Below are 57,671 nucleotides of genomic sequence, written 5' to 3' on the forward strand. Positions count from 1 at the left end.
TCATCCTTACACAAACTATTTTACGGTCTCTGTTATTGAAATCAAAATACCATCTAATAAATATTAATGCTAATAAGATAAATTATTTGTTATAAATTTGTTTTTGTGAAAAGGAGAAAAGATAATGGTTGTTGAATCGAAGATACTGGAACAGATCAAATTAACTTTAATAAAAATCGGGGGGGGTAAATACTTCACTGTAGACGGTGTTTTAAAAAGAAATGCAGTGATTAATGATTTAGATAGATATGATAAGGATCTAATGACAGCACTGCTTAATGATGAACTAATCCATAAAAACTTTACTACCAAGATAGCAGATATTGAAATCTTTGAGGTCAACAAGTTTATTGATATGCTCCGATACAAGGAATATTGGGCAAATAGTTTTACCAAATTTAATAATAAAATTGGTTTAGCTGTTGGAGATAAGTACATTGATGATTCTTCAGACGTTGTATTGAATTTCCCTTACAAGGATTGTGTGCTTAAAGCTGGTATGACTAAAGAAGATGTTGAAGATAGTGATGATGCTAATGAACTATTTTTAAATGAAACCATAGCTAAATCTGAAATTGATGAATTGCTTGAGCCAAAAATCCTTGTTAATGCACTTAAATATGATGAGGATGGTTCAAAAAAATTGAAAATATTACTGATAAAGATAATTTGATAATTAAGGGAAACAATTTAATTGCGTTGTACAGCTTAGTTGATAGATATGCAAGTAAGATAAAGCTTATTTATCTAGACCCACCGTTTAATACAAAAAATGGAGATTTTCCTTATAATGACAGATTTAATCACTCTACATGGCTAACCTTTATGAAAAACAGAATTGACGTGGCAAGAAAATTACTAAAAGAGGATGGACTTATTTTTATTGAAATAGATCACCTGGAAGAAGCATATTTAAAAGTATTGCTCGATATGTCTTTTGGGATTCAAAATTATGTTGCCACTATTTCCGTTAAATCAAATTCAATTTCAGGAAGTAAAACCTCTCATAAAGGTAAAACTATATTAAAAAATTACGATTCAATATTAGTATATAAAAATGGTGCTGAAAATATAAAAATTAATCCGCAATATACACCAAAGGAAAAATGGGATACTCATTATAGTTTTTATCTTAGAAAAAACAGTAAGAATGAGTTAGAAAAAGCGAGCCTGAAAGACTTACTGATAGAAAAAAACATTTTAGAAAGGGGAGAAAGTATAAAAGCTAACATTTGGGATAATAAAGAATTTCAGAAATTTGCTAATGAAAATAAAGATAATATTTTCAGAGAAGTTAATTCGATACCAGATGATCTAAAAGAAAAAAGCATTGAGAATAAAGATCAGATAGTATCTTTAAATCATAAAGGTAAAATTATGTACGCTTTAAACGGTACAAGATATTCTCCCTTATCCAGTTCATATAAAAATATTAATGGGGAGAGTGTTCCAGCTCAATTGTTAGGAGATTTATGGACTGATATTGATTATCAGAATACCCAAAATCAAGGAGGAGTTAGTTTTACAAATGCTAAAAAACCAGAACAGTTACTTAAAAGAATTATAAATTTGTGTACTAATGAAGGGGATATAGTTCTGGATTGCTTCATGGGTTCTGCTACTACTCAAGCAGTTGCCTTAAAACTTAACCGTCAATTTATTGGTGTAGAACAAATGGATTATATTAATACCATATCTGTACCACGTTTACAAAAGGTTATAGAAGGTGAACAAGGTGGAATTTCTAAAAATAAAGATGTTAAATGGCAAGGTGGAGGCTCATTTATCTATGCTGAATTAATGGAAAAGAGTCAAGGTTACCTGAAGGACATTAAAGAAGCTACTGACGTTGATGAATTGATGACAGTCTATAACCGTATGAAAGCCAATAGTGACATCAACTTTAGAGTTGATTTAGATAAGTTTGAAAAAGAATTTCAAAGTGGAGAATTGACTACATTAGATGATTTGAAGAAAGAGCTCATTTTAATAATTGATAAAAACCAACTTTACTATAATTATTCAAACATCGATGATGAGACCGTAAGAAGTCTTATCTCTGATAGTGACTACAAGTTTAACAAGAGCTTCTATGCTACTAGAGGAGAATGAAATAAATGGTAAATAAGAGTAAAAATAGTAATATTAAACCACTACCTTTTCTTGAAAAAGTACATGAAGGAATTTCAAGAATCGATTATGTTCCTTACGATTATCAATATATAAATGAGAGTTTAAAACATAATTTAAGACCTTATCAGCTGTCTGCTTTATTCAGCTTAGACTGGGTGCAAAAGCATGATGAAGTTCAACAACATAATCATTTAATGTTTAACATGGCCACTGGCTCAGGTAAAACAGATGTAATGGCATCTAACATCTTGTACTTGTTTAAGGAATATGGTTATACTAATTTTCTTTTTGTAACTAATTCAAATGCAATTGTTAACAAGACAAAAGAAAACTTTTTAAATAGTAATTCATCAAAATATCTTTTTGCGCCAACCATAAATATAGATGGCCAATTGGTGGATATTAAACAAGTTAAAAATTTTCCATTAAATCAACAAGCTAATGCGATCTATATTAAGTTGACCACCATCCAATCACTTTCAAATGAAATTAATTATTCAAAAGAAAATGGATTGACCATAGAAGATTTAGAGAATTATAAGATAGTTATTCTTGCTGATGAGGCTCACCACTTTAACGCTCAAACTAAGAGTCAAAAACAAAAAGAAACCTCATGGGAAGAAGTTCTTGATCGAGTTAGAAATGCTAATAAATTAAATATTCAACTTGAATATACGGCTACTATCGATATCGATAAGGACGAAGTTTACGAGAAATATAAGAATAAAATCATCTACAAATATGATCTTAATCGCTTTATGGATGATGGTTATTCTAAGAAAGTTTTCCGTCTTGAAGCTAATAATGACAACAATCAGAAGCTTTTAAATGCTATCCTATTAAGTCAATACAGAAAGAGAATAGCTCATAAATTAAATATTAGTGATTTTAAGCCTGTTGTTTTAGTAAAATCCAATCGTATTAAAACTTCTGAAAAGGTTAAAGATAGTTTCTTACAAATGATGGAGGATTTATCTTCAGAATTCTTAGCTAAGTTTATTTCAGAAAATGCTGAAATTAACAAGAATAGTATGGCTTTATCAAAAGCTTATGAATATTGGAAAACTCAAGATTTATCTAAGGCTGTAGAAGAACTTCAAAGAGATTTTAATATTAAGACCACTATCAATGTTAATGAAGGTGGTACTAAAGGGATCGTGAGTGAAGAAGCAGACTTTAAGAAATTGAACTCTTTGGAAGATATCAATAACCCATTTAGAATAATTTTTGCAGTTGCTAAATTAACTGAAGGATGGGACGTCTTAAACTTATTTGATATTGTTAGAATTTCAGAAGAAAAAGAATCTAAGACAATCAAGCAGACAAATGCAGAAGCTCAATTAATTGGTAGAGGTGCCAGATACTATCCTTTTGTTTACAAAGGTGAAAAGTCATATACTCGCAGATTCGATACTGGTGCTGACTCTACTTTTGAGAATCAATTACTTGAAAGTCTGTACTACCACACTATCAATGACTCTGGATACATCAAAAACTTGAACAAGTCATTTGATAATATGAATTTGATAGCAAATCAAGATGGTAATTATCAAGTATTCTCTGCAGACGTAAAGAAAACTTTCCTGAAATCTAATTTCTATAAGAATGGAAATATCTATTACAACAAGACAGTACAAGTTCCTGACTCCGAATACAGAGATTTAAAGGCTTACGGAATTGACAATCAAACTATGATTATTAATTACAGTATTGCTACTACCGAAAGCTCCTTTAAACAGGCATATACGAGTCTCTCTGAAAACAAAGTCAAGTTAGTTAATGTTGTTGATTTTTCTAATTTAAGTGACTATAGATTAGTTAAAAAGGCTATTGCCAAGAATACATTTTTCCGTTTTTCTGAAATGAAACAATATTTGCCAGAATTAACTTCTATCAGAGAGTTTATAACTTCTCCAAATTGGTTAGGCAATATTTCAATTTTAGCTAGAGTACCCAATGAATATACTCTTAACTTGGATGATAAGTTAAAAGTTATTTCTATTGCACTAAAACAAATTCAAGCTCAAGTGGTAAAGAATTATCGTAAAGAGAAAGGCACAAATATTTTTGTTCCAATCTCAGTTAAAGAAACCGTTAAAGATTATTCTAAATTAGTCCCTCAACGCTCTAATAAGACTATTTCTGAAATTATTCTTCCTAAAGATATGAGTGCCAAAGAATGGTACCCATATTCAACTGCTATTGTTGACCAACTTGAAATGAGTTTCATCAATCTTTTAGATACTTGGGTCAACAAATTAAAGGAAAAATACAAGGAAATATATCTTATTAGAAACGAGGAAACTATTTCAAAGTGGTCACTCCACGAATTTGAAAATACTGATATTAAGCATTATCAAGGATATAAGCCTGACTTTATTATGGTCTTAATTGATGCAGACTTTATTTACCAAATATATGTGGAACCCAAAGGGGATGAATTTCTGGAAAAAGATGCTTGGAAACAAAATCTATTGGAAAGCATCAGGCCTGAGAAGATTAAAGTTTTAGCTGAAAATGATAACATTAAGCTTTATGGTGTTAAGTTCTACACTAGAGGTGATGGAAGAAATATCAGAGAAGAACTTCAAGATTTAAAAATTCTCCCTGGTGCAGAGGAAAAACATATCGATGAACTAATTTTATAAAATCAGTTACTATATTAATAATGAACTGAATAAAAATAGAGACTTCTAAAAAAGCTTTAAGTATGTTGCTACATACTTAAAGCTTTTTTTGTATATTAAGTTTTTGAATTATTTCTGACGAATTACAATAACGTCACATTCAGCAGTTCTAGTTACGTATTCAGTAACACTACCAATTAGCAATCTTTCTACTGCATTAAGACCTGTAGCACCTAAAACAATTAAGTCGGTTTGATGCTTCTTTGGAAAGTCGTGAGCAATGATTGTTTTTGGTGAACCAAATTCAATAGAATAGTGAACGTCCTTGATACCTGCTTTTACTGCTCGATCATAATATTCTTCTAATTTCTTTTTTGCATCAGCTGAAACTTGTTCTACCATTGCTGAATCAAAACTAGAAACATTTTGGAAGGATCTAGTATCGATAACATGTAAAATTTCTAAGCTAGCATTATTTCGTTTTGCAATTGCAACGGCTTTTGTAAAAGCTAAATCAGCTTCTTTTGAACCATCAACTGCAATTTGAATATGTGAATATTGCTTTAACATAATGAGCACCTCTTTCTTAACTTTATTTTACCAAAAAACTAAAAATATATGATTAGTTTTTAAATTATTTTTTAGTTATTGTTATCCCAAAAAATAAAATAACTAGACAAGCCAATGAAATAGTTAATAGGTTTAGCAAAATATTGTTGAGAAATAGGAAAAAGATGCCAAAGAGTGTAATTAATCCAAGACTTAAACTGGTAGCAGTCATGCAGAATTTATAGTTCTTTTGGGAACTGTTAAATATCAGAAAACTACTATTTCTTTTAGACCATAAAAAATATGCAAGTAGAAAAACTAACACTAAGAAAATTAGAACTACTATTTTAATAATCATCAACTATCATCCTATCAAAAAAGCGGCTCCAAAGGAACCGCCGTTAAAATCTATAAAAATCCGAGCTGACTGTCGAACTGTAAAGACGCTTGTTGATCCCGCTAATAGCAAGTTTATATGGCCTGTATCGCAGTGAATATGGATCCTGCTCGAGGCAGTTTTCCGATTCAGTAGTTATTTACAGACCTCCACGTCGTAGGTTTGATCGGTCAACTTTGTACTTTAATTCTATCAACTCGAATCACTTATTATAATAGCAGAATTTTAGGTAAAGTCAAGAAATGTATCCGTTTGCAAAAGCTATGCTATCTGCGATTATTCAATCCTTTTTCTTGTAACACTTTGAGCTTTTTATATTGATTTTTAAGTGCCGATTCAATTTTTGAATTGCCTTTTGGATTAAAATAACTATCATGAATTAATGAATTTGGCAAATATTGTTGGGGAATCCAATCATTAGTGTAATTGTGAGGATAGAGATAATCAGTTCCATGACCGAGCTTATTTGCACCAGAATAGTGACTATCCTTTAAATGATTGGGAATAGAGCCAATTTTCTTATTACGAACGACATCTAATGCTGTATCAACTGCAGAAATTGCACTGTTACTTTTAGGTGAGAGTGCTAGTTCAATTACTGCATTACTTAATGGTATTCTTGCTTCAGGAAGTCCAATTTGTTGGGCAGTCCATACAGCTAGTGCTGTATGTTGACAAGCGGCAGGATTTGCTAAGCCAATATCTTCATAAGCAATTACCAACAAACGGCGACAAATTGAAATCAAATCTCCACTTTCTATTAGTCTAGCTAAATAATGTAGAGCTGCATCAGTATCAGAACCACGAATTGATTTTTGAAAAGCAGATACTAAGTCATAGTGCCCATCACCATTTGCATCAAAATTTTGACTTTTTACTTGGATAGAATCTGCCATGATTTCCTGGGTAATTACTAACTTATTTTGGGTATCTTTACCATTTTCTGCATAAGTAGATAAAACAGCTAATTCTAAGGCGTTAAGTGTGGCACGTAAATCTCCATTACCTTTTTCAATTAGTAATTGTTCAGCATCACTGTTAAGCTGGACATGATATTTACCCAAGCCTCGATCACTATCTTTTAAGGCGTTTTGAATTGCTATTTGGGCATCACTTGCAGAAAGAGGATGTAATTCAAAAATTTGGCATCTTGAACGGATAGCAGGCGAAATTGAAATATATGGATTTTCAGTTGTAGCACCTATTAGGACAATTTGTCCAGATTCCAAAAGGGGAAGAAGAAAATCTTGTTTGGTTTTATCTAACCGATGGATTTCATCTAGTAATAAGATTACTGTTCCACTCATTTTCGCTTCGAGAGCCACTTGTTGTAAATCTTTTTTTGTATCGGTAGCAGCGTTCAAGATCCTAAAGGCATATTTTGTTGAACCAGCAATTGCTGAAGCAATGCTGGTTTTTCCAATCCCAGGTGGGCCATAAAGAATCATCGAAGATAGTAATTTTGCTTCAACCATACGACGAATAATCTTTCCAGGGCCTACAAGATGTTGCTGACCAACAACTTCACTTAAATCTTTTGGCCTCATTCGATAGGCAAGTGGCTTCATTCAACATCACCTCTATGAAATAGCTTATGCCAAAAACCTTCTTTTTTAGGAGTAGCTAATTCTTCTTTAGGAAACTCAGGTGGATAAACTTGCTTAAGTTCAATTCTTTCTTTATTTATTGCTGATTTAGCAACAACTAAAATGGCAGCTGAATCCAAATTGGTTTGTGCTGACTCATCTGAAACGAGAGTGAAGGGAATATTTTCCTTTGCGCATGCTGCTTCGATTTGATCAATTGTCTCATTTTGTGGCATTTTCCCATTTATCAAAATTTGATAAACTTTATAGTCATTAATGTGCTTTAAGAAAATTTCGAGATTTGCAGGATCACCCAAATCCTTGATTGTCATTTTTAGATAAACACGTTCACGCAGGCTTCCCAAAAAGCGGTGCCGTTCATCTGGTTTGGTTTGCAGTGGGCCATGAGATGATTGCTCTAGGCGTTCATTTAAATTATCTGCCATGTAATTAACCTCCTATGAGAGTAAAGAAAAAGCCTTTCCATACCAATAGTAGGAAAGACTTCTTCCAAAAGCAACCAAAAATTAAAGAAGTTTGTTGTAGTATTCAACAACGAGGGCTTCGTTGATTTCTGGTTCCATTTCGTCACGTTCTGGTAAACGAACTAAGCTACCAGTTAACTTGTTTTCATCAAATGAAACAAATGATGGACGACTTACAACTGCTTCTAAAGCATCCTTAACTTGTTGTAAGTTCTTTGACTTTTCCTTCAAGCTGATTTCTTGACCAACTTTTACTTCGTATGAAGGAATGTCAACACGCTTGCCATCAACTAAAATGTGACCGTGGTTTACCAATTGACGAGCTTGTTCTCTAGTAGTTGCAAGACCTAAACGGTAAACAATGTTGTCCAAACGACGTTCAAGTAATACCATGAAGTTAGTACCGTGTTCACCTTGACGGATCTTACCAGCACGGTTGAACAAGTTTCTAAATTGGCGTTCGTTTAAGCCGAACATCCAACGAAGCTTTTGCTTTTCGTGTAATTGCATACCGTATTCTGAAAGACGACCACGGTTGTTAGGACCATGTTCACCTGGTGCGTAATTACGACGAGCTAATTCCTTACCAGTACCTGAAAGTGAAATACCTAAACGTCTTGAACGTTTCCAACTTGGGCCAGTGTATCTTGACATAAAAATCCTCCATTAAATAAATAAAAAATAATTGATGGAGTAAAATATCTGAAATAAGCTCTGCATTCGTTCATCTGCAGTTGAACTTTCGCTCATTGCAGCACGAGTTACTAATTCACTAAAACGTCCACAGATGTTGACGAGCTTGCCAACTTATCGCTGCAAATATTTTACACGATGACCATTATAGAGATTTTTAAACTTTTTTGCAAGGAATAGCATTAAAAACTATCTTTTATGAATGAAAAAATTGTGTTGTCTGTTATAATTAATGGTAGTTTTGGAGGAAAATTATGTCGTCAATACAATCTCTCATTATAATAAGTATTGTCGTTTTGTTGATTGCTGCAACTGGAAGTATGTTAATGCTCAATCGCCGACAAAGTAAAATTTTATCTTTTTTTGAACAAGATTTAAATGATTTAGAAGATCTCGGTATTTCTGCTGATATTAAAAATCTTGCTCAGATGGAATTAGCTGGAGAAAGTCTGAAAACTTTTAATAGTTGGAAGAAAGTTTATGAAAAAGCTAATGAAAAGCTGATTCCAGATTTACATACTAGAATCGAACAATGCCAAGAAGTTAATACTCATTACAACTTGTTAAGAGCAAGAAAAGAGATTAAAGCAATTGATTCAGCAATTGATTCGGTATCTGAAGACTTAAATAAGACAAAAGAAGTTTTCCGACAATTGCTTGAGTCTAATCGCGCCAATAAATTACAATATGATTCTTTAATTAAGATTTATCGTGACATTAGAAAAGAAGTCTTGGCAGCTTCATTTTATTATGGTCCGGCTTTAGAAAAAATTGAAGATGAACTCAGTGAGCTAGAAAGGCATTTTAATAACGCTAAGAATCTATCTGCTCAAGGTGATTATATTGAAGGTAAACGTGTTCTTGAAAAGATTGATAAGCGTTTAGCTCACTTAAAAGATTTATTACCTCGAATTAAAAAAGAGCAAAATGCCATTCAAGATGTTTATCCAGAACAACTTGATGAACTTACAGATGCTTATCGTAAGATGAAGGTTGATAAATTAGCCGTTTCTAAAATTGATTTCTTAGAAGAAGTGAAGAAACTACAAAACTTACTAGAAGAATCTAAGGACTTAGAATCTCGTTTAGAAATTGAAAAATTAGAAGCTAACAACAATAAACTAGCTAAAAAAATTGATAGTTTGTATGACATCATCACTAAGGAATATTCAGCCCGTCCATTTGTTCAACAAAATCAAGACAAAATTCTTCGCTTGTTATCTCATTTAGAAAATGGTTCTAGTCAACTGATTGATAAACTTGAACACATTGATCAAAGCTATGAATTAACACATGGTGAGCTTCAAGAAGCTAAAGATTTGTTAAAAGAAGTTACCAAAATGGAAGAAAAATATAATTATGATGTTCAGGCTTTGGCTGATGGAGAGGGGGTATATTCAGAAATTAAGGAACGTTGGCTAAAACAGCTTAAGCGAATAAGTGAAATTGAAAAGCGTGAGCAAGAGTTAGTTGATGAAGTAGATGGGCTTTACGAAGCTGAGAAAATGGCTAATGAGTCCATTGCTGGATTTAAACAAGATGTCGCACTGATTTATCGACGTTTGCAAAGAAGAAACTTACCAGGTAAGCCAGATAGTTTTATTCAAATGTATACTTTGGTTGTTAATGAGATATCTCATACCAGTCAAGAATTAAATCAAGTTAGAATTAATATGGAAAAGATTTCTGAAGAAATGATTCAGATATCAGATGATGTAGATCGTCTAAAAAAGGAAGCAGATCAAATTATCAATTATGCTGCTTTGGTTGAGTTGACAATGCAATATTCTAATAAATACCGGAGTAATCCAAAAGTAGCTAAAGCTAGAAGAGCTACGATGGATTTATATAGTAGGGCTTATAATTATAAGGATGCCTTGGATACGATTGCTACAGTGATGGAACAAGTGGAACCTGGAAGTTATCAAAGAATAGAAAGTGCCTATTATTTTCAACTAAGCACTCCTGAAGATGACCAAGACGATTAAATTGCTCATTTAGCAATTTTAAGCTAAAATCAAATAGTTAGACAAACGACCAAGATCTTGGTCGTTTTTTCGAGGAGATTATTATTGTGATTTATTTTGATAATAGTGCGACTACTAGAATTTTCCCTAGTGCTTTAGAGACCTACAATAAAGTCAGTGAAGAAATCTGGGGAAATCCCTCAAGTTTACATAAATTAGGAGATCGTGCCCATCAACTGTTGGAAGCATCTCGTAAACAAATTGCGGGTTTGTTAGAGGTAAAACCTAATGAAATATTTTTCACTAGTTGTGGTTCAGAATCTAATAATTTGGCTATTAAAGAAAGTGCATTAACTAAAAGGGAATTTGGCAAACATATTATAACTACAAGTGTTGAACATGCTTCTGTTACTAATACTTTTACCGCACTTGAAAATATGGGCTATCGGGTAACTCGCCTTCCAGTTGATAGTGAAGGCCGAATTAATATTAATGATTTAAGAAACAGCCTTGATAGTGATACAACATTAGTTTCAATTATGGGTGTAAATAATGAGATAGGTACTATTCAGCCGATTATTGAAGCAGGAGAGTTACTAGAAAATTATCCTAATATTCATTTTCATGTTGATAATGTCCAAGCATTTGGAAAGAATATTTGGAATCAAGTATTTTGCCCAAGAGTTGATTTAATGAGCCTGTCAGCTCATAAATATCATGCGCCAAGAGGTGTGGGTATTCTTTACAAAAAATCTGGCAAGATGCTACTTCCATTAATTGATGGTGGTGGTCAGGAAAAAGGTTTGCGCTCAGGTACGGAAAACTTACCGGCAATAGCTGCAACTGCAAAAGCAATGCGCTTAGTTAGTGAAAAGGCACCCGAAAATTATGAACGTGAATATGCTATTAAGGAGCGAATTTATAATTATCTTGCTGGTAAGCCAGGGATTACAATTTTTTCACCACTAAAGTCTAATTTTGCTCCCCATGTTTTGACCTTTTCTTTATTAGGTATTAGAGGGGAAACTTTAGTTCATACTTTAGAACAAAAAGGAATTTACGTTTCAACTACTAGTGCATGTGCTTCAAAGGTGAGTGAGGAAGCAAGCACTCTAGCAAGTATGAAAGTTGATGAAAAAGTTGCAACAAGTTCGATTAGATTGAGCTTTGATGCAAGTAATACCTTGCAAGAAGCAGATGAATTTATTAAGGTATTTGATAAGATTTATCGGCATTTTGCTAAAGTTAATCATTTAAGATAGGAGTAATTTATGCAATATACTGAAGTTATGGTTCGTTATGGCGAATTATCAACTAAGGGCAAGAATAGAAAGGATTTTATCGGCCGATTAGCTGGTAATGTTGAAAAAGTTCTTGCTGATTTGGAAAATGTAAAAATTTATCCCAAGCATGATCGGATGCATATCGTTTTGAATGGGGCATCATTTGAAGAAGTTGATCGCCGCTTGAAGAAAGTTTTTGGTATTCAAACCTATTCACCAGTTATAAGAACTGAGAAAACTCTCGAAGCGATTAAGAAAACAGCACTTGAAATTATGCAAGCTGTATATAAGTCAGGGATGACCTTTAAAGTAAACACTAAAAGAGCAGATCACCACTTTGAATATGACACTAATCAACTTAATTTAATGGTAGGAGATTATTTATTTGATAACTTACAAGATCCTAAAGTTGAGATGAAGCATCCTGATGTCGTATTACGTTTAGAGGTTCGTCAAGATGCTGTTTATATATCTAATCAGTTATTACATGGACCGGGTGGAATGACAGTTGGTACAGCCGGTAAGGCAGTAATGATGCTTAGTGGGGGAATTGACTCACCAGTTGCATCATATCTTGCCTTAAAACGCGGTGTTGATATAGAAATGGTCCACTTTTTCAGTCCACCATATACTAGTGACAAAGCTTTAGCTAAGGCTAAAGAATTAACTGGTATTTTGGCAAATTATTGTGGAAAAATCACTTTTATTGCTGTTCCTTTTGCTGAAATTCAAGAAACTATCAAAGAAAAGTTGCCAGAAGGTTATTTGATGACAATTCAACGTCGCTTTATGCTTCGCTTAGCAGATATGATTCGTGAAAAGCGTAAAGGGTTAGCTATTTTTAATGGTGAATCAGTTGGACAAGTTGCTTCACAAACGCTTGAGTCTATGGCTGCAATAAATAATGTGACAACAACTCCTGTAATTCGTCCTGTTGCGACAATGGATAAAACTGAAATTATTCGTTTAGCAGAAGAAATTGGAACTTTTGATTTATCAGTAATGCCATTTGAAGATTGCTGTACAATCTTTGCACCACCACGTCCAAAAACTAAACCAAGAATTGATAAAGCAATCGAATACGAAAAGCGTTTAGATGTTGAAGGACTTTTACAAAGGGCAATGGATGGTATTGAAATTAGTACAATTAAACCTAATGAAAAGTTTATTGATGATCAAACAGCTGATCAGGACTTACTTTAATGCGAATTGATAAGTATTTAGCGAATATGAATGTGGGATCTCGAAAAGAGGTTCACAATTTAATTAAGGCTAAAAAAGTCACTATAAATGAAAAGCTTGTTAAACAAGCTAAACAACAAGTTACTGAAAATGATATGGTTAAAGTTGATAATCAAACTATAACTTATCAGCAATTTCATTATTTTATGTTGAATAAACCAACTGGTGTGATTACAGCTACTGAAGATCCACAACAAAAAACTGTGCTTGATTTAATTGCTTCAAAGGATCGATATCCTGATTTGGCACCTGTAGGACGTCTTGATAAAGATACTACGGGACTATTGCTAATTACTAATGATGGTCAGCTCAATCATAACTTGCTTAGTCCCAAAAAACATGTTGCAAAAACCTATTTTGTTGAGTTAGATCAAGAAATAGCTAATGAAGTAGATAGTGCTTTTGCTAAAGGCGTAGCTTTAGCTGATGGTACACAAGTTGGTTCAGCACAGTTAATTATTGATAAAAGTAATAAAAAGCAAGGTCTTATTACTATTCATGAAGGTAAATTCCATCAGATTAAGAGAATGTTTGGATTGTTTGATTTAGGTGTGGTAAAACTTAAACGTATAAAAATGGGAAATTTAAGTTTAGATGAAAATTTGCCACAGGGAAAATACCGAGAATTAACTGAAGCAGAGATATCTGCATTAAAAGATAGTTAGTACGTGATTTTTATGTTATACTTTCTTTTATAAAACAGCGTAGCCAAGAGGAGAAGTTTTCATTTACAGAGAACAGCCATTAATTCTGAGAGGCCAGAAGACTTCGGGTAGCTTGGTCAGCTGATAGATTGAACTAAGAGTAAATTTATCCGGATTAGCACCGTTATCGCTTTAAGAGAGAGTTAGTATAAATTAGCTCTAACTTAGGTGGTACCGCGGTTAATTAATCGTCCTAGACTTTAGTCTAGGACTTTTTTTATGGAGGTAGAAATGACAGATTTAGCGCCAAAATACAACCCTAATGAGGTTGAAAAAGGTAGATATCAAACTTGGCTTGATGAAGACTTATTCAAGCCATCTGGTGATAAAAAAGCTCACCCATATTCAATTGTTATTCCACCACCAAATGTTACTGGTAAGCTTCATTTGGGACATGCTTGGGATACATCAATTCAAGATACTTTAATTCGGTTGAAGCGGATGCAAGGCTATGACACCCTTTACTTGCCAGGGATGGACCACGCAGGAATTGCAACACAGGCAAAGGTTGAAGCAAAGTTGCGTAAGCAAGGCTTAGATCGTCACCAAATGGGTCGAGAAAAGTTTGTTAAGCAAGTTTGGGATTGGAAAGATGAATATGCAAATATCATCAAGTCTCAATGGGCAAAATTAGGACTTTCTCTTGATTACAGCCGTGAACGTTTTACTTTAGACAAGGGACTTTCAAAGGCTGTTAGAAAGGTTTTTGTTCAACTTTATAACGAGGGCTTAATCTACCGTGGTCAATATATTATTAACTGGGATCCAAAGCTTGAAACTGCATTAAGTGATATTGAAGTTATTCACAAAGATGACAAGGGTGCCTTTTACCATATTAAGTACCCATTTGTTGATGGTAGTGGCTTTGTTGAAATTGCAACCACTCGTCCTGAAACTATGTTTGGTGACGTTGCGGTTGCAGTTGCTCCTGGGGATGAAAGATACAAAGATTTAGTTGGCAAAGAATTAGTCTTACCACTTGTTGGTCGTCATATTCCAATTATTGAAGATCAACACGTTGATCCTGAATTTGGTACAGGTTTAGTTAAGATTACTCCAGCCCACGATCCTAACGACTTCTTAGTTGGTAACCGTCATGACCTTAAGCGTATTAACGTTATGAACGCTAATGGTACTATGAACGAAGAATGTGGCAAGTATACTGGTATGGATCGTTTTGACTGTCGTGAAGCCTTAGTTAAGGATCTTGAAAAAGAAGGTTACTTAATCAAGATTGAACCAATCGTTCACTCAGTTGGTCACTCTGAACGAAGCGGTGTTCAAGTTGAACCACGTCTTTCAACTCAATGGTTTGTTAAGATGAAGCCACTTGCTGAAAAAGCTCTTGAAAATCAAAAGACTGCTGGCAAGATTGATTTTGTTCCAGAAAGATTTAGCCAAACATTTGAACAATGGATGGAAAATGTTCATGACTGGGTAATTTCTCGTCAATTATGGTGGGGACACCGAATTCCAGCTTGGTACAATAAAGAAACTGGCGAAATGTACGTTGGCGAAGAAGCACCTAAGGATATTGAAAACTGGCGTCAAGATGAAGACGTGCTTGATACTTGGTTCAGTTCGGCTTTATGGCCATTTTCAACTTTAGGTTGGCCTGATGAAAATGCTGAAGATTTCAAGCGTTACTTCCCAACCAATGCCTTGGTTACTGGGTACGACATTATCTTCTTCTGGGTATCCAGAATGATTTTCCAAAGTTTGCACTTTACTAAGCAAAAGCCATTTGACCATGTTGTTCTTCATGGCTTAATTCGTGATGAACAAGGTCGTAAGATGAGTAAGTCTTTGGGTAACGGTATTGACCCAATGGATGTAATTGATAAATATGGTGCTGATGCTTTACGTTGGTTCTTGCTTAACGGTACAGCTCCTGGTCAGGACACTCGTTTTAGCTACACTAAGATGGATTCTGCTTGGAACTTCATTAACAAGATTTGGAACGCTTCAAGATTCGTAATTATGAACTTACCTAGCGATGCTAAACCAGCTCATATGCCAGACGTTGCTAAGTTTGATTTAGCAGATAAGTGGATTTTTGACCGTTTGAACCATACTGTTAAGGAAGTTACTCGTTTATTTGATGAATTCCAATTTGGTGAAGCTGGTAGAGAAATGTACAACTTCATTTGGAACGACTTCTGTGACTGGTATATTGAAATTTCTAAGGTTGCATTAAATGGCGATGATGAAGAATTAAAGGCAAGAAAGCAAGAAAACTTAATCTGGATCTTAGACCAAATCTTGCGTCTCATGCACCCAATTATGCCATTTGTAACTGAAAAGTTATGGTTGTCAATGCCACATGAAGGTAAGAGTATCTCTGTTGCTAGCTACCCAGTTGCCCACGCCGAATTTGAAAATAATGAAGCTGACAACCAAATGAACTTCATGATTGAAGTTATTAAGGCAGTTAGAAACATTCGGATGGAAGTTAATGCTCCAATGTCAAGTTCAATTGATATCTTGATTCAACTTGATAAAGCCGCTGACAAGAAGATTTTGGATGACAACAGTGAATATGTTCAAAACTTCTTACATCCTAAGAAATTAGAAGTTTCAACTGAAATTGCTGCACCAAAATTGGCTAAAACTGCAGTGATTCCAGGTGCTCAAATCTTTGTCCCATTAGCTGATATTGTTGATTTAGATGAAGAACTAGCTAAGATGGAAAAAGAAGCTAAGCGTCTTGAAGGCGAAGTTATGCGTGCAAGTAAGAAACTTTCAAATGAAGGATTTGTTAAGAATGCACCTGAAGCTGTAATTGCAAAGGAAAAAGAAAAACAAGCTGATTATGAAAGTCAGCTTGAAGCAGTTAAGGCCCGGATGCAAGAATTAAAAGAAAGTCGTTAATGTGAAAAAGTTTGATAAGATATCTGAATTCTTAGATTATCTTTATGCCTTACCTAATCTTCATCCTAAAAGTGATTTATCTTATATCAAGCGTGTTTTAGCTAAGCTTGATAACCCACAAGATAAGGTGAAGACTATCCATATTACGGGGACCAACGGTAAGGGGTCAACTTCTTATTACATTAGTAATTTACTCAAAAAGGCCGGTCAAAAGACTGGCCTTTTTGTCTCACCTTATATTAAGGAGTTCAACGAAAGAATTCAGATTAATGGTAAAAATATTCCAGATTCTGATTTAATTAAGTTAGCTAACCAGGTAGTTGCAGTGATTACCGAAATTCAAAAAGAAGAAGCTGATTTTAATTTAGTAACTTTTGAATTTGAAGTAGTTATGGCCTTTTTGTATTTTGCAAAGCAAAATTGTGATTATGCGGTGATTGAAGTTGGCATTGGAGCAAGACGTGACAAGACTAATGTTATAGTGCCACAAGTGAGTGTTATAACAACAATTGGATTTGATCATGAAGCAATTATTGGACCAACTTTAGCTGATATTGCTAAAGAAAAAGCTGGAATTATTAAGGAGAAGACTCCAATAGTATTAGGTAATTTGCCTGAAGAGGTTTTACCGATTGTTTTATCTGAGGCTAAGCAAAAAAATGCACCTGTATATTTATTTGGACAAGATTTTAAGTTACACACTGGATCAGTATTTGAATTAACTTCAAAACAAAACTATCGTTTTAATCTTCGGCCTCAAGTAGAGGGTTATGACATTGCACTTAGTGTTAAAGTATTTGAATTGCTAAATCTTCACTTAAGTAAAGCAGAAATTGAAGCAGCAATTAATGAGACGCAAATCCCGGGGCGTTATCAAGTATTGCAAACTAAACCTCAGATTATTTTAGATGGAGCTCACAATATTCAAGCAATTGAAAATTTATTAGCTTTTGTTCGAAAGGAAAAGACTTCTGGTAGAGTTTATGTCTTACTAGCAATGATGAAAGATAAAGATATTACCGAGGTTTTAGGCAAGTTTAAAGATGAGCAGGTATTACTAACGACTTTGCCATATCCTAGAACAGCTAAGCTAGCTGATTATCACAAGTTAAATGTAACTTTGCCTTTTGAGCAAGACTACTGGCAAGCTTATCTCAATTTGAAGCAAAAAATGCAATCAAATGATATCCTGGTAGTAACAGGATCATTTTATTTGGTAAGTGCCATTTTGAATAAAGGAGAACAAAAATGAAAGTTTTAGGGATAAATGGTGATATTAAAGGTGTCATTTTTGATCTGGATGGTTTATTAGTTAATTCAGAAAAATTATATTGGCAGGCCAATATTCAAGCAGCCAAAGAAGCAAAACTGGATATTCCAGAAGATTCATATTTAAAATTGACAGGCGCAACAGCTAAAGATATGCAAAATTTTTATCACAAATATTTTGCAACGGAAGTAGAACGTGATGCATTTATTAAGCGGACAGATGATTTGGTTTGGCAGTGGACTGATGAAGGTAAATTAAAATTGCAAAAAGGTGTTCGTAAAGCGCTTGATAGATTTAAAACCTCAGATTTAAGAATGGCAATTGCTTCAAGTAATTATAAAAAAGTAATTGAACATGCGCTTGATAAAACAGGTATTGAATCATATTTTGATTTTTATTTATCTTATGATGATGTCGAAAAGTTTAATTTAGCTCCTAAACCAGCTGGCGATATTTATAGCTTGGCAGCTAAGAAACTGAATTTGAATAAACAAGAAGTAATAATTTTTGAAGACTCATCAACTGGTATTGCAGCGACTAAAGATGCAGGTATTCAAGGAATAATGATTCCAGATTTGAAGAGTCCTAGCTTGAAGGATAAAGAAAATGCTAGTTTGATTTGTCAGAGTTTTTTGGATTTCTTAGAAAAAATTGCTTAAACTTTTGTATATAAGTAATGGAAGGAGCGATTTGATGCAGATTGCAGATAAAGACCATTACTTATTAAAAACAGATCAAGAATTATTAAGCGAAATTTTTATTTTGCTTGAAGAAGCTGGAATAACTAGTTTTGTAGAGCTTAATAAATTTTTATTAGATAAGAAGTTAGAAAATTTTGGACAAATTTATGATTATTTGACAAGTTGTCAGATTGACGATGAACTTTTAAGTAGAACGATAACTTTATTAAAAAGATTAAAAGCTGTTAGAACTAGAAAGTTGATTCAATTTGTATCTAGTCATGAAGTAGGCAAATACTTGATCGATAGATTTTTAGGGATAGAGCAAGAGCAACTTGTTGTTATTTATCTTGATAATAAAAATAAAGTTCTTGGAGAGCGTTTGCTTTTTCAAGGAACTGTTAATCGCTCTGTTGTTCATCCACGTGACATATTTAGATGGGCAGTCTTTTATAATAGTGTTGGTATCTTGATAGCACATAATCATCCTAGCGGTGATACTAGTCCGTCACAAAAAGATATCGAGTTTACTAAACAAATTGATAGAGCAAGTGATTTGATGGGGATTAATTTCTTAGATCATATTATAGTTGCTGATCGAAGCTACTTAAGCTTTAAAGAAGAGCAATTAATTTAAAGGTTATTAAAATCCCGTTAAATCCGGCCGTTTCCTTGTTTAATATGCTATAATAGTTCAAGATTTATTGAGACCACAATTATTAAGGAGAGATATTCGTGTTTGGATTAGGATCAAAGAATATCGGGATTGACCTTGGTACAGCTAATACGTTAGTTTATATGGAAGGTAAAGGTATCGTTTTACGTGAACCTTCTGTTGTTGCCAAGAATACCCAAACTGGTGAAGTTATTTCTGTTGGTTCAGAAGCAAAAGAAATGATTGGTAGAACACCAGGTACTATTAGAGCTATTCGTCCAATGAAGGACGGAGTTATTGCAGATTATGATACAACTGCAGCAATGCTTAAGTACTTTATGGAAAAGACTGTTGGTAATTCTAAGCCTGCAGTTATGATTTGTGTTCCATCAGGTGTTACTGAAGTTGAAAAGCGTGCTGTAATTGATGCTGCACGTGTTGCTGGAGCTAGAGAAGCATATGTAATTGAAGAACCTTTTGCAGCTGCTATTGGTGCTGGTCTTCCAGTTATGGATCCAACTGGTTCGATGGTAGTTGATATTGGTGGTGGTACGACAGATGTTGCTACTATTTCTTTAGGAGGAATTGTATCAAGTCGTTCAACTCGCCAAGCAGGTGATAAATTTAATAGCTCAATTTCAAGTTATATCCATCAAAAGTTTAATCTTTTAATTGGTGAAAGAACTGCTGAAGATATTAAGATTCAAATTGGATCTGCTTCTGTTGAAAAGGCAAAAGAAATTGAATCTATGAATATTAGAGGTCGAGATTTAATTACTGGATTGCCTAAGTCTGTTGATGTTAACGCAGTTGATGTTGCAGAAGCAATTCAAGAAGTAGTTCAAGATATTATTGTTGCAATTAAAGAAACTCTAGAAGAAACTTCTCCTGAAATTGCAGCTGATGTTATTGACCACGGTATTGTTTTAACTGGTGGTGGTGCTTTACTTAAGAATCTTTCAGAAGTTATTTCAGAAGCTACTAAGGTTCCTGTATTTATTGCTCAAGATCCACTTGACTGTGTAGCCATTGGTACTGGTGAATCTTTAAAGAATATTGAAGTAATGCGGAGAGCACATAAATAATGAATCGGCGAAAGCCGGTTTTTATTTTATGAATTGAAGAATTAGATTAATGAAGAAGTTTTTACAAAATAGAAAGATATTTGTTAGTTTTTTGACTACCTTGCTAGTTGTTATTATTTTGGGGATTACGGTTAGCTTGAGAAGCAAGCGGAATAGTCCACTTTTCTTTCAAAAAATGGGAAACGATATTATTTCGGTAGCAAGTAGAATAGTCAATTGGCCAGTTTCTTTAGCATCTGGTGGCATTAGTAATATTAATAGTATTATTAATATGCAAAAAGAAAACGATCATTTAAAAAGTCAAGTATCTAACTTAGCTCAAACTAAAGCACGTAATTCAAGCTTGGAAGCAGAAAATAAGCAACTTAAGTCAGCCCTTAATCTAAAAAAGACTTTAACTACTTATACTATTGTTAACGCTTCGGTAATTTCTCGTTCAGCTGATACTTGGTCAGATATTTTGGTTATTGATAAAGGCTCAAGTAGTGGTATTAAGAAAAATCAGGCTGTTATGTCTGGTGGTGGTGTAATTGGGAGAATACTAGAAGTGAATTCGGCTACTTCAAAAGTTGAGTTGATTACTACTACCGATAAATCAGCTAATAGATTTAGTGTTGAAGCAGATTCTGCAAATGGTAAAAAAGTTCATGGTATTATTACTGTTAATAGTGATGACACAAATTCTTTGTATTTTACACAAGTTGTTGACAGTAAAAAACTCAAGAAGGGCGCAAAAGTTTATACTAGTGGTTTAGGTGGCCGCTCACCTAAAGGTTTGTTAATCGGTACTGTTGCAAAGACTACTAGGGATTCATTTGGCTTATCTGATTTGATTGAAATTAAGCCAGCAGGATCCATTGGTGATGCATCAGTCGTATCTGTAATTGAAAGAAAGGTCTCAGAATAATGAATTCTAGATCTAAGTTCTCAAGATGGTATATTGCGGTTGCAGAATTTATTGCCTTAATTTTTGATGGAGTTATCAGTATTTATGCCCATTCTTTATTAGGTTTGAGCGGAATTAGTGCTAGTTTTTGGCTAATAGTTATAGCTGTAGCTGCTTGTAGTTTAATTGATGAAAATAATAATAATGAAATTATTTTAGCCTTTTTTATGGGGTTAATAGCAGATATTTATTATTTAGGTTTTATAGGACCTTATACAGTCGGGTTAACATTCGTTTCTTGGCTTTGTCAAAAAGTTACGCGTATCTTACCTGATGTTTTTGTGGTTAGAGTTCCAGTAATTGTTATTTGCTACTTACTTTTTGATGTGTTCTTTTGGTTCATTTTAACAATTGCAAGCACAATTTCAATTCCTTTTTCTCAAGTTATATGGGGGATGATTGCTAATGCTATTTTAGCCCTAATTTTGGCAAGTGTTACTTATCCTATATTTAACTTTTTAGGAAGAGAATATCCTTTTGCAATAAGAATGAATTATTATAAATAAAAAGGTTGTTGCAATAGCAACAACCTTTTTATTAAATTACTTAAAAAACATTTAAACCTTGTAATACAGGAATTAAAATGGCTAAGAGAGTAATTAACGCCATTAATACTGCCATTACAATTGTAAGTTTTTGAAACTTAGATTTCTTTTTACGTGCCATGAAAAATCCTCCTAAGCTTGTATTTTAGCCTAGCTGGGATTGTTTTGCAATTTATTGATAAAATTGATAGTAGGAATAAAGGAGATTACAAATGTTAATGATTATTTTTCTACCAATTCTTGGTTTTATTACAGCAGCGATTGTTAATGCTGTTTTTCCAAAAGCAAAATTTCGTGGGTATGATGTATTGCCTTTCTTCTTTATTGTTGCTTGTCAAAATATATCAAGCTTTTTAAAGAATCCATCTTTCTTGCCATATGGTTTTTTAACATATTTTGTTTTGGTACTCGTTATTAGTATTAGCAGGGCAATTAAGTTTAAAAATATAGATTCTGGAAAATTGTTCCGAAAATTATGGGATTATTTAACTGTTTGTACAATTTTTTGGTATATTGGGTTGTTATTCACAATTATTATCTAAATTAATATAAATGTTTCTAATTATTAAAATAAAATCCCCACAATTTGAAATAAAATTCAACAGCGCTAAAGCTTGATTTAGCGCTGTTTTTGTATGCTTAAAAAATAATTGTTAAAAAAGTTTCACAATTATATGGAATATTGTGGTAGGAAGTGGGGAATTGTGGTAGATTATTACTTGGAAGGGAGGCTACTATCATGTTCATGGGTGAATATCATCACAATTTGGATACGAAAGGACGTTTGATTATTCCTGCCAAATTTCGTAACCAAATGGGTGATAAAATTATTTTCACTCGTGGGATGGAAGGCTGTATTTTTGGCTATTCTGAAGAAGAATGGAAAAAAATCGAAGCCAAGTTAGCCAAACTCCCCCTGACTAAACGAAATGTGCGAAAGTTCACACGTTTATTTTATTCTGGGGCAATGGAAAGCGAGTTTGATAAGCAAGGTAGAGTTAATTTAACAACTACTTTGAAAGAACATGCTGAATTAGAAAAAGAATGTGTCATTGTCGGTGTTTCAAATCGAATTGAAATTTGGTCACAAAGACGATGGGATGATTTTACTGATGATGCAGATGAAAACTACGATGACATTGCAGAAGATTTGGATGATATTGAATTATGACAACGAATTTCAAGCACACAAGCGTATTACTCAGGGAAACAATTGATAATTTAAATGTAAAAGATAATGGTCTTTATGTTGATGCTACTTTTGGTGGTGGAGGACATGCTCGTTATTTATTGAGTAAACTTAATAACGGTATTTTGGTCGGATTTGATCAAGATAATTATGCAATTAACGCTGCAAAAGATAACTTCTATGATTATTTATCTGATAATCATCAACCACATTTAATTATGGTTCACGACAACTTTAGTCATGTAACTGAAAACTTAAATAAGTTAGGCTTTAATGATGGTATTGATGGTATTTATTATGATTTAGGAGTTTCCTCCCCACAATTTGATCAACCTGACCGAGGCTTTTCATATAGATTTGATGCTAGACTAGATATGAGAATGAATCAGGAACAAGAGCTTGATGCCTATCAAGTAGTTAATTCATATTCTCAATCCCAGTTAGCAGATATTCTTTATCAATATGGTGATGAAAAATTCTCGAGGCAGATAGCCCGTAAAATTGTTCAAAGAAGGCAACAAAAACCAATTGAAACCACATTCGAATTGGTCGAGCTTATTAAAGAAGCAATTCCCGCTGCTAAAAGAAGAACAGGTGGGCATCCAGCTAAAAAGAGTTTTCAAGCAATTCGCGTTGAAGTAAATCATGAATTAGATAGCTTAAAAGCCTCTTTACAAGAAGCAATCGAACTATTAAAACCTGGTGGACGGATTAGCGTAATTACTTTTCAATCTCATGAAGATAAAATAGTTAAAAAAATATTCAAACAAAATTCTGAAGTAGAGGTACCACGTGGGATACCAGTAATACCGGATAATTTAAAGCCGAAGTTAAAGCTGGTAAATAGAAAGCCAATTTTGGCTACAGCTTCAGAATTAGCTGACAACAACCGCTCACACAGTGCTAAGTTAAGAGTTGCAGAAAAGTTATAAGAGGAAAGAAAAATGGCTGATAGTTCCGCAAGAAATTTAAATTATAATTATGAACCTAATAGAAAAGCGAGAAGTACCTTTGAAACAGAAAGAAGAATGTCTGTTGATCCAAATAAGGTACCATTTTCTAGGTTCGAGATTTTTATTTTAGTTGCTGGTTCTATTGTTACTATCGCTATGGCTGCTATGCTTGTATTTACTAGTGTTGCAGCAACTAGTGCACAACACCAATTAGCCAACATTCAAACTGAGCTTTCAAGTACTCAAACCGATACTTCTAATTTGAGACAAGAAATTGGCGAGCTTACTTCAAGTTCAAGAATGAATAAGATTGCTAAGCAAGAAGGCCTTAGCTTAATCGAAAGTAATATTAGGACTGTTGATTAATAATGAAAAATTCAAGTAATATAAAGACAACAAAAACCAATGTTCACAGTAACCGATTTCAGGTAGGGAGAGTCCTTCAGGTTATTGTTGCTTTGGTTTTTCTTATTTTTTTAGGGCGAACTTTATATATTAGTATTTCAAAAACCGTTGCTGGCGAAAATTTATCTACAAGAACAGCTGCTTTATATAAAAGAAATCAAGTACTTAAAGCAACTAGAGGTACGATTTATGACCGCAATGGTTTTACTATTGCAGAAGATTCACACGTGTATACGGTTTATGCAATACTAGATCATTCATCAATAAATTATAAAAATAAGCCAGAATATGTTGTTGATAAAGATAAAACAGCTGAAAAGTTGGCTACAGTTTTACCTTTATCCAAAGAGCAAATTTTAAAATATTTAAATCCCAAAACTAAGGCTTTTCAAGTTCAATTTGGTTCAGGAGGCTCTAATTTAACTATTGAGCAAAAAAAGAAGATTGAACAAATGAAATTGCCAGGAATAAAATTTATTGAAGCTCCCTCAAGACTATATGTAAATGGCGTCTTTGCCTCTCATATTGTGGGGTTGGCGCAGCCTATCTATAATAAAAAGACAAAATCAACTGATTTAGTTGGAACGATGGGAATTGAAGCATATTACGATAAATATTTAGCTGGAAAAGATGGTTTTAAAGAAAGTAGTGTTGATGCATCAGAGTATCAATTGCCAAATGGTACCAACGCTTATCGAGCAGCTAAAAATGGTGATGATATTTATTTGACTCTCGATAGTCAACTGCAAAATTACATGGAAAATTTATTAACAAGGGTCCAAAATAAATATCAGTCGAAAGCATTGACTGCGGTAGTTGAAGATTTAAGAACTGGAAAAGTTTTGGCAGCATCGCAACGACCTACTTTTGATTCACAAACTAAAAAGGGATTAACAAGTTCATATACTGATTTATTAACACAATCAACTTTTGAACCAGGTTCAGTTTTTAAAATATTATCTTTTGCAGCCGCGATTAATTCTGGTCATTACAACCCAAATGAGTTATATAAGTCTGGTTCTCTTACTGTAAATGGATCAACAATTCACGATTGGAATGTCACAGGCTGGGGTTCAATTCCTTTATATGAAGCGTTTCCTCGCTCAAGTAATGTTGGATTAAGTATTTTAGAACAAAAAATGGGAGCAACTACTTGGCGTAGTTATTTAAATAAATTTGGTATTACCAAAAAAACAGGAATTACTTTGCCTGGTGAACAGGCAGGAATGATTGCCTTTAAGAGTAAATTAGATCAGGCAGTAACTTCATTTGGACAAGGGGTTAACGTTAATGTTTGGCAAATGATGCAAGCTTATAGCATTCTTGCAAATAAAGGCCAAATGGTAAAACCTCAACTTGTTGAAAAGATAGTATCACCTTCAGGTAAAGTGATTCAAAACTATAAAGTTCAAAAAGTTGGTAAAAAAGTTGTTTCTGAATCGACTGTTAAGACTGTCTTACAAGGTATGCAAGATGTCGTTAATAAACAATATGGAACAGGAACAACTTATAAAATTGCTGGAAAAAGCATAGCCGTAAAAACTGGGACAGCTCAAATCGCCGGCCCAAATGGCTATTTAACAGGAAATAATAATTATATCTTTTCTGTGATTGGTGTTACACCAGCTAATAATCCGCATTATGCAATTTATTTAACTATGAAGCAACCACAAAAGATGACAGATCCTGCTGAAACAATTTTGGCTTCAATATTTAAGCCAATGATGAATCGACTTATTCTCTCTAGTTCAGTAACTAAAAAAGCTAGTGCAAGTAAAGAAGAAGTACCAAATGTAATTGGTAAATCTATTACTAATGCCAAAAATGATATTGAAAAAGTAGCTTTATCTGTTGAGGTGCTTGGTTCTGGTGATGTAGTTACTCAGCAAACTCCAGCTACTGGGCAAAAACTTACAGCTGGAAGTAAAGTCTTTGTACTTACTAGTGGTAAAATTGCAGCGGCTAACTTTACAAATTGGACAGTTGAAGAAGTGAAGCAATATGCTGCTTTGGCTGGAATTAGTGTTAAAGTTTCTGGTTCTGAAGATGGTAAGGTAAAGTCCCAAAATATTAAAGTGGGCACACTGCTTAAAAGCGGACAGGAAATTATAATAAAAACAAAATAGGATATATAGAAGGAGATAATAATGCTATATAGCATCTATGCCTTAGTTATTAGTATGGTTATAACGGCAATTTTTTTGCCATGGTTGATTGTTTTTATGCATATGCATCATGAAGGACAACCAATTCGAGAAGAAGGACCCAAAGCTCATTTGAAAAAAGCAGGAACTCCTACAATGGGTGGGACTGTTTTCGTAATAGCTTCCATTATTGCATCAGTTAGTGTTTTAGTATGGAAGCAAAGTTTCAATAACATAGCAATTATTTTAATAATAGCCTTGTTAGGACATGGTTTAATTGGTTTTTTGGATGATGGATTAAAAATAATCTGGAAAAATAATTTAGGATTACGAGCATGGCAGAAATTACTGCTACAAATTTTAATTGCTGTAGTTTTAGTTTTAATTTCCAGTTTTGATCATTTTGGCTTTGCGTTACGTATGCCTTGGGGTGGAGCTTTAACTGGACCTGTAATTTTTGTGTTATTTACAATCTTTTGGTTAGTCGGGTTTTCTAATGCGGTCAACTTATCAGATGGGTTAGATGGCCTAGCTAGTGGTTTATCAATTATTAGTTTTGCTACTTATGCATACTTAGCCTTTAAACAAGAAAACTTAGCAATTTTAGTTTTTTGTATGAGTGTGATTGGAGGGCTAATAATCTTTTTAGTTTTCAACCATAAACCTGCTAAAATCTTTATGGGCGATGCTGGCTCGCTTGCATTAGGTGGTTCTCTTGCAGCAATTGCAATTTTATTAAATAGACCCTGGTCATTACTTTTAGTGGGACTTGTATTCGTTTGTGAAACTGCAAGTGTTATGATGCAAGTAACTAGTTTTAAATTAACTCATAAAAGAATTTTTAAGATGACGCCAATTCACCACCACTTTGAACTTTCAGGTTGGAGCGAATGGAAAGTTGACATTGTCTTTTGGATAGTTCAATTAATTTTTAGTATTTTATATTTAATTATCTGGGGATAAAAGACATGAAGGACATTAAGACATATCAAGGTAAAAACATTTTAGTTTTAGGTTTAGGTAAAAGTGGGTTTGCTGTAAGTGAATTACTTTTAAAATTAGGTGCTAAAATCACTTTAAATGATAAACAAGATTTATCTAATAATGAGCATGCACAAAAGTTAGAAAAAATGGGTGTTCGAGTAATTGGTGGACATCATCCAATTGAACTACTTGAAAAAGAACATTTTGATTTCTTTGTTAAAAATCCGGGAATTCCTTATGAAAATCCTATGGTTCAAAAAGCATCTGAACTGAAAATTCCAATTATTACTGAACCAGAAATAGCGCTAAGTGCAAGTGAAGCTCCATTTGTATGTGTAACTGGCTCTAATGGTAAAACTACTACAGTTATGTTGACCAGTGAAATTATTGATCATCATTTAGCTAAAAGTGGACATCATGCATATGCAGTTGGTAATATCGGTGTTCCAATTAGTGAAGTGGTTCAAAAAGCGACCAAAGATGATGTCTTAGTTGTCGAAATTTCAAGTTTCCAGTTACTTGGTGTAACAGATATTAAGCCAAAGGTTGCAGCAATTGTAGATATTTATCCTACTCACCTTGACTATCACAAGACAATGGAAAATTATATTGCTGCCAAACTGAATGTGACACGTTTCCAAACAAGTGATGAGTACTTTATTGCTAACTTTGATCAAAAAGAAATTTTAGCTCAAGAACAAGCTACTACTAAGGCCAAAATTCAAACCTTTAGTATGAATGATCATTCAGCTAGTTACTTTGTTGGTGATGAATATTTGGAATCACAATCAGAAAAAATTATGAAGATTGCTGATATTAAGTTGCCAGGTAAGCATAATTTACAAAATAGTATGGTCGCAATCGCAATAAGTAAATTGATGGGCGCAGAAAATTCTGATATTCAAGCGGTTCTTTCTACTTTTGCAGGTGCAAGACACAGATTGCAATATGTAACTACTTTAAACAATGTAAAAATTTATAATGATTCTAAATCAACTAATATTGAGGCTGCTACAGTTGCTATTAAAGCATTCTCAGAGCCGGAAGTATTAATTGGTGGGGGATTAGACCGAGGATTTACTTTTGATCCTTTGGTACCTTTATTGAAAGAACATGTCAAAGCTGTTGTTTTATATGGAGAAACTCGTTATTTGTTAGCTGATGCTGCAAGAAAAGCTGGTATTAAAGAAATTAAAATTGTTAATACATTAAAAGAAGCAGTGCCAACGGCATATAAATTGACTCAACCTGGAGATGTATTATTACTTTCTCCTGCTTGTGCATCATGGGATCAGTTTAAGACATTTGAACAACGTGGTGATTATTTCATGGAATACATAAAGGAATTGAATTAAAAATGAGAGTTATTTTTACAGGTGGTGGCACTGGTGGCCATATTTATCCAATTTTAGCAATTATTGAACGATTAAAAGAAACAGGAATTTCAAAAAATGATGAAATTTTGTTTGTAGGTACAAAAAGAGGATTGGAGTCTAAGATTGTACCTCATGCAGGAATTAATTTTAAAACTATTGAAATTCAAGGCTTTAGTCGCAAAAATTTAATTAAAAATATTGAAACTGTTAAGCTCTTTATAAAAGCAACAAAAGAGGCTAAAAAGATTATTTCTAAATTTAAGCCAGATGTTGTTTTAGGTACAGGTGGCTATGTATCAGGGGCAATTGTTTATGAAGCTGCTAAAATGGGGATCCCTACATTAATTCATGAGTCAAATTCAGTTGTTGGACTCGCTAATAAGTTTTTGGGACATTACGTTGATAAAATTTGTTATACATTTGATGATGCAGCAAAGCAATTTAGCGAAAAAGATAAGTTGATTCAAACAGGTAATCCACGTTCCCAACAAGTTTTAAATTTGAATTTGGAGAAAATTGATTTAGCACAAAAATGGTCTTTGAATCCACAAATGCCGACAGTGTTAGTTTTTGGTGGATCAAGAGGAGCCCTGGCGATAAATCAAGTAATGGAAGCTGCGCTTTCTGAGTTTCCTAAAAAGCCTTACCAAGTTATTTGGGCAACAGGGCAATATTATTACGGTTCAGTAAAAGAAAAGTTGGCAGGCAAGAGAATTCCTGAGAATTTGAGGATTGTACCATATATTGATAATATGCCAGCTTTATTACCACAAATGTCTTGTGTAGTTTCAAGATCTGGTGCTACTAGTTTAGCTGAGTTTACTGCGCTAGGCGTTCCAGTTGTGTTAATTCCAAGTCCTAATGTAACTCATAATCATCAGATGAAAAATGCATTGGATATGGAAAAGGCTGGTGCAGCATTGGTAATTCCTGAAAACGATTTGAATTCAAACAATTTTGTTTCTTCAATTGATCATATCCTACTTGATTCGGAATATGCTTCTAAAATGAGTACAGCTTCAAAGAAATTAGGAGTTCCGGATTCGGCAAATCAAATAATTTCAGTTATGAAAGCTCTTCAAGCGCAAAAATAAAACTTATTTAAGATTAATGGAGGAGAACAGATGACTAATAGGAGAATTACAAAAAAAGATCCTAAAAAGGATTTGGATAATTTTCTTGATTATACGAAAAATAAAACTAATATTGCTAATCGAACTAATCATAAAGCATCTGATTCACTAACTAATCTTAATAATGAGAGAAAAAGTGCTTTGAGACGTCGTTTAGGTGCAATAATTGTTATTTCAATTCTTGCAATTTTGGGATTAGGTATTTATGTTTCATCATATACCCGATTGCAAAGAATTATTGTTGTTGGCGCTCCAGAATTAAATGCAACGGAAGTTATAAAAAAGTCAGGTATTAAAGCTCAAGATCAACTAATTGATTATTGGCTTGGTAAAAATACCTACGAAAGTAAGCTCAAAAAGTATTATCCGGAAATTAAATCTGCTAAATTAAAAATGGCTGGCCTAAATCAGATTAAGCTGGATTTGCAAGAATATAAAACTTTGGCTTATGTAAATCAAAATGGTAAATATTATAAAATTCTAAATAATAAGAAGATAGCTCGGCAGAAATTGACAAAAATGCAAATCGACAAATCTATACCAATATTTGTTAGTTATTCAAATAAGTCAAGTCTATTTACTGATTTAAAAGCATTAAAGTCAATTCCTACGAAATTAAGAAATCAAATTAGTATAATTAATGGAAGAAGTATTCGAAAGAATAAAATAGTTCTGCTAATGAAAGATGGCAATATTATTATTGGTAATACAGATACTATTGCTCAAAAAATTAAATACTATCCAAAAATCAAAAGTACTTTAAATAATAAAAGTGTTATTGATTTAGAAATTGGAGCTTTTTCATATCCTTTAACTGATAATGAAAAAAATAATCTAGGTTTTTAACAAGCGTTTACATAATCTTATGTAAAACTTCACAAAGTTTATGGTATATTTGTATTAAGAAGATTCATGGGGGCGTTATTGTGAGTAATTCAAGCTTAATCGTTGGTTTGGATATCGGCACAGACTCTGTAAAAGCAGTTGTTGCCGATGCTTCAGTCAATGAATTTCAAGTAATTGGTGCAGTAAAAGAAAAAAATAAAGGAATGCGCCAAGGTAAAATTGTTGATATTGATCAAACTGCTAATGCAATTGCTTCAGCTTTGAAAAATGTTGAACAAAAAACAAATTCAAAAATTTATCGTGTAGTAACTGGAATTCCAGTTGGTATGCTTCAGCTCGAAACTTCAACAGGATTAATTAATATTGGTGAAGATGGTCGAGAAGTAAGCGATAAAGATGTAAAGCGAGTTTTGGAACTTGCAATTAAGCAAGCCGTAAAATCCGGCCGAGAAGCTATTGCTTTTTTACCTAGCAAGTTTTTGTTAGATGGGAAAACAGATGTTGATGATCCTCGTAAGATGATTGCACATTCATTGGAGGTTCATGGAATATTGTTGACAGCACCAACAAGTGATTTGCACAATATTAAAAAAGCAATTGAACGAGCAGGGTATCAAAATAACTTCTTTATTCCTACACCATTGGCAATCGCTAGTGTGGCATTAGATGAAGGTGAAAGAACATTTGGTTCAGTAATTTTGGATATAGGTGGTGGAACAACAACTGCTACTGTAATCCACGAAAATAAAATTAAATATGCCACTATCGATTTAGAAGGTGGGGAAGATGTAACTAAGGATATTTCCGTAGTCCTTGGAACTTCTAAAAAAGATGCAGAACAAATAAAACTTGATTATGGTTCTGCTGATCCAGAATTAACATCTGCAGAAGATAAATTCTCTGTTAAAACAGTAGGTAAAAGTGAGCAAGCAAGTGTTGATGAAAATTATTTAAGCCAAATCATTGCAGCTAGAATGGATCAAATATTAAGCAGAATTGGTAAAGGTTTATCTTCTCATGATGCATTTAAATTACCTGGTGGGGTGGTAATTACAGGTGGCATGACTTTGTTACAAGGATTGCAATCTACTGTTGAAAAGCATTTTGAAGTTAAAACACGTGTTTATCAACCTGATGAGATGGGATTAAGAAATCCTGCTTATGCTGCTGCATATGGAGTAGTTAACTACGTTTATAATCTAAGTGATATTGATTTACTTGTTAATGGTGTAATTTATGGAACTTCTGCATCTCATGATAATCCATTAGCTGAATTTAGTGAAAATAGTATCAATATTTTTAAAAGACATGCAGAAGTTAGTGAAAATAACACAAAAGAAGCTTATAATGGTACTATAGTGCCACGCGTAGATCGTGAAAAAGATGGTGCAAATAAGTCAGAAAATAGTAAAAAAGGTATCAGAGGATTCTTTAAGAATTTCTTTGATTAAAGGTGGTTTAGTAAATGGATTTCCAATTCGATCAAGACGACAACAAAAATGCTGTCATCAAAGTTATTGGTGTCGGCGGTGCAGGTGGTAATGCTGTAAACCGTATGATTGATGAAGGAGTACAAGGTGTTTCTTTCATCGTTGCCAATACTGATGTTCAAGCATTAAATAGTAATAAGGCAGAAAATAAGATTCAACTTGGACCTAAGCTTACTAGAGGTTTAGGTGCAGGTTCACATCCTGAAGTTGGACAAAAAGCTGCTGAAGAAAGTGAACAAACAATTGAAGAAGCACTAAAAGGTGCTGATATGATTTTCATCACTGCAGGTATGGGTGGTGGTACAGGAACAGGTGCTGCTCCTGTAATTGCTAAAATTGCTCGTGAAACTGGTGCACTTACCGTTGGTGTCGTAACGCGTCCGTTTACGTTTGAAGGACCTAAGCGTTCAAAGAATGCTGCAGCTGGTATTGCTCAATTAAAGCAATATGTTGATACTTTAGTAATCATTGCTAATAATCGCTTATTAGAAATGGTTGATAAGAAGACACCTATGATGGATGCCTTTAAAGAAGCAGATAACGTATTACGTCAAGGGGTTCAAGGTATTTCAGACTTGATTACTTCAACTGACTACGTTAATCTTGATTTCGCTGATATTAAGACAGTTATGGAAAATCAAGGCTCTGCTTTGATGGGAATTGGTAGAGCAAGCGGCGAAAATAGAACTGTTGAGGCAACAAAACTTGCTATATCTTCACCATTACTTGAAGTTTCAATTGATGGAGCAAAACAAGTCCTTCTAAACATTACAGGTGGTCCAGATTTGACTTTGTTTGAAGCGCAAGATGCTTCAGAAATTGTATCTAAGGCTGCTGGTGATGATGTAGATATTATCTTTGGTACCTCAATCAATGCTAATTTAGGGGATGAAGTTGTAGTTACTGTAATTGCAACTGGTATTGATTCAAAGGCTGAAGAAGAAGCGTCAAAACAATTACCAGGGCATCATACTGTAAATCGACCAAGAGTCGATATTAAACCTGAAATTGAAGTAAATCAAGCTCCACCAACACGCACTGTAGAAGCTGATAATTCAACAAGTAAGGTAGAAGCTACTGAAAAGCCTTCTGAAAAGCCACAAGTAACTGAAGAAACACATCAAAAAGAATCAATGGTAAATCCAATTGATGTGTGGAATTTAGATGAGAATAACAATCGCCGGGAAGTAAAGAAGCCAGACGTAGCAAGTAAAAATCAAGATACTTTTGATACATTTACTAGTGATGATCAAGATAGTATCTCGCAAATTGAGACAAGTGCTGAAAATGGTGATAATAATGATATTCCATTCTTTAGACACCGTAATCAGCAATAATGAAAGGTGATAATTATGGCTGCATTAGAGAAAATTAGTAGTTTTTTCGGTATCAGTGATAGTAGTGTTGAAGACGAATATACTTCAGAAGAAAGTACAGCTTCATCACAAAATGAAGTAGAAGTTCCAACTGAAATTGCTGATCATTTAAACAATAAGGGGAGAAACAATGTGGTTTCCATTAAATCTGGTAGTATGCCACAAAGTAAAATTGTTTTATATGAGCCACGTGTATATTCAGATGCTAAAGAAGTAGCACAAAACTTGCTTAGCAATAAGGCAGTTATCATTAACTTTAGTAGAATGGATGATGACTCAGCACGTAGAATTGTCGACTTTATTACTGGTACCGTTTATGCTTTAAATGGAGAAATTCAAAGAGTTGGCGATAAAATTTTCTTAGCAACTCCTCCTAAATTTGAAACTGATGGTAAAATTACCGAATTGGTTGAAAAAAAGGATAAATTAAGTTAATGATTAGTTTCTTGTTAAATATAATAAGTGTCATTAATTGGCTTTTATATATCTATACAATTTTAATCGTTTTAAATGCAATTATGAGTTGGGTACCTTTTCTATATAATTCAGTAGTTGGTCGCTACCTTAATAAAGTTGTGGAACCATATGTTGGCTTGTTTAGAATAGGATTCTTAAAAACAATTGCAATTAAAGCTGGTGTAGATATTTCACCTGTGTTAGCAATTTTTGTTATTTACATTATTCAAAATTTGCTTACACAGCTTGCTTTTAAATTAATTTAAAAAATAGTGATTTAAATCACTATTTTTTTATTTATATGTAAGAATAATGGATAAAAATATTTTATTAAGTGAACAAATAAAAAAGCGTACTCAGTTCCTGCGTAGTAAAAATGATAATGAAGATATTTCCCAGTTATCAGGTTATTTAATGCAAATATGTTATGGGAAAGAAGCTGTTTTAACTAATTTTTTAGATCCGGGTGCTAGAGTAGATTTAAGAGAACTTGCTCAATCTGACTTTTATATTCAAGAGTTTGGAGGATATGACAAGGCTGAAAAATGTCGGGTAATTATCAGTAATGATTGGGAATATAAAGATGTTGAAAATTTTCAATTTAGTTTGATTAAAATTACTTATAATCATAAATTCGCTTCTATTACGCACAGTCAGATTTTGGGGACTTTATTAGGTTCAGGACTGAGCCCTGCAAGCTTAGGAGATATTATTACTGATGGAAAAGGTAATTGGCAGTTTTTTATTTCAGATATAATGTTGGATTTTGTTTGCCGAGAAATAACAAGAATAGGTAAAGTCGCAGTCAGGTTAGATAGGATTCCTTTAAAGCAAATTCTTAATATTGAAGATGATGTTCAAAATGTTAAATTAGTTGTCAATTCTTTGAGGATAGATGCAATATTGGCTGCCCTTACTAGAACTAGCAGAAATATTATCAATAATCAGATAGAAAAAGAAAATATCAAATTAAATTGGCATAAAATTAATAATTCTAATATAATAGTCACTGTGAATGATGTGCTAAGTGTGCGTCATTTTGGAAGAATAGAAATCTCAAATATAACAACTACACGAAAAGGAAAGTATCGTTTGGAGGCAAACTTGTGGCTCAGCAAGAAAAAAAGAATGTACTAACACCAATGGATATACATGATAAGGAATTTACATTGCGTGGGCGTAAAGGTTATGACCGATATGAAGTTGATAGCTTTTTAGATCAAATTGTTGATGATTATGGTGATTGCCTAGATAATAATGTAGATTTAAAAAATGAAAATGTTGCATTAAAGGATAAAGTAAAAGAGTTAGAATCTGAAGTAAATAGATTAGATGAACTAAGAAAATCAATCAATGACGAAGTCTTAAAAGCACAAAAAGATGCTAGTGAATTAAGACAAAAAGCACAAGAAGATGCTAAAAAAATTATTGAAGATGCAAAGAATCAAGCAGCATCTGAAAATCAAAGTTTGGTTTATCAAAATGATACTTTAAGAAATGACTACCAGAGGTTAAAGACCCAAGTTGCAGATTTTAGATATAAAATTCGGGCAAAGCTTCAAAAGCAAATAGAAGCTTTGGATGATAATACTTGGCAATATTATCTTGACGAAGCAACTAATGTTGAAAGAATTTATCCATCAGATGGTGGTGAACCAATCCCTATATCATCACTTCCAACAGTTGACAATAATAGCCAATCTGGCGTAAACTTGGAGCATGACAAGAGGACTGATGAAGATATTTCAGAACCTAGTCAAAAAGAAGATAATCAAGAAAACAAAAATGATTCAGATGTAACAATCGTTTTTCCTGATGATTATAAAGATCATAATTAATTTTTTTAAACTTGATAGTAAGACAAAGAAAGAATCAGCGAGTTAGTGATGGTGTGAGGCTAACATAATTTTTTGGAGTCGATCAACTATTGTTTTAGTTTAACGTTATGCGCGATAAGCATGTTAAGTGGAGCTTATGCTCAACTTAGGTGGTACCACGGTTAATCTCGTCCTAAGATTAGGACGGGATTTTTTTGTTAGAAAGGAACAAAGTATGAGAATCAAAGATACTCTTAATTTAGGTAAAACTAAATTCCCAATGCGTGGTAATTTGCCTAACAGAGAAGGCGAATGGCAAAAAGCATGGGAAGAAAATAAGTTATATGAACAAAGATTGAAGCTTAACGAAGGCAAGCCTCGTTTTGATTTACATGATGGTCCCCCATTTGCCAATGGTAACATTCACATGGGTCACTCATTGAACAAGATTTCTAAAGATATTATTGTTCGTTATAAGAACATGTCTGGTTTTTATGCACCATTTGTTCCTGGTTGGGATACACACGGTCTTCCAATTGAGCAACAACTTGCCAAGCAAGGCGTTGATCGTAAGACTATGGACCGTGCAGAATATCGTGAACTCTGCCGCAAGTACGCAATGGAGCAAATTGATAAGCAAAGAACTGACTTTAAGCGTCTTGGAGTAATGGCTGATTGGGACCATCCATACATTACTTTGCAACCAAAATTTGAAGCTGAAGAAATTAGAGTCTTCGGTAAAATGTTCGAAAAAGGCTACATTTACAAGGGCCTTAAGCCAGTTTACTGGTCACCATCTAGTGAATCAACTTTAGCTGAAGCAGAAGTTGAATATCATGATGTAAAATCACCGGCTATTTATGTTGCCTTCCAAGTAGAAGATGGTAAGGGGATTTTAGATAATGATACTTACATGGTTATCTGGACTACTACTCCATGGACTATTCCAGTTAACGTTGGTATTACTGTTAATCCTAAGTTTGAATACTCAGTAATCAAGGTTGCTGGTGAAGACCGCAAGTTCGTGATTGGCACTAGTCAATTAGAAAAAGTTGCTGAAGATCTTGAATGGAAGGACTACGAAGTAGTTGATACTTTCAAGGGTACTGACTTTGACCGCATGACTGTTAAGCACCCACTTTACGACAAGACTAGTTTAGTTATGAATGATACTTACGTTACTGCGGAAGACGGTACTGGTTTAGTTCACAACGCTACTGGTTTTGGTGAAGATGACTACAATGTTGGTAAGAAGTATGGCCTTCCAGTATACTCACCAATGGATGACCAAGGTCGCTACACTAAGGATATTCCAGATCCTAACTTAGTTGGTGTTTTTTATGATGATGCTAACAAGATGATTACTAAGCAACTTGAAGAAAAGAAAGCCTTACTTAAGTTAAGCTTCTTCACCCACTCATACCCACATGACTGGAGAACTAAGAAGCCAGTTATTTATCGTGCAACTACCCAATGGTTTGCTTCAGTTGATGCATTTAGAGATCAAATCTTAGCTGAAATTGAAAAAGCAAACTTTACTCCAAGTTGGGGTAAGACTCGTCTTTACAACATGATTAAAGATCGTGGGGACTGGGTAATTTCTCGTCAAAGAGCTTGGGGTGTGCCACTTCCAATCTTCTACGCAGAAGATGGTACTCCAATTGTTTCTAAAGAAACGATTGAACACATTGCCCAAATCTTTGAAAAAGAAGGCTCAAATGCTTGGTACACTCATACTGCAGAAGAATTACTTCCAGCAGGCTTTAAGTCTGAACACTCACCAAATGGTAAGTTTAAGAAAGAAACTGATATCTTAGATGTTTGGTTTGACTCAGGTTCTTCACACCAAGGTGTTCTTGCTGTTAGACCGGAACTTCATTATCCAGCAGACCTCTACCTTGAAGGTAGTGACCAATACCGTGGTTGGTTCAACTCAAGTTTAATTACTTCTGTTGCTGTTAGTGGTCACGCACCATACAAGTCAGTCTTGTCACAAGGTTTCGTTCTTGATGATAAGGGACACAAGATGAGTAAGTCCCTTGGTAACGTAATTTCACCTAATGATGTCATTAAGCAAATGGGTGCTGAAATTATTCGTTTATGGGTTGCTTCAGCTGATACCACTTCAGATGTTGCTGTTTCAAAGGGTATCTTGCAACAGAACGCTGAAAGTTATCGTAAGATTAGAAACACTTTGCGTTACATGTTAGCTAATACTAGTGACTTTGATCCCAAGACTAACCGTGTTGCATACAGTGACTTGCGTTCAATTGACCAATACATGGAAGTGCTTCTTAATAAATTAGTTAAGGATTGCTTAGCTGCATATGATAGATATGACTTTACAAGTGTTTACAAGATGGTCTTCAAGTTTATTTCAAATGAACTTTCAGCATTTTATTTGGACTTCGCCAAAGATGTTCTATACATTGAAGGTGAAGACTCACTTCCAAGACGAGCAATGCAAACTGTAATTTATGATGCTTTAGTTAAATTAACTAAGATTATGACTCCAATTTTGCCACATACTATGGAAGAAGCATGGGGTTATTTAAAAGAAGATGAAGATTACGTTCAATTGAGTGATATGCCAGAAGTTGAAACTTTTGACAATGAAGCTGAATTAGTAGAAAATTGGACTGAATTCATGAAATTTAGAGATGATGTCCTAAAGGCACTTGAAGAAGCAAGAAATGACAAGTTAATTGGTAAGTCATTTGAAGCTTGCGTTGATGTTTACCCAACTGCTGAAACTAAGGCAGTATTTGATAAGTTAAATACTGATATGAGACAAATCTTGATTGTTTCAAAACTTAACATCTTAGATGGAGAAGCACCAGCAGATGCTAAAGATTTTGAAACTGCTAAGTTAGTTGTTAAACGTGCTGAAGGTGAAGTTTGTCAACGTTGCCGAATGACTAGAAATGATGTTGGTGCAGATGCTCAATTACCAACACTTTGTGGTCGTTGTGCCGAAATTGTTGAAGAAAACTTCCCTGAAGAAGTTAAAGAAGGACTAGAAGATTAATGCGTACAGGAACTGTTAAGCAATTCGATTCAGCTGCCGGTTTTGGTTTTATTGATGATGATTTAACTAAAGCTTCTTACTTTGTTTTTTATACTGCAATAAAAGAAAATGGTTATAAAAGCTTAGAAATCGGACAGCGTGTACGTTATCAATTGGCACAGGGCAAAAAAGGTTTGCAATGTATTAATGTTTACATTGATAATGGTGAAGGAGGATACTAATGGACTTGCGTGAACAAGAAATAGCCTCAGAACAGATTTTTAAAGGCCAAATTGTCGATTTATCTGTTAGAACAATTACTTTACCAAATGGGAAAACTGCTACAAGAGAAATTGTTAAGCATCGTCCTGCAGCTGCAGCTATGGCAATAAATGCAGAGAATAAGATGCTGCTAGTTGAACAATGGCGCGAACCAATCAAGGCTTTGACTTTAGAAATTCCTGCCGGGTTAATTGATGACACAGATGCATCACCACTTGATGCAATGAAGCGTGAACTCAATGAAGAAGGTGGCTTGAAAGCTGAATATTGGGAAAAGGTATCTGAATTTTATTCTTCTGTTGGCTTTTCAGATGAAAAATTGTATCTCTTCTATTGTGATACTTTAACTAAGTTAGAAGATAAAAGAGATCTTGATGATGATGAATTTTTGACTAGCCATTGGTATAGTTTAAGTGAATTAAAGCAACTTCTATCTGAAGGTAAGATTATTGATGCTAAGACTATTTATGCTATTACTGTCTGGGAAAATATGATTTTATCAGGTTTAAAAGAAAGTAATGACTGAAAAAAGAGCAGATTATCAACGAAAACATAATGAATCTAAGTCTTTTCCTTTACTAACTGATTTCTTTAGAGGAAATAAAAGAAATCAAGAAATTAATAGTGAAGGTTATGAAGAGGGAATAAATCAAGATGTAAATAGCCCAGAGTACCAAAGAAATCCTAAATTAACTCGTGAAGAGAAGATTAATCGACTAAAAAGAGGATTGAATATCGCAATTGGGATTGTTTTAGGATTATTGGTTTTAGTCTTTGTGGCATTGTTTAAGTTATAAATAAGGAGTCAATATGAAAATTGCTTTGATAGTTCCAATGCCTGAAGAGGCAGAATTTTACTACCAGCATTTTCATGACAGAAAAGAAGAAATGTTCGGATGTACTAAGTTCGAACATTTTTCTGTTAATGAAAATGAAATTTATTTAGGCTTATCAGGAATTGGTAAGGTAAATGCAGCGATGAATTTGACCAGTTTATTGGCTAAGGTTGATATCGATTTGATTATTATGACTGGTTCTGCTGGTTCACTAAAACCAGAAATTAAGAAAAAAGATGTAATTGTGGTCGATAGTTTTGCTTACCATGATGCACATAATACCGCTGCCGGTGATTATGTTGAAGGGCAGATACCACGTGAACCTGCAAGATTTAATTTGCAAAGTAAGGAAAGGGAACAGTTTAATAGCTTTTTGAAGGTAAAGAAGGTAGCATATAAAGAAGGACTTGTAGTTACTGGAGATTCCTTCATTGCTTCAGAAGCTGCAAAGGCTGAAATTGAAGCAAACTTCCCAGAAGCTGTTGGTGTTGAAATGGAAGGTGCCAGTTTTGCGCAAGTTGCATATCATTTCAAGAAGCCGTTAATTGCTTTGAGAGCAATTAGTGACAATGGAGATGAAGATGCCAATGAAAGCTTTGAAGAATTTGTCAAAGAAGCCGGACAAAAGGCAGCCGATTTGATTATTTCATATCTTAAGCAATAAAGATTAAAGGTGGAAATTGTGGAAAGAAAGTTAATTTATTTGGATAATGCGGCAACAACGCCAGTTTCAGAATCAGTGGTTACTGAAATGACTAAGCAATTAGCCGAAAACTTTGGTAATCCTTCAAGCACACATACTTTTGGCCGAAAAGCCTTAGAAGTTGTTGATGAGGCGCGGCATCGAATTGCTGAGTTTATTAATGCCAAAAATGATGACGAAATCATCTTTACTTCTGGTGGTAGTGAATCAAATAATACTGTTTTGCAAGGAATTGCTAAAAAGTATCACTATGACTGCCAAATAATTACTACAGCAATTGAACACCCTTCAATTTTAAATACTGTTAAGGATTTGAAAGCTAGCGGCGTTGATGTAGTTTACTTGCCAGTAGATGAAACAGGACATATTGGTTTAGCTGATTTAAAAGCAGCCTTAACTGAAAAAACGGTCCTAGTTTCAACGATGGCAGTAAATAATGAAGTTGGCTCAATTAATGACTTAGCTAAAATTGGTCAAATTGTCCATGAGTATAATCCTAAAATTTGTTTTCATGTTGATGCAGTTCAAGGGCTAGGTAACATCGATTTAGATGTTCAAGCAATGCAAATCGATTTTATGTCAACCAGTGCGCATAAAATTAATGGCCCCAAGTATATTGGCTTTTTGTATGAAAGAACCGGCCTAACTTTACCAAGCTTGATCACTGGTGGTGAACAAGAGAAGAAGCGGCGCGCTGGAACTACAGATGCGCCAAGTATTGCAGGCTTTGGCGAAGCTATTAAAATTTTACAAGGTGTTAGCCGCAGCGATGAGCAAAAACGCTATCAAGAGTTTCAACAAATTGTACTTGATGCTTTGGACGCTAATGAAATTAAATATCAAGTTAATGGTAGCTTAACTGGCTTAGTTTCACATCATACATTGAACTTGCATTTAATTGGAATCGGGACCTATGTCATGCTAACTAACTTGGACTTGGCTGGATTTGCAGTTTCAGGTGGCTCAGCATGTACTGCCGGCTCTTTAACACCATCACATGTTTTAACTGCAATGTATGGCGCAGATTCGCCAAGAATCGAAGAATCGATTAGAATAAGTTTTGGTAGATTAACCAAAAAATCAGAAGTAGAAGCATTCGCTGATGCATTAGTCAAAATGGCCAAGCGTTTGCAGAAGGCTTAAGCTTGCTTTATCTGAGTAAGTAACTTATAATTTGTAAGTGAGGTTTTAACAATGGCAAATACTGTAATCATTAATGGTGATACCAGAAAGTTTACAATTAATGAAAATGTGAAGCGTTACTCTTTAATTGATGTGGGCTTCGTTAAGTCACCAAAGGGTAATTTTGTTTATGAACACCCTTTATATAATGAATCACCATACAATGCACCTACCAAGTTAAAGATGACTATCAATCAAGATTTAGATCACTTAACAATGGTAATTACTGATAAGAACGGTTTGCAAAAAGTAAATATTTTTAAAAATGATCAGTTAAAGCCGACAGTTGATTTACTCAATTTTATTTTGAAAGATTTGATTGAGCGAGAAATTATTAAACCACTATAAAGGATGAGATTTAATGGTTGATAATAGCAAGATTAGAGTTGTTGTTGGTATGAGTGGAGGCGTTGATTCAAGCGTATCAGCACTCTTACTTAAAGAAGCAGGCTATGACGTTGTTGGTGTCTTTATGAAAAACTGGGATGACACTGATGATGCTGGTGTATGTACTGCTACTGAAGACTATGAAGATGTCAAGCGAGTAGCTGATAAGATTGGTATTCCATATTATTCAATTAACTTTGAAAAAGAGTATTGGCAACGTGTTTTTGAATATTTTTTAAGCGAATATAAGAAGGGTCGCACACCTAATCCTGATATTATGTGCAATACTGAAATTAAGTTTAAGTCATTCCTAGAATTTGCGATGAGCTTAGATGCAGATTACATTGCCATGGGGCACTATGCCAAAACTGTTAAGGATGCTAATGGTGTGACTCACATGATGCGTCCAAAAGACGGTAATAAGGATCAAACTTATTTCTTGAGTCAGTTGAGCCAAGAACAAATTAAGCACGTAATTTTTCCACTTGCTAATTTAACTAAGCCACAAGTACGTGAAATTGCTGAAAAAGCAGGGTTAGCGACAGCTAAGAAGAAAGATTCAACTGGTATTTGCTTTATTGGTGAAAGAAACTTCAAGAAGTTCTTGAGTGAATTCTTACCAGCTAAGCCAGGTAAAATGGTAACCCCTGATGGCAACGTTGTTGGCCAACACGGCGGATTAATGTATTACACCATTGGTCAGCGTCAAGGATTAGGTTTAGGTTCAACTAAAGAATCAACAGCACCTTGGTTTGTTGTTGGTAAAGACTTGAAGAAAAACGAATTGATTGTTGAACAGGGCTATGACAGTCCAAGACTTTATGCAACTAGTTTAAAGGCTAGTGGAATGTCATTTTATACTGGTAATCCTGACCACGATGTTGAATTTGATTGCACAGCTAAGTTTCGTTATCGCCAAGCAGACGTTGGTGTTCATGTTAAGTATCATGCAGCAACTAAGACTTGTGATGTATACTTTGATGAACCAGCTCGTGCGGTAACTCCTGGTCAAGCATTAGTCTTGTACAAGGGGGAAGAATGCCTTGGAGGTGGTAATATCGATGCTGCTTACCAAGAAGAAAAGCAATTACAATTAGTATAATTGAGAGCAATATATTAATTATTATCTATAATTGATATATTGCTTTTTCATATCCTTAAAAAATAAGTCATTATATAACATTTTATACTGAAAGAGGTTACAATTAAGGTGTAATAACTACATTAGCTAGAAGAATATTTAACTGCTAATGCAAAAAAATTACCTCAAACAGGTGAAACCAAGGCAAGTTCAGCATTACTTGGCTTACTAGGGTTAGGTATGAGCATTGCTTTAGGATTCACAAGCCGAAAAAAAAGAGGATAAATAAGACTTATTTTTAAAACTCAAAATAAAAAATCTCACTTAGTGAGATTTTTTTATTGATATATTTTTTTAGCGATATTAAATGCTGACCAGGCTTTAGGCCAACCTACATAAAACGCAATATGTGTAATTAATGTACTCATTTCTTCTTTAGAGATACCATTTTCTTTTGCCTTTTGCATATGGTAATTAAGTTGCTCAAAGGCTCCCATACTGATTAGGGCGGTTACTGTCGCAAAACTTCGGTCTCTTTGGCTCAGGTTGTCATCAGACCAAACTTCACCAAAAAGAACATCATCATTTAAATGAGCAAATTTAGGGGCGAAATCTCCTAGTAAATCTCTTCCTGCAGTTTGTTTAACCATTCTTTTATTCCATCCTAGTCTAAATTGTCATATTCATGTTTAGATAAAGGTTCATACCATTCAGTTGGTCCCTGGGTAATGGCAAGATGGCTAAAACTAGAATTCTTAGCTGCGCCATGCCAATGCTTAATGCCTTGGTTAACTACGACAACATCACCTGGTAGTAATTTTCTTGGTTTTTTACCCCATTCCTGATACCATCCTTCGCCACTAGTAGCAAGTAAAATCTGAAAACCATCAGTATGTGCGTGCCAGTGATTGCGGCATCCTGGTTCAAAAGTTACATTAGCTACTGAAAAGGGAATATTAGCTTGAGGATTGACTAAGCGGTTTAAAAAGCTCTTACCATCAAAATATTGTGCAAAGTCAATATTTTCTTTTCCAATCCCAAAAATATTTGTATTATTTTTCATTGATATAACCCTCCATAATTAAGTTCACTTTTATTTTAGAAATCAGGAGATATAATGTAAAATATCTATAGTAATTAAATAATCATGCTTGAAAGGCATAGTAATGGATACAAGGGTATTAAGATATTTTCTAACAGTTGCGCAAACTGGCAATATAACAGAAGCGGCAAAGAAGTTACATATAACACAGCCGACATTAAGCCGGCAACTTCAAAAATTAGAGCAAGATTTAAATCAAACTTTATTAGATCGTAAGCAGAAAGGTCATCTAGTTCTGACTGATGCTGGAAATTTGTTAGCTAGAAAAGCTGAGATCTTATTGCAACTGTGGTCAGATACGGTTGATGAAGTTCAAAATAGCAATGATGAAATTTTGGGTATATTAAAAATAGGTATAGTAGAAAGTCGATGCTCTATTTTGGTAGAAAAAGTAATTAGAGATATGCAGAAGTTATATCCTAAACTTCAATTTGACTTCTATAGTGCATATAGCGATGATTTAAAAAGTGCATTAGATATGATGCGGATTGATTGTGCAATTTTGCTTGAGCCAGTAGAGAGTAAAAAATACTTTCAAAAGAAAATTTCTATTTATGAAAGATGGGGGATTATTGTTGGAAAAAGACATCCTTGGGCTAAAAGAAAAGAAATTTCTCCATCTGAGTTAAATGAAACGCAACTAATAATTTCTAGACGAGAGATTGTTAATCAAGATTTAGAATCGAGTTTGGGTACTAGCCTAAATTCAGAAAATATAAAAGGATATATCAATTTATCTTCTAATATTAATTGGCTTTTAGAGACAGGCGAATATGCTACACTGGGGATTGAAGGTGTTTTAAAGGTTAGACCTAATCCTAATTTGGTCTTTATACCTCTGACTATTCAGAAAAAGACAGCTCATGTATTAGTTTGGAGAAAAAATAGCAGACCTTCTGCTGCAATACAAGCTTTTTCTGATATGCTAGAAGAAAAGATAAAACAAGTTTAAGACAATTCAGGTGATAAAATGCAAATTTATTTCGTAAGACATGGTAAGACAGAATGGAATTTAGCTTCAAAGTTTCAAGGTGGACATGGTGATTCGCCACTTTTACCTGAAAGTTATGAAGATATCAAAAAGCTAGGTAATTATTTGAAAGGAACTAAGTTTAGAGGAATATATGCTAGTCCTTTAAAAAGGGCTTTTGATACCGCTCAAGGTGTTCAACAAACAATGGGTATAAGTTTACCTGTGCATGTTGAAGAACGCTTACGTGAGTTTAATTTGGGCGATTTGGAAGGGATGAAGTTTGCTGATGCTGAAAAGAAGTATCCTAAAGAAATTGATGACTTTTGGAATCATGCCGACTTATATGATCCTTCAAAGATTCATGGTGAAACTTATCCTGAAGTAATTGCGCGCGGGAAAGATTTTGCCCAAGAAATGGCTAAACTTTATCCTAATAAAAATGATAAGATTCTTGCTGTCAGTCATGGCGGAGCCTTATGTGCAATTATGGGTGGCTTACTTGGTTATCCACTAGCCGAAATTCGTAAGCATGGAGGATTAAGTAATACTAGTTTGACTATTTTAGAGACAGATGATGAAGGTAAGACCTTCCATAAAGTTGTGTGGAATGAAACTAGTTATTTAGGTAGAAAATTAGGAGCAACAGATTCACTATAATGAGCGATAAGACTGCAAAACTCTATCAAGAAGGTAAGACTCAAGAAGCAATTCAAGCCTTGATTAAAGATATTGATCATGAACCTAAAAATGCTAATAATTATTTAGAACTTTCAACTTATTTATTAGAGCAAGGGGCAATTGATCAAGCCAAGAAGTTACTAGTTCAAGCAAAAGGGTTAGTTAAAAAGCCACAAGATATGGATTATAATTTGGCTATTTGCTATTACATGGAAGGTGACTTTGACCGGGCATTAGCCTTACTTGATACTATTCCTAATAATGATGAGACTTATTATCAAAAAGCCTTAGTTTTTCATAAATTAGGAAATCCGCAAAAAGCCTTGGCTTTTGCCATGAGCGTTTCAAAAGTAGATAATGATCTTTTAGAATTATTAGGGGATATTTGGCTTTCACTAGGTGATTTTGCAAGAGCTAGAGAAAATTATCTAAAAATTCCTAAAGATGAAAGATCAGGAAAATTAAACTTTCTAATTGGTGTAACTTTATTTGGGAGCAATCGCCAAGAAGCAGAACAGTATTTTACCTTGGCTGAAAAGATTGATCCGGATTATTATCAAACCGCAAAAAAGCAATATGACAGCCTTTTAAAGGTAGTTAAGCAAGGAAAATAAAAGTAATGGTAGAATTTACGGGACGCTTGTCAGGCATAATTTTTGAAAACAGCGAAGATATGTTTAAAATCCTCGATGTTGAAATTGTTGGGGAGCTGGCAGGCTATGATCAAGAAGATATTAAAGTAACAGGTAGTTTTGGGGATGTTTCAATTAATTCAGAATATCAATTTTCTGGAGAGTTAATTGTACATAAAAGGTTTGGTTTACAATTTAAAGCTGAAAGTTATCACCAAGTTATGCCTCATGAAGAAGGCAGTCTGACAAAATATCTTAGTGGGGATAAATTCCCGGGAATTGGTCGTAAAACGGCCCAAACGATTATTGATAAATTAGGCTTAAATGCCTTACAAGTTTTAAAAGAAAATCCAAATAAATTAGAGGAACTTGCATTAACTCAAAAACAAAAAGATAGCTTGTTATCTGGACTTAATTCGATGGATTCATACGCCGAAATTAGCTTAAAACTAAGTCAATATGGACTTAGAAAAAATGTGATTAATCGAGTTTATCATTTATATCACGGAGATAGTATTGAAAAGTTAGAAAAGGATCCATATGCATTAATTAATGAAGTATCCGGTTATGGCTTTAAACAGGCAGATTATATAGGTGAACAATTAAGAATTTCATTTACTGATTCTCGAAGAATTAAAGGAGGAATATATCAAGTACTTCTTAATAATTTGCAAGAACAAGGAAATACTTTTGTTGAATTGAAGTTTTTACTGACTGAAGTTAGTGAGTTAACTGAGATTCCGCAATTTGATTCAATTGCAGAAGCAGTAAATGATTTGCAAAGAGCTGAAAAAGTTGTTGTTAAAGATGATGTAATTAGCTTGCAAAATATTTTTGAAACAGAACAAACTATTGCCCAAAATCTAGCACGTATTAATGATAATAAGTGTGAAAGCTTTTCAGATGAAAAACTATCTCAAATTATTAAAGAATGTGAAAAGCACTTAAAAATTGAATATGATGAGACCCAAAAATCTGCTATTAAAAAAGCACTTAATCATCCTTTGTCGTTATTAACTGGTGGACCAGGTACTGGAAAGACGACAATTATTAATGGTATTTTGTATTGTCTAAGACGATTGGAAGATATTCCAGCAGCTAGTTTATATAGTGAAGATCCACCATTTATTTTAGCTGCACCAACAGGTCGAGCAGCTAAGAGAATGAGTGAAACAACAGGTGTTGAAGCTAAGACTATTCACCGTTTATTAGGGCTTGGCATTAATAGTAGTAACAGTGATGAAGAAGTTGAGTTAAATCAAATTAATGGTGAAATTTTAATCATTGATGAAATGTCGATGGTTGATATGTTTTTATTTAAGCAACTACTTTCTAGTATTGTCGGGACTAAACGTGTGGTTTTTGTTGGAGATAAAGATCAGCTACCTTCAGTTGGACCAGGAAATGTGTTTGGTGATATGATAACTGCCTCTGCTTTTCCAATTACAAAATTAACTACGATTCATAGGCAGGGTGATGATTCATCGATTATTACGTTAGCCCACAGCATTAACGAAGATCAAAATACAAACTTACTTTTCCAAAAAACTAAGAATTATTCATTTATTCCATGTCCTCCTGCCCAAGTAGGTCGAGCAATTGAACAAATAGTAAATTATGCTATTAAAAAAGGCTTTGCCAAAGATGATATTCAAGTTTTAAGTGCGATGTATCATGGTACTAGTGGAATTACCAATTTAAATAATTTATTGCAAAAAATTTTGAACCCCAAAGATGAAAATAGTAAATTTGTTGAAAGTCATGATGAAAAGTTCATGATTGGTGATCGAGTTTTACAATTGCAAAATAATCCTGAAAAAGATATTTATAATGGTCAAATTGGTAAAATTATTGGAATCAATGAAAATAAAAGTGATGAAATATTAGTATGCAATTTTGATGATCGAGAAGTAAAGTTTTCGCGCAAGGATTTACTTGATTTAACAAGAGCCTATGCAATTACTATCCATAAATCACAAGGATCTGAATTTCCACTTGTTATCTTAGTCTTAACTATGCAAAATTTTGTGATGTTAAGAAGAAATCTTTTGTATACAGCGGTTACTAGGGCGGCCAAGAATTTAGTTTTGGTTGGTGAACAAAAAGCCTTTTTAATGGCAGTTAATACTCCTGGAAATAATCGTAAAACTGGTTTAGCAAAGAAAATTATTAGTTTAATGCCCAAGCTTGAACAAAATAAGCACAAACCAGATAGCAATGCCAAAGACATAAATGCTAAAAGTGATACTGAAGAAACAGAAAATAATGGAGAAAAAATCTTAACAAAAGAGGCTATTTATTCTGGACAAATTGATCCAATGATTGGAATGCAAGGAATTAAGTTGAAAAAATTAGATTAATTAGTCTTTCTTTAATAATTGGATTCCAAACAAAAAATCAACTAGTTTTTTAACTAGTTGATTTTTTATTTACTATTGATAATTTTTGAGCTAAATTATTTTTTCTCGATAATCATTGGTAAAACGAGCGGTCTACGCTCAGTACGGGCATACAAGAAGTCTTGTAAATTAGCAATTATTGCCTTTCGAATATCATTTTCAGAAGGGCGTGGCTTCTTGGCCATTTGCGTCCGCAATACATGGTAGACGTTTTTCTGTGCTTGAGAAATTAAGTCTTGTGATTCACGCATATAAACAAAACCACGACTTAAAATATCTGGGCCAGCTAGGACACGTTGATGTTTATAATCAACAGTTGCTACTGCCACAACTAATCCTTCTTCAGATAAAATCTGACGATCGCGAACAACGACGTTGCCAACATCTGCAGTACCAGAAGTATCAACAAAAACATCACCCGCAGGAATATGACCAGCAATTCTTGAACCTTCAGGACTGAATGCTATCACTTCACCATTACCTAAAACAAAGGTGTTTTCCTTTGGAACACCTGCATCTTGAGCTAGGTGAGTGTGAATAACTTGCATTCTGTATTCACCGTGAACTGGAATCATATATTTCGGCTTAGCTAAGCGCACCATCATCTTTAATTCTTCTTGGCCACCGTGACCAGAAGTGTGGACGTTGTTGACTTTGCCATGAATAACATTTGCTCCAGCTTCCATTAACTTGTTAATTAAATGGTTAACAGATAAGGTGTTACCCGGAATTGGATTTGATGAAAAGATTACTGTATCACCAGGTTGAATGCTAATTTGTCGGTGAGTACCATCTGCGATTCTTGAAAGAGCAGCTAATGGTTCTCCCTGTGATCCAGTACATAAAATCATTGCTTCACTTGGCTTTAAGCGGTTGATTTCATTAGCATCAACAATCAAATCTTTAGGTACGTTTAAGTACCCTAAATCGATTCCGTTTTGAATCCCATTTTCCATGCTTCGACCAAAGATAGCAATTTTTCTTCCCGTTTCAATTGCTGCTTCAACAGCGGTTGAAACTCGATAAAGGTTAGATGCAAATGTCGCAAAGATAATACGACCATCAATTCCTTTAATAATATTATTTAGAGATTTAGCAACAAAACGTTCAGATTTGGTAAATGCGGATACTTCTGCATTAGTTGAATCTGATAGTAATGCTAATACACCTTCGTCACCTAACTTGGCCATTCTTTGAAAATCTGGAGCAGGTTGATTCATTACCGGGGTTAAGTCAAACTTGAAATCACCAGTAAAAATCACTGCACCTAATGGGGTATGAACAGCAATTCCTAATGTATCTGGAATTGAGTGAGTAGTTCTGAAGAATGTAACAGATAACTTATCAAAATTTAAAACTGTATCTTCATGTTCTTCATGAAGTTCAGTGGTTTTTAAGATTCCATGTTCATCCAATTTGCCCTTGATTAAAGCTAAGGCAAAAGGTGTTGCGTAAACTGGAATTTCCGGAATTTTTTCTAGTAGGAATGGAATCCCACCAATATGGTCTTCGTGGCCATGGCTGACAACCAAGGCCTTGATTTTTTTACGATTTTTAACAGGGTATGAATAATCACTAATTACATAGTTAATACCTAGTAAATCATCTTCGGGGAACTTAATACCACAGTCCATGATGACAATTTCGTCTTGATATTGAACGCAGTACATATTTTTACCGATTTCACCTAAACCCCCAATGGCAAAAACAGCTACTTCATCTTTTTTTATTCTAACCATTGATTACTTGTCAGTATCAAATGTGGTCAACTTAAAATCAGCATGTTCTTTTTCGTATGCCAATGAGTTGCCAGTTAATTCTTGGATGAGTTCGACATTGTAGGGGGTATTATCTTCAACCATCATCCGAGCTTGACCAATACTGTCAGCTTCAAGAAAGAGTGTCTTAGTAGTTTCTCTTCTTGGGTTAACAATCTTGTTGTCTTGGTATAAAACTTTATAGATCATAAATCTATCTCCTTATTTAGTTGTTAAAACGATCTCAAGATGAATATTTTCAAAAATATTCAATAGTTAATAAAATTTTACCATAAGTTTTGCTTTTAGTGTAGCTATGACATAGAAAAAGGAGGCTAGTTAGCCTCCTTTTTTCTATAGCAATTTAATAAAATTAAGAAATTACTAATGTATCATCTTTTAAAGCAAATGGATCTTTTTTATCAATGCGGTCATAGAAAAGATGTCCATTTAAGTGGTCGATTTCGTGTGATGCAACAATTGCTGGATAACCAGTTAAACGAATTGTTTTTTCTTCACCTTCAACTGTGAAGTATTTAATTGTCAGCTTATTTGGACGTGGAACATAGCCATCGATAACTTTATCAACACTTAAACAGCCTTCACCTTCACTCAAGCATACTTGACGAACAGATTCAGAAACAATTTTAGGGTTTACAAAAGTTTCTTTGAAAATTATTTCGCCTTTATCATTTGGTACTAAAAGAGAAGCCATTTGTACACCTTCACCAACTTGAGGTGCAGCAAGTCCGACTCCGGCTCTTAATTGATGCTTTTCGGCAATTTTGGGATCTTGAGAGTTAATTAAGTATTCCATCATGTCGTCAGCTAATTTTTGGTAGTGTTCTGAAAGTGGGAAGGTAAGTTGATCTGCAACTCTTCTTAAAACTGGGTCGCCATCTCTGACGATATCTTTCATAAGAATCATATATATTGCTCCTTAAAACATTTATTTACTTATATATTTGTACCACATTTATTAGAATTCTGCTCGTAATACTTTATTTATTAGAATTCTGCTCGTAATACTTTAAAAGTATTGCTAAACATTGACCCCTTTACATTTAAGTGGTAAAATCTAGCAACGTAACTAAAAAATGTAGACACTTCGAAAAAACGTAAATTATGATTTGCGTGTTCATACTGTGACCACGTCACAGTTTTTTTATTGAAGCTGGGAGGAATACCTTTGTCAGAACAAAGAAGAGAAGATATTAGAAATATTGCGATTATCGCTCACGTTGACCACGGTAAAACTACTTTGGTTAACCAATTATTGAAGCAATCAGATACTTTACCAGAACATATTAACCTTGAAGATCGTGCGATGGACTCAAACGATATTGAACGTGAACGTGGTATTACTATTCTTTCAAAGAATACTGCAGTTAAATATCATGATACAACTATCAATATCTTGGACACACCAGGACACGCCGACTTTGGTGGTGAAGTAGAACGTATTATGCACATGGTTGATGGTGCTCTTTTATTGGTTGATGCATATGAAGGTACTATGCCTCAAACTCGTTTCGTACTTAAAAAAGCTTTAGAAGCTGGTGTTAAGCCAATTGTTGTTATCAACAAGATTGACCGTCCTGGTGCTCGACCAGCTGAAGTTTTAGATGAAGTTCTTGAATTATTCATTGAACTTGGTGCTAATGATGAACAACTTGATTTCCCAGTTGTCTACGCAAGTGCGTTAAATGGTACCTCAAGTTATGATGAAGACTTAAGTACCCAAAAAGAAACTATGGATCCTATTTTTGAAACTATCATCAAAAATATTCCAGCTCCAATTGAAAATAGTGACCAACCACTTCAATTCCAAATTACTATGCTTGATTGGGATGACTATGTAGGTCGTATCGGGGTAGGTCGTGTATACCGCGGTAAGATTAAAGTCGGTGATCAAGTAACTGTTATGAAGATTGATGGTACTACTCAAAACTTCCGTGTTACCAAATTATTTGGTTTCTTTGGTTTGAAGCGTAACGAAATTAAAGAAGCAAAAGCAGGGGATATCATTGCTATTTCAGGTATTAACGATATCTTTGTTGGTGAAACTATTGCTTCAGCTGAAAATCCAGAAGCTTTACCACCACTTCACATTGATCCACCAACACTTCAAATGGACTTTGTTGCTAATGACTCACCATTTGCAGGTCGTGAAGGTGACCAAGTAACTCCTAAGAAGTTGGAAGATCGTTTGATGAAACAAACACGTACTGATGTTTCATTGAAGGTTGAACCAACTGATCAAATTAACTCTTGGACTGTTTCAGGTCGTGGTGAATTGCACCTTTCAATCTTAGTTGAAGAATTACGTCGTGAAGGTTTTGAAATGCAACTTTCACGTCCTAAGGTTATTTACCGTGAAATTGATGGTCAAATGTGTGAACCATTTGAAGCAGTTCAAGTTGATACTCCAGATGAATATGTTGGTTCAGTTATTGATTCACTTTCACAAAGAAAAGGTGAAATGAAGAACATGGAATCAACCGGTAATGGTCAAACTAGACTTGAATTCTTGGTACCATCACGTGGTTTAATTGGTTACAACAACGAATTCATGTCTCAAACTGCTGGTTATGGTATTTTAAACCATACTTTTGAAGCATATAAACCTGTTGTTAAGAACTGGGAACCTGGTAGAAGAAATGGTGCTTTAGTGTCAATTAACCAAGGACAATCAACTACATACTCACTTCAATCAGTAGAGCAACGTGGTATCTTGTTCATTGGTGCTGGTGTTGAAGTATATGAAGGTATGATTGTGGGTCAATCATCACGTGAACGTGACATTGCAGTTAACGTAACCAAGGGTAAGAACTTAACTAACACCCGTGCTGCAGGTAAGGACCACTCAGCTTCTATTAAGACTCCTAAGACATTAACTCTAGAAGAAGCAATCGAATTCTTAAATGATGATGAATACTGTGAAGTAACACCTCAAAGTATTCGTTTACGTAAGAAGATTTTGAATACTAATGAACGTCAAAAGTTCGATAAGAAGAAAAATCGTCAAAATTAATTGCTAATTAATCATAAAAAGCTGTTACTTCAATAGAAGTAGCAGCTTTTTTTGGTTTATAATAATTATTAAGACTAATTTTAAGAGGAGGACGGCGAAGGTGCGTCCAGATAAACAAAAATTTTTATATTTAGACTATAAAATATTACTTCCTTATTTAATTTTATGTGTAGTGGGAATAGTAATGGTTTATTCTGCTAGCTCAGATATTTTGCTAGTTAATGGCTTTAAGCCAACAGTTTATGGTGGCAAGCAATTAATTTACTTTATAGTGGCTGTAATATTTTTAGGGTATCCAGCTTTTAATACTAAAATGAGGAAAATTCGAAGTTGGAGATTTATTATGTCCTATTTAGGAATTTCCGTATTCTTGTTACTTATTTTGTTAGCGATGAAAATAATAGGTGGAGCAAGATTTGCTGTTAATGGTGCGGTAGGTTGGATTAATTTAGGTTTTATAAGTATTCAACCACTAGAAATTGCAAAATTAGCTCTGATTTTATATTTAGCCAAGATCTTAGATAAAAGGGCTAATCGCTTAGTAGCAGGTAATATTTGGCATTCATTATCCAATCCTACAATTATTGCATTTGCTATTATGGCTTTAGTTATTGTAGAACCAGACTTTGGTGGTACAGCTATTTTATTTATGATAGTAATGGTTTTATATGCAGTTTCAGGAATTAGAGCAGGACTTGTTCTAACTTGGATGTTTATTTTGTTGGGACTAGTTATTGGTTTTGTATCTTTAATTATTGTTTGGAATCCAAAGTTTTTACAAAACTCCTATCAATTCCAGCGCTTACTAGCATTTGCCCATCCATTTCAATTGGAAAAAACAAGTGGGGCACAATTGGTAAATTCATATTATGCAATTCATAATGGTGGTTTGTTTGGAGTGGGGTTAGGTAATAGTATGCAAAAGCGTGGCTATTTACCAGAACCGTATACCGATTTTATTATGTCGATTATTAGCGAAGAATTAGGATCAATAGGTGCTTGTCTAATTTTAGGTTTGCTATTTTACTTAATGTGGCGAATTATGGAAGTTGGTGTCCATGCCCAAAGTCAATTTAATGCTTTGGTCTGTTTTGGAGTGACAACAATAATATTTACGGAAACTTTATTTAATATTGGGGCAGTAATTGGGTTATTACCGATTACTGGAGTAACGTTACCATTTATAAGTTATGGTGGTTCCTCAATGTTTGTCTTAACAGCTGGAATTGGATTAGTTTTAAATATTTCTGCAGAAGAAAAGCGAGCCATTATGATAGAACGGAGTGTACAATGAGTTACAATCTAGATTTAGAAAATACTAATATACCAGCACGAGTTGCAATAATCGTTTTTTTAAATCAAGCTCAAGACCAATTTAAGTTAAGACAATTCGGAGATATCGTTTACTTTTCTAAAAGAAAAAAATATTGTCTAATTTATGTAAATCAAAATGGAGCTAGAGAGTTAACAATAAAGTTAAATAAGCTACACTTTGTTAAAAAGGCTGAAATTTCACCGACAAGTGAATTGGATTTTAGTCGTGAGCATGAAGAAGGACAAATTAATAAACTAGCCTCTGAAGCAGAACAAATTTTAGAAGAAAATGAGGAATATAAGCAGTGAGAATAATTGCTGGTAAATATGCTAAAAGAAACTTGTTCACATTAAAGAGTAATAAAACAAGGCCGACAAGTGATAAGGTTAAAGAATCTCTTTTTAATAGTTTAGGACAATTTTTTGATGGTGGTATTACTCTAGACTTATATGGTGGTAGTGGTGCTTTAGCTATTGAAGCTGTATCTCGTGGATTCGATCATGCGGTAATTACAGATATTAATTATGCTGCAGTTCAAATAATAAAAAAGAATGTTGCCCTAACTCATGAAGAAGAAAAGTTTGAAGTATTTAAAATGAGTGATAAGGTAGCTTTAAAATTCTTACATGAGCATGATTATAAGTTTGATATGGTTTTCTTGGATCCACCTTATGCTAAACAAAAAATCACTCAAATTATGACAGAAATAGATAAGTTGAATTTACTTAACTCGAAGGCAATTTTTGTTTGTGAAACTGATGATGATACTCAATTAGCAGACGTAAAGGGGTTTACCTTAACTAAGGAACATCATTTAGGTAAAACAATTGTCAGAATATATCAAAAGGATAATTAAGATGGTAAAAGCAATTTTTCCTGGGAGCTTTGATCCAGTAACTAACGGTCATTTAGAAACAATCAAACAGGCAAGTAAAGCCTTTGATAAAGTATTTGTGGTAATAATGACTAATACAAGTAAGAAATATTTATTTTCTGCACGAGAAAGAGCAGAATTAGTTGAAGATGCATTAGCTGATTTAAAATTAGCTAATGTTTCTGTTCTTACTAGACCTGCTACTTTAACAGTTGATGTTGCTAAAGAGTTGCAAACTAATATTATTGTTCGCGGACTAAGAAATAGTGAAGATTTCCTTTATGAACAACAAATTAGTGCTATGAATAAGAAGCTCAATCCAGCTATTGAAACAATTTACTTTATGACAAGTAGTGAAAATAGTTTTGTCGCTTCGAGTATGATTAAAGAAATCGCAAAATTTAATGGCGATGTTTCGCAATTTCTACCAGAAAAAGCAGCTTTGGCTTTGAAGAGGGTGTTAGGGTCAAATGAAAAATAAAAAGAAATTAAATATCATCGTTGCAACATTACTGGTTCTTGTTTTAGTATATTTAGGACTTTCTTGGCCAACCAATTATTATATTGAAGCGCCAGGTGATGCAAATAGTGTAAGTCAATTTGTATCTTCAAATGGTAAAAAAGCTAGCAAGAACTTATTTATGGTTACGGTAAGTGAGCGACAAGCTAGTTTAGGGGATTATCTATGGAGTTATACCAATCCTTTTGAAACCAGAATTTCCCAAAAAGACTTACTAGGAAATCAAAATACTAGTCAGTACATGCAATTGCAAGAATGGTATATGGAAACTAGTCAAAATAATGCAATCTATTATGCCGCTAAAGTTGCTGGAAAAACACCAAAAAAGAAATTTTTTGGTGTTTATGTAATGGGCTTAACTACTAATTCTAAATTTAGAAATAAATTAAATATAGGAGATACGATTATAGCAGTTGATGGCCAACATTTTAAGTCAACTAAAGCTTTAATATGGACTACATTCAAAAGCAAAAGATAGGTCAAAAGGTTTCTATTACGGTTCAAAGGGATGATAAATCAATTAATTATTCCGGAAAAACAGTTCCGCTAGCTACAGACAAGGCAAAAGCAGCTATTGGAATTCAATTAGTTGAACGCAGTAAAGTTATTACAAATCCTAAAATTAAGATTAATGCTGGTTCTATTGGAGGCCCATCAGCAGGTTTAATGTTTTCTTTGGCCTCATATCAATTGTTTACAGGACATGATTTAACACATGGAGTTAAGGTTGCAGGAACAGGAACAATTGATAATGAAGGAAATGTTGGTATGATAGGTGGAGTTGATAAGAAGGTCGTGGCTGCTGATAAAGCAGGAGCCAAGGTTTTCTTTGCCCCAAGTCAGCAATTACCTGGATATAAGAAAAATGAAACCAATTATGCAGTCGCTGTAAAAACAGCTAAAAAAATTCATTCAAAAATGAAAATTATTCCGGTTGCAACTTTTAATGATGCATTAACTTATTTGAAAAAAATTCAAAAATAAAAAAGTCTAGGAAAAAACCTAGACTTTTTTTGTATTTA

At 33.9% G+C, this 57,671-nt stretch carries 56 protein-coding genes and 2 pseudogenes; 48 read left to right on the forward strand and 10 right to left on the reverse strand.

All coding sequences use genetic code 11. From position 1 onward, the window contains the following. The first annotated feature begins 124 nt into the window (after nucleotides 1-124). From FC45_RS00740 to FC45_RS00750, 3 genes are read left to right on the forward strand one after another with little or no spacing between them, the layout of a single operon-like run. Nucleotides 125-673, forward strand: coding sequence for a site-specific DNA-methyltransferase (locus tag FC45_RS00740; protein WP_006588318.1), 549 nt, complete (start codon nucleotides 125-127; stop codon nucleotides 671-673). A gap of 26 nt (nucleotides 674-699) precedes the next feature. Next, nucleotides 700-2,112 carry a site-specific DNA-methyltransferase gene (locus FC45_RS00745; RefSeq protein ID WP_230628277.1) on the forward strand — a complete coding sequence of 471 codons (1,413 nt, stop codon included), beginning with the start codon at nucleotides 700-702 and terminating at the stop codon, nucleotides 2,110-2,112. A 5-nt stretch (nucleotides 2,113-2,117) separates the two neighbouring features. Next, a complete protein-coding gene (locus FC45_RS00750) occupies nucleotides 2,118-4,781 on the forward strand; it encodes a DEAD/DEAH box helicase family protein (RefSeq protein WP_006588320.1) in 2,664 nt (887 codons plus the stop codon). Nucleotides 4,782-4,889: 108 nt separating this feature from the next. On the opposite strand, the gene FC45_RS00755 is transcribed toward FC45_RS00750, so the two are convergent. The 4 genes from FC45_RS00755 to rpsD form a co-directional block, all read right to left on the reverse strand. Beyond that, entirely contained in the window at nucleotides 4,890-5,330 is a 441-nt protein-coding gene (locus tag FC45_RS00755; protein ID WP_006588092.1) for a universal stress protein, read from the reverse strand. 642 nt (nucleotides 5,331-5,972) lie between these two features. Next, entirely contained in the window at nucleotides 5,973-7,274 is a 1,302-nt protein-coding gene (locus FC45_RS00760) for a replication-associated recombination protein A (RefSeq protein ID WP_006584508.1), read from the reverse strand. Beyond that, entirely contained in the window at nucleotides 7,271-7,738 is a 468-nt protein-coding gene (locus tag FC45_RS00765) for a YueI family protein (protein WP_006584509.1), read from the reverse strand. Before FC45_RS00765 ends, FC45_RS00760 begins: the two co-directional genes overlap by 4 nt. An 81-nt stretch (nucleotides 7,739-7,819) precedes the next feature. Continuing rightward, a complete protein-coding gene (gene rpsD, locus FC45_RS00770) occupies nucleotides 7,820-8,431 on the reverse strand; it encodes a 30S ribosomal protein S4 (RefSeq protein ID WP_006584510.1) in 612 nt (203 codons plus the stop codon). A 293-nt stretch (nucleotides 8,432-8,724) separates the two neighbouring features. Here rpsD and ezrA point away from each other — a divergent pair, with 293 nt between their 5' ends. From ezrA to mreD, 11 genes are all read left to right on the forward strand, one after another. Beyond that, nucleotides 8,725-10,458 carry a septation ring formation regulator EzrA gene (gene ezrA / locus FC45_RS00775; protein ID WP_006588090.1) on the forward strand — a complete coding sequence of 578 codons (1,734 nt, stop codon included), beginning with the start codon at nucleotides 8,725-8,727 and terminating at the stop codon, nucleotides 10,456-10,458. An 86-nt stretch (nucleotides 10,459-10,544) separates the two neighbouring features. Then, on the forward strand, nucleotides 10,545-11,699 hold the full coding sequence (locus tag FC45_RS00780; RefSeq protein ID WP_006584511.1) for a cysteine desulfurase family protein: 1,155 nt from the start codon (nucleotides 10,545-10,547) through the stop codon (nucleotides 11,697-11,699). Nucleotides 11,700-11,708: 9 nt separating this feature from the next. Continuing rightward, a complete protein-coding gene (thiI, locus tag FC45_RS00785) occupies nucleotides 11,709-12,923 on the forward strand; it encodes a tRNA uracil 4-sulfurtransferase ThiI (protein ID WP_057706301.1) in 1,215 nt (404 codons plus the stop codon). Next, entirely contained in the window at nucleotides 12,923-13,627 is a 705-nt protein-coding gene (locus FC45_RS00790) for a pseudouridine synthase (RefSeq protein WP_006584513.1), read from the forward strand. Before thiI ends, FC45_RS00790 begins: the two co-directional genes overlap by 1 nt. A 270-nt stretch (nucleotides 13,628-13,897) precedes the next feature. Continuing rightward, nucleotides 13,898-16,537, forward strand: a complete 2,640-nt coding sequence (locus FC45_RS00795) for a valine--tRNA ligase (RefSeq protein WP_006588089.1) — start codon at nucleotides 13,898-13,900, stop codon at nucleotides 16,535-16,537. A 1-nt stretch (nucleotide 16,538) separates the two neighbouring features. Then, nucleotides 16,539-17,789, forward strand: a complete 1,251-nt coding sequence (locus tag FC45_RS00800) for a bifunctional folylpolyglutamate synthase/dihydrofolate synthase (protein ID WP_006588088.1) — start codon at nucleotides 16,539-16,541, stop codon at nucleotides 17,787-17,789. Continuing rightward, nucleotides 17,786-18,466, forward strand: coding sequence for an HAD family hydrolase (locus FC45_RS00805; protein WP_006584515.1), 681 nt, complete (start codon nucleotides 17,786-17,788; stop codon nucleotides 18,464-18,466). The genes FC45_RS00800 and FC45_RS00805 overlap by 4 nt, the downstream gene beginning before the upstream one ends. 34 nt (nucleotides 18,467-18,500) lie before the next feature. Next, complete coding sequence (locus FC45_RS00810) at nucleotides 18,501-19,124, forward strand: JAB domain-containing protein (protein WP_057706303.1); 624 nt, start codon at nucleotides 18,501-18,503, stop codon at nucleotides 19,122-19,124. Nucleotides 19,125-19,222: 98 nt separating this feature from the next. Then, nucleotides 19,223-20,227 (forward strand): rod shape-determining protein, encoded by a 1,005-nt coding sequence (locus FC45_RS00815; RefSeq protein WP_006586544.1) that lies wholly within the window; start codon nucleotides 19,223-19,225, stop codon nucleotides 20,225-20,227. Nucleotides 20,228-20,276: 49 nt separating this feature from the next. After that, nucleotides 20,277-21,134 carry a rod shape-determining protein MreC gene (gene mreC / locus FC45_RS00820; protein WP_006584517.1) on the forward strand — a complete coding sequence of 286 codons (858 nt, stop codon included), beginning with the start codon at nucleotides 20,277-20,279 and terminating at the stop codon, nucleotides 21,132-21,134. After that, nucleotides 21,134-21,679, forward strand: a complete 546-nt coding sequence (mreD, locus tag FC45_RS00825; protein ID WP_006584518.1) for a rod shape-determining protein MreD — start codon at nucleotides 21,134-21,136, stop codon at nucleotides 21,677-21,679. The genes mreC and mreD overlap by 1 nt, the downstream gene beginning before the upstream one ends. A 40-nt stretch (nucleotides 21,680-21,719) precedes the next feature. Here mreD and FC45_RS07625 read toward each other — a convergent pair whose 3' ends face one another. After that, nucleotides 21,720-21,839, reverse strand: a complete 120-nt coding sequence (locus FC45_RS07625; protein ID WP_006588087.1) for a DUF4044 domain-containing protein — start codon at nucleotides 21,837-21,839, stop codon at nucleotides 21,720-21,722. Between the two features lie 91 nt (nucleotides 21,840-21,930). Between FC45_RS07625 and FC45_RS00830 the strand changes: the two genes are divergently transcribed. The 24 genes and pseudogenes from FC45_RS00830 to FC45_RS07945 form a co-directional block, all read left to right on the forward strand. Continuing rightward, the gene (locus tag FC45_RS00830; RefSeq protein WP_006584519.1) at nucleotides 21,931-22,260 is read left to right on the forward strand and encodes a DUF3397 domain-containing protein; all 330 of its coding nucleotides are present in this window, start codon (nucleotides 21,931-21,933) and stop codon (nucleotides 22,258-22,260) included. Between the two features lie 197 nt (nucleotides 22,261-22,457). After that, nucleotides 22,458-22,889, forward strand: a complete 432-nt coding sequence (gene mraZ, locus FC45_RS00835) for a division/cell wall cluster transcriptional repressor MraZ (RefSeq protein WP_006584520.1) — start codon at nucleotides 22,458-22,460, stop codon at nucleotides 22,887-22,889. Beyond that, on the forward strand, nucleotides 22,886-23,839 hold the full coding sequence (rsmH, locus tag FC45_RS00840) for a 16S rRNA (cytosine(1402)-N(4))-methyltransferase RsmH (RefSeq protein WP_006584521.1): 954 nt from the start codon (nucleotides 22,886-22,888) through the stop codon (nucleotides 23,837-23,839). Before mraZ ends, rsmH begins: the two co-directional genes overlap by 4 nt. Nucleotides 23,840-23,851: 12 nt before the next feature. Next, nucleotides 23,852-24,226 (forward strand): cell division protein FtsL, encoded by a 375-nt coding sequence (gene ftsL, locus FC45_RS00845; protein WP_006584522.1) that lies wholly within the window; start codon nucleotides 23,852-23,854, stop codon nucleotides 24,224-24,226. Nucleotides 24,227-24,228: 2 nt separating this feature from the next. Beyond that, nucleotides 24,229-26,391 (forward strand): peptidoglycan D,D-transpeptidase FtsI family protein, encoded by a 2,163-nt coding sequence (locus FC45_RS00850; RefSeq protein ID WP_006588086.1) that lies wholly within the window; start codon nucleotides 24,229-24,231, stop codon nucleotides 26,389-26,391. Nucleotides 26,392-26,412: 21 nt separating this feature from the next. Continuing rightward, nucleotides 26,413-27,372 carry a phospho-N-acetylmuramoyl-pentapeptide-transferase gene (gene mraY / locus FC45_RS00855; RefSeq protein ID WP_006588085.1) on the forward strand — a complete coding sequence of 320 codons (960 nt, stop codon included), beginning with the start codon at nucleotides 26,413-26,415 and terminating at the stop codon, nucleotides 27,370-27,372. Between the two features lie 5 nt (nucleotides 27,373-27,377). Further along, nucleotides 27,378-28,748, forward strand: coding sequence for a UDP-N-acetylmuramoyl-L-alanine--D-glutamate ligase (murD, locus tag FC45_RS00860; protein ID WP_006584523.1), 1,371 nt, complete (start codon nucleotides 27,378-27,380; stop codon nucleotides 28,746-28,748). A 2-nt stretch (nucleotides 28,749-28,750) separates the two neighbouring features. Continuing rightward, a complete protein-coding gene (gene murG, locus FC45_RS00865; protein WP_057706305.1) occupies nucleotides 28,751-29,863 on the forward strand; it encodes an undecaprenyldiphospho-muramoylpentapeptide beta-N-acetylglucosaminyltransferase in 1,113 nt (370 codons plus the stop codon). 30 nt (nucleotides 29,864-29,893) lie between these two features. Beyond that, a complete protein-coding gene (locus tag FC45_RS00870; protein WP_006588083.1) occupies nucleotides 29,894-30,748 on the forward strand; it encodes a cell division protein FtsQ/DivIB in 855 nt (284 codons plus the stop codon). Nucleotides 30,749-30,828: 80 nt separating this feature from the next. Then, on the forward strand, nucleotides 30,829-32,199 hold the full coding sequence (gene ftsA / locus FC45_RS00875) for a cell division protein FtsA (RefSeq protein ID WP_006588082.1): 1,371 nt from the start codon (nucleotides 30,829-30,831) through the stop codon (nucleotides 32,197-32,199). 14 nt (nucleotides 32,200-32,213) lie between these two features. Next, a complete protein-coding gene (gene ftsZ / locus FC45_RS00880; RefSeq protein WP_006584526.1) occupies nucleotides 32,214-33,575 on the forward strand; it encodes a cell division protein FtsZ in 1,362 nt (453 codons plus the stop codon). A 15-nt stretch (nucleotides 33,576-33,590) separates the two neighbouring features. After that, nucleotides 33,591-34,049, forward strand: a complete 459-nt coding sequence (locus FC45_RS00885) for a cell division protein SepF (RefSeq protein WP_006584527.1) — start codon at nucleotides 33,591-33,593, stop codon at nucleotides 34,047-34,049. Beyond that, a complete protein-coding gene (locus FC45_RS00890) occupies nucleotides 34,049-34,336 on the forward strand; it encodes a YggT family protein (protein WP_006584528.1) in 288 nt (95 codons plus the stop codon). The genes FC45_RS00885 and FC45_RS00890 overlap by 1 nt, the downstream gene beginning before the upstream one ends. 46 nt (nucleotides 34,337-34,382) lie before the next feature. Continuing rightward, a complete protein-coding gene (locus tag FC45_RS00895) occupies nucleotides 34,383-35,207 on the forward strand; it encodes a YlmH family RNA-binding protein (RefSeq protein WP_006584529.1) in 825 nt (274 codons plus the stop codon). Then, nucleotides 35,177-35,908 (forward strand): DivIVA domain-containing protein, encoded by a 732-nt coding sequence (locus FC45_RS00900; RefSeq protein WP_006588081.1) that lies wholly within the window; start codon nucleotides 35,177-35,179, stop codon nucleotides 35,906-35,908. The genes FC45_RS00895 and FC45_RS00900 overlap by 31 nt, the downstream gene beginning before the upstream one ends. Nucleotides 35,909-36,122: 214 nt before the next feature. After that, on the forward strand, nucleotides 36,123-38,915 hold the full coding sequence (ileS, locus tag FC45_RS00905) for an isoleucine--tRNA ligase (RefSeq protein WP_006584530.1): 2,793 nt from the start codon (nucleotides 36,123-36,125) through the stop codon (nucleotides 38,913-38,915). Further along, complete coding sequence (locus FC45_RS00910) at nucleotides 38,915-39,136, forward strand: cold-shock protein (protein ID WP_006584531.1); 222 nt, start codon at nucleotides 38,915-38,917, stop codon at nucleotides 39,134-39,136. Before ileS ends, FC45_RS00910 begins: the two co-directional genes overlap by 1 nt. Beyond that, complete coding sequence (locus FC45_RS00915; protein WP_006584532.1) at nucleotides 39,136-39,702, forward strand: NUDIX hydrolase; 567 nt, start codon at nucleotides 39,136-39,138, stop codon at nucleotides 39,700-39,702. Before FC45_RS00910 ends, FC45_RS00915 begins: the two co-directional genes overlap by 1 nt. Continuing rightward, nucleotides 39,695-39,973, forward strand: a complete 279-nt coding sequence (locus FC45_RS00920) for a hypothetical protein (RefSeq protein ID WP_006584533.1) — start codon at nucleotides 39,695-39,697, stop codon at nucleotides 39,971-39,973. The genes FC45_RS00915 and FC45_RS00920 overlap by 8 nt, the downstream gene beginning before the upstream one ends. A gap of 13 nt (nucleotides 39,974-39,986) precedes the next feature. Beyond that, nucleotides 39,987-40,676 (forward strand): 5'-methylthioadenosine/adenosylhomocysteine nucleosidase, encoded by a 690-nt coding sequence (locus FC45_RS00925; protein ID WP_006584534.1) that lies wholly within the window; start codon nucleotides 39,987-39,989, stop codon nucleotides 40,674-40,676. Between the two features lie 18 nt (nucleotides 40,677-40,694). After that, nucleotides 40,695-41,858 (forward strand): cysteine desulfurase family protein, encoded by a 1,164-nt coding sequence (locus tag FC45_RS00930; RefSeq protein WP_057706307.1) that lies wholly within the window; start codon nucleotides 40,695-40,697, stop codon nucleotides 41,856-41,858. A gap of 51 nt (nucleotides 41,859-41,909) precedes the next feature. Further along, nucleotides 41,910-42,245: a DUF1831 domain-containing protein gene (locus tag FC45_RS00935; protein WP_006584536.1), complete on the forward strand. Its 336-nt coding sequence runs from the start codon at nucleotides 41,910-41,912 to the stop codon at nucleotides 42,243-42,245. A gap of 13 nt (nucleotides 42,246-42,258) precedes the next feature. After that, nucleotides 42,259-43,386 (forward strand): tRNA 2-thiouridine(34) synthase MnmA, encoded by a 1,128-nt coding sequence (gene mnmA, locus FC45_RS00940; protein WP_006584537.1) that lies wholly within the window; start codon nucleotides 42,259-42,261, stop codon nucleotides 43,384-43,386. 156 nt (nucleotides 43,387-43,542) lie between these two features. Beyond that, a pseudogene (locus tag FC45_RS07945) lies at nucleotides 43,543-43,650 on the forward strand (LPXTG cell wall anchor domain-containing protein); the annotation flags it as partial. A gap of 53 nt (nucleotides 43,651-43,703) precedes the next feature. Here the strand turns inward: FC45_RS07945 and FC45_RS00945 are convergent. Then, entirely contained in the window at nucleotides 43,704-44,015 is a 312-nt protein-coding gene (locus FC45_RS00945; RefSeq protein WP_006588080.1) for a carboxymuconolactone decarboxylase family protein, read from the reverse strand. 14 nt (nucleotides 44,016-44,029) lie between these two features. Then, nucleotides 44,030-44,428, reverse strand: a complete 399-nt coding sequence (locus tag FC45_RS00950) for a cupin domain-containing protein (RefSeq protein WP_006588079.1) — start codon at nucleotides 44,426-44,428, stop codon at nucleotides 44,030-44,032. 103 nt (nucleotides 44,429-44,531) lie between these two features. Between FC45_RS00950 and FC45_RS00955 the strand changes: the two genes are divergently transcribed. The 4 genes from FC45_RS00955 to recD2 are packed head-to-tail and all read left to right on the forward strand — an operon-like array spanning nucleotide 44,532 to nucleotide 49,110. After that, nucleotides 44,532-45,419, forward strand: a complete 888-nt coding sequence (locus tag FC45_RS00955; RefSeq protein ID WP_006584538.1) for a LysR family transcriptional regulator — start codon at nucleotides 44,532-44,534, stop codon at nucleotides 45,417-45,419. Between the two features lie 18 nt (nucleotides 45,420-45,437). Next, on the forward strand, nucleotides 45,438-46,097 hold the full coding sequence (locus tag FC45_RS00960) for a histidine phosphatase family protein (RefSeq protein ID WP_006584539.1): 660 nt from the start codon (nucleotides 45,438-45,440) through the stop codon (nucleotides 46,095-46,097). Further along, a complete protein-coding gene (locus FC45_RS00965) occupies nucleotides 46,097-46,732 on the forward strand; it encodes a tetratricopeptide repeat protein (RefSeq protein WP_006584540.1) in 636 nt (211 codons plus the stop codon). Before FC45_RS00960 ends, FC45_RS00965 begins: the two co-directional genes overlap by 1 nt. Before the next feature lie 5 nt (nucleotides 46,733-46,737). After that, the gene (gene recD2, locus FC45_RS00970; RefSeq protein ID WP_006584541.1) at nucleotides 46,738-49,110 is read left to right on the forward strand and encodes an SF1B family DNA helicase RecD2; all 2,373 of its coding nucleotides are present in this window, start codon (nucleotides 46,738-46,740) and stop codon (nucleotides 49,108-49,110) included. A gap of 95 nt (nucleotides 49,111-49,205) precedes the next feature. On the opposite strand, the gene rnjA is transcribed toward recD2, so the two are convergent. The 3 genes from rnjA to def form a co-directional block, all read right to left on the reverse strand. Next, nucleotides 49,206-50,888, reverse strand: a complete 1,683-nt coding sequence (gene rnjA, locus FC45_RS00975) for a ribonuclease J1 (protein ID WP_006588078.1) — start codon at nucleotides 50,886-50,888, stop codon at nucleotides 49,206-49,208. A gap of 3 nt (nucleotides 50,889-50,891) precedes the next feature. After that, on the reverse strand, nucleotides 50,892-51,116 hold the full coding sequence (locus tag FC45_RS00980) for a DNA-dependent RNA polymerase subunit epsilon (RefSeq protein ID WP_006584544.1): 225 nt from the start codon (nucleotides 51,114-51,116) through the stop codon (nucleotides 50,892-50,894). Nucleotides 51,117-51,279: 163 nt separating this feature from the next. Then, nucleotides 51,280-51,834, reverse strand: coding sequence for a peptide deformylase (gene def / locus FC45_RS00985; RefSeq protein WP_006584545.1), 555 nt, complete (start codon nucleotides 51,832-51,834; stop codon nucleotides 51,280-51,282). 261 nt (nucleotides 51,835-52,095) lie between these two features. On the opposite strand from def, the gene typA reads away from it, so the two are divergent. From typA to FC45_RS01015, 6 genes and pseudogenes are all read left to right on the forward strand, one after another. Further along, nucleotides 52,096-53,940: a translational GTPase TypA gene (typA, locus tag FC45_RS00990; protein ID WP_006588621.1), complete on the forward strand. Its 1,845-nt coding sequence runs from the start codon at nucleotides 52,096-52,098 to the stop codon at nucleotides 53,938-53,940. Nucleotides 53,941-54,040: 100 nt separating this feature from the next. After that, a complete protein-coding gene (locus FC45_RS00995) occupies nucleotides 54,041-55,234 on the forward strand; it encodes an FtsW/RodA/SpoVE family cell cycle protein (RefSeq protein WP_006584547.1) in 1,194 nt (397 codons plus the stop codon). Continuing rightward, nucleotides 55,231-55,563: a YlbG family protein gene (locus FC45_RS01000; protein ID WP_006584548.1), complete on the forward strand. Its 333-nt coding sequence runs from the start codon at nucleotides 55,231-55,233 to the stop codon at nucleotides 55,561-55,563. The genes FC45_RS00995 and FC45_RS01000 overlap by 4 nt, the downstream gene beginning before the upstream one ends. Further along, a complete protein-coding gene (rsmD, locus tag FC45_RS01005) occupies nucleotides 55,560-56,111 on the forward strand; it encodes a 16S rRNA (guanine(966)-N(2))-methyltransferase RsmD (RefSeq protein ID WP_006584549.1) in 552 nt (183 codons plus the stop codon). The genes FC45_RS01000 and rsmD overlap by 4 nt, the downstream gene beginning before the upstream one ends. A 1-nt stretch (nucleotide 56,112) precedes the next feature. Beyond that, nucleotides 56,113-56,610 (forward strand): pantetheine-phosphate adenylyltransferase, encoded by a 498-nt coding sequence (gene coaD, locus FC45_RS01010; protein ID WP_006584550.1) that lies wholly within the window; start codon nucleotides 56,113-56,115, stop codon nucleotides 56,608-56,610. Next, nucleotides 56,600-57,633: pseudogene (locus FC45_RS01015) on the forward strand (SepM family pheromone-processing serine protease). Before coaD ends, FC45_RS01015 begins: the two are co-directional and overlap by 11 nt. Nucleotides 57,634-57,671: the final 38 nt, after the last annotated feature.

It is taken from the genome of Lactobacillus jensenii DSM 20557, from assembly GCF_001436455.1.
Classification (GTDB): domain Bacteria; phylum Bacillota; class Bacilli; order Lactobacillales; family Lactobacillaceae; genus Lactobacillus; species Lactobacillus jensenii.

Excerpts from the sequence above, each read along its gene's own strand:
- FC45_RS00740 (WP_006588318.1), top strand. The coding sequence starts at position 125 with ATGGTTGTTGAATCGAAGATACTGGAACAGATCAAATTAACTTTAATA.
- FC45_RS00750 (WP_006588320.1), top strand. The coding sequence starts at position 2,118 with ATGGTAAATAAGAGTAAAAATAGTAATATTAAACCACTACCTTTTCTT.
- FC45_RS00755 (WP_006588092.1), bottom strand. The coding sequence starts at position 5,330 with ATGTTAAAGCAATATTCACATATTCAAATTGCAGTTGATGGTTCAAAA.
- FC45_RS00760 (WP_006584508.1), bottom strand. The coding sequence starts at position 7,274 with ATGAAGCCACTTGCCTATCGAATGAGGCCAAAAGATTTAAGTGAAGTT.
- FC45_RS00765 (WP_006584509.1), bottom strand. The coding sequence starts at position 7,738 with ATGGCAGATAATTTAAATGAACGCCTAGAGCAATCATCTCATGGCCCA.
- rpsD (WP_006584510.1), bottom strand. The coding sequence starts at position 8,431 with ATGTCAAGATACACTGGCCCAAGTTGGAAACGTTCAAGACGTTTAGGT.
- ezrA (WP_006588090.1), top strand. The coding sequence starts at position 8,725 with ATGTCGTCAATACAATCTCTCATTATAATAAGTATTGTCGTTTTGTTG.
- thiI (WP_057706301.1), top strand. The coding sequence starts at position 11,709 with ATGCAATATACTGAAGTTATGGTTCGTTATGGCGAATTATCAACTAAG.
- FC45_RS00790 (WP_006584513.1), top strand. The coding sequence starts at position 12,923 with ATGCGAATTGATAAGTATTTAGCGAATATGAATGTGGGATCTCGAAAA.
- FC45_RS00795 (WP_006588089.1), top strand. The coding sequence starts at position 13,898 with ATGACAGATTTAGCGCCAAAATACAACCCTAATGAGGTTGAAAAAGGT.
- FC45_RS00805 (WP_006584515.1), top strand. The coding sequence starts at position 17,786 with ATGAAAGTTTTAGGGATAAATGGTGATATTAAAGGTGTCATTTTTGAT.
- FC45_RS00810 (WP_057706303.1), top strand. The coding sequence starts at position 18,501 with ATGCAGATTGCAGATAAAGACCATTACTTATTAAAAACAGATCAAGAA.
- mreC (WP_006584517.1), top strand. The coding sequence starts at position 20,277 with ATGAAGAAGTTTTTACAAAATAGAAAGATATTTGTTAGTTTTTTGACT.
- mreD (WP_006584518.1), top strand. The coding sequence starts at position 21,134 with ATGAATTCTAGATCTAAGTTCTCAAGATGGTATATTGCGGTTGCAGAA.
- FC45_RS07625 (WP_006588087.1), bottom strand. The coding sequence starts at position 21,839 with ATGGCACGTAAAAAGAAATCTAAGTTTCAAAAACTTACAATTGTAATG.
- FC45_RS00830 (WP_006584519.1), top strand. The coding sequence starts at position 21,931 with ATGTTAATGATTATTTTTCTACCAATTCTTGGTTTTATTACAGCAGCG.
- mraZ (WP_006584520.1), top strand. The coding sequence starts at position 22,458 with ATGTTCATGGGTGAATATCATCACAATTTGGATACGAAAGGACGTTTG.
- rsmH (WP_006584521.1), top strand. The coding sequence starts at position 22,886 with ATGACAACGAATTTCAAGCACACAAGCGTATTACTCAGGGAAACAATT.
- ftsL (WP_006584522.1), top strand. The coding sequence starts at position 23,852 with ATGGCTGATAGTTCCGCAAGAAATTTAAATTATAATTATGAACCTAAT.
- FC45_RS00850 (WP_006588086.1), top strand. The coding sequence starts at position 24,229 with ATGAAAAATTCAAGTAATATAAAGACAACAAAAACCAATGTTCACAGT.
- mraY (WP_006588085.1), top strand. The coding sequence starts at position 26,413 with ATGCTATATAGCATCTATGCCTTAGTTATTAGTATGGTTATAACGGCA.
- murD (WP_006584523.1), top strand. The coding sequence starts at position 27,378 with ATGAAGGACATTAAGACATATCAAGGTAAAAACATTTTAGTTTTAGGT.
- murG (WP_057706305.1), top strand. The coding sequence starts at position 28,751 with ATGAGAGTTATTTTTACAGGTGGTGGCACTGGTGGCCATATTTATCCA.
- FC45_RS00870 (WP_006588083.1), top strand. The coding sequence starts at position 29,894 with ATGACTAATAGGAGAATTACAAAAAAAGATCCTAAAAAGGATTTGGAT.
- ftsZ (WP_006584526.1), top strand. The coding sequence starts at position 32,214 with ATGGATTTCCAATTCGATCAAGACGACAACAAAAATGCTGTCATCAAA.
- FC45_RS00885 (WP_006584527.1), top strand. The coding sequence starts at position 33,591 with ATGGCTGCATTAGAGAAAATTAGTAGTTTTTTCGGTATCAGTGATAGT.
- FC45_RS00890 (WP_006584528.1), top strand. The coding sequence starts at position 34,049 with ATGATTAGTTTCTTGTTAAATATAATAAGTGTCATTAATTGGCTTTTA.
- FC45_RS00895 (WP_006584529.1), top strand. The coding sequence starts at position 34,383 with ATGGATAAAAATATTTTATTAAGTGAACAAATAAAAAAGCGTACTCAG.
- ileS (WP_006584530.1), top strand. The coding sequence starts at position 36,123 with ATGAGAATCAAAGATACTCTTAATTTAGGTAAAACTAAATTCCCAATG.
- FC45_RS00910 (WP_006584531.1), top strand. The coding sequence starts at position 38,915 with ATGCGTACAGGAACTGTTAAGCAATTCGATTCAGCTGCCGGTTTTGGT.
- FC45_RS00915 (WP_006584532.1), top strand. The coding sequence starts at position 39,136 with ATGGACTTGCGTGAACAAGAAATAGCCTCAGAACAGATTTTTAAAGGC.
- FC45_RS00920 (WP_006584533.1), top strand. The coding sequence starts at position 39,695 with ATGACTGAAAAAAGAGCAGATTATCAACGAAAACATAATGAATCTAAG.
- FC45_RS00925 (WP_006584534.1), top strand. The coding sequence starts at position 39,987 with ATGAAAATTGCTTTGATAGTTCCAATGCCTGAAGAGGCAGAATTTTAC.
- FC45_RS00935 (WP_006584536.1), top strand. The coding sequence starts at position 41,910 with ATGGCAAATACTGTAATCATTAATGGTGATACCAGAAAGTTTACAATT.
- mnmA (WP_006584537.1), top strand. The coding sequence starts at position 42,259 with ATGGTTGATAATAGCAAGATTAGAGTTGTTGTTGGTATGAGTGGAGGC.
- FC45_RS00945 (WP_006588080.1), bottom strand. The coding sequence starts at position 44,015 with ATGGTTAAACAAACTGCAGGAAGAGATTTACTAGGAGATTTCGCCCCT.
- FC45_RS00950 (WP_006588079.1), bottom strand. The coding sequence starts at position 44,428 with ATGAAAAATAATACAAATATTTTTGGGATTGGAAAAGAAAATATTGAC.
- FC45_RS00955 (WP_006584538.1), top strand. The coding sequence starts at position 44,532 with ATGGATACAAGGGTATTAAGATATTTTCTAACAGTTGCGCAAACTGGC.
- FC45_RS00960 (WP_006584539.1), top strand. The coding sequence starts at position 45,438 with ATGCAAATTTATTTCGTAAGACATGGTAAGACAGAATGGAATTTAGCT.
- FC45_RS00965 (WP_006584540.1), top strand. The coding sequence starts at position 46,097 with ATGAGCGATAAGACTGCAAAACTCTATCAAGAAGGTAAGACTCAAGAA.
- recD2 (WP_006584541.1), top strand. The coding sequence starts at position 46,738 with ATGGTAGAATTTACGGGACGCTTGTCAGGCATAATTTTTGAAAACAGC.
- rnjA (WP_006588078.1), bottom strand. The coding sequence starts at position 50,888 with ATGGTTAGAATAAAAAAAGATGAAGTAGCTGTTTTTGCCATTGGGGGT.
- FC45_RS00980 (WP_006584544.1), bottom strand. The coding sequence starts at position 51,116 with ATGATCTATAAAGTTTTATACCAAGACAACAAGATTGTTAACCCAAGA.
- def (WP_006584545.1), bottom strand. The coding sequence starts at position 51,834 with ATGATTCTTATGAAAGATATCGTCAGAGATGGCGACCCAGTTTTAAGA.
- FC45_RS01000 (WP_006584548.1), top strand. The coding sequence starts at position 55,231 with ATGAGTTACAATCTAGATTTAGAAAATACTAATATACCAGCACGAGTT.
- coaD (WP_006584550.1), top strand. The coding sequence starts at position 56,113 with ATGGTAAAAGCAATTTTTCCTGGGAGCTTTGATCCAGTAACTAACGGT.